Source organism: Eubacterium sp. 1001713B170207_170306_E7, from assembly GCF_015547515.1.
Taxonomy (GTDB): Bacteria; Bacillota; Clostridia; order Eubacteriales; family Eubacteriaceae; genus Eubacterium.
Window position 1 is genome coordinate 1 of record NZ_JADMVE010000002.1, and the last position, 57671, is coordinate 57671.

Here is a 57671-nt window from a genome sequence, read left to right on the forward strand (position 1 = left end):
AATTCAGAATGACCATTCCGCATTACAAAGAGGGCATCACCGACGAGGAGGTCAAAACCGGCGCGGCCGGCATCGTGGCCGACGACATCTTCAAGCCCGAGGGCTTCGGGCTCACCAGAATGTCCGGCGCCAAGCGCGTGGACACCACCACCACCGACGTGGCAGTCGAGTAAAAAAAGGGCGAAAGCCCTTTTTTGATGGCGCGGCTCCCCACCGCGCCGCAGCAGAAAAAGGAGATTTAATGAGAAAATTTTACAGACGCATATTCATTACACTGACAGCCGTGCTGGTCGTGGTGACCAGTGGTGTGTTTTTCACCAGCTTTCAGGCCGGGCCGCCAGAACCGCCGGTTCTCCAGCCGCCGCCGGTGACCGCGCCCGGGCCGGAGGTATCGGAGCCTGAGCCGGCGCCCGAGACCGAGACACCGCCAGATGGGTCCGTCATTGAGCACCCCCTGCCCGAGGATCCCATTCACACCGACGGCCCCTGGGCGTCAGCCCACTTTCTGATGGACGAGTATGCCTGTGACTGCGCAGGCTACTGTGACGGCTGGCCCGCGCAGATGGACCCGGAGCTCCTGGAAAAGGTGGAGGCGCTGCGGTGTGTGTTTGACCGTCCCATCATCATCACCTCGGGCGTCCGGTGCATAGAGCGGAACACCGAGGTGGGCGGCATTGAGAACTCCTGGCACCTGAGCGGCCACGCCGCGGATCTGTACTGCCCCGGCGTGCCCTATGACGAAGTGGCCGGCGCGGCCCGGGCGCTGGGGCTGGGTGTCATCGAATACCCGGACCGACAGTTTGACCATGTGGAGATATGGAGCTAGAACACAGAGTCCAAAAATCCAGTAAAGCCCGCACGGAATGTGCGGGCTTTCTTTTGATATGATGATGAGGCTTACGCCTGTGTAAAGAATACCTGAAGCGCCTCTGGCGTTTTATCCATCAGGGCGTCGACGGCCTCTGGTGTGGCCAGCTTGGTGGCGATATTGGCCAGAATGTCGAGGTGGTCGTCGCCGGCACCGGCGATGCCGATCACCACCTTTACAGTGACCTCGTCCCAGGGGGTGCCGTCAGGGAAAAGCTGGAGGGACAGGCCGGTCCTTTGGATTTTGGCCTTGGCTTCCTCGACGCCGTGGGGGATGGCGATGCCGTTTCCGATATGGGTGGCGAAGGAGGCCTCGCGGGCGAGCATGGCCGGGATATAGTCGGCCTCCACATAGCCGCCGTCCACCAGCATCTGGCCGGCCCGGCGGATCACGGCTTCCTTGTCATCGGCGGTGCAGTTGATCCGGATGTTGGCAAGGGGCAGGATATCGGAGCCATTTCCGGCGGTTTTGTTCTCAGGCCCGCTGACGGCTTTCTCGCGGCTGGACGGGGCGTTTTGCTGGGACAGGCGGGCCGCCAGCACATCGTACTCCGGCGCATTCATGAAGTTGGTAATCAGCACAAGTTCTGCCTGGGGCGCGCTGTGAGCGGCCCGTTCCCTCAGGTCCTGATGGGTGACGACAATCTGGGCGTGGGACGGAATATCGGAGACAGAGGCGTGCTCCACCGTGATGTCGCTCCGGCCCGCGGCGTTCAGCTTTTTGCTGAGAACCGTGGCGCCCATGGCGGAGGAGCCCATGCCCGCGTCACAGGCAAAGACAATGTGGCGGATGGCAGACACGTCGGTATCCGGGCTCAGGACAGGCGCGTCCTGGCCCTTTGAGGCCGCTTTCATGGCGTCCTTTTTAGCGATGGCGTCCTCCAGGTTTTCATCCTTGCCAAAGACTTTGAGCAGGGGCAAGGCAATGGCGAAAGAGACCGCCGCCGCGACTGCCACACCGGCCAGCACGCCCAGATAGCCGCCACTCTTGGGGACCATGGCCATGATGGCGAGAATGGAGCCCGGCGAAGCCGGCCCGACCAGCCCTGCGCCCAGCAGGTTAAAGGTAAAGACGCCGGCGGCTCCGCCGCCCATAACCGCCAGCAGCAGGACAGGATTCATGAGCACATAGGGGAAATAAATCTCGTGGATACCGCCGAAAAAGTGGATGATGATAGCGCCCGGCGCCGTATCCCGCGCGCTGCCCTTACCGGCGATACAGTAGGCCAGCAGGATGCCGAGACCAGGTCCGGGGTTGGATTCCATGAGGAAAAAGATGGATTTGCCAACCTCCTGAACCTGCTGTAATCCGAGGGGTGTCAGGATACCGTGATTGATGGCGTTGTTCAGGAATAAAACCTTGGCCGGCTCAATAAAGAGGCTGGCAAGGGGCAGAATGTTGTGGGTTACAAAGAACTGGACGCCGGAGGCCATGGCGCTTGTGGCGGCCAGCATGGCAGGCGCAAAGACATAGTAGGCCAGAATGGCGAGAATGCCGCCGAGTATGCCCACGGAAAAATTGTTGATCAACATTTCAAAGCCAGCCTTGATGTGTCCTTCGACCAGCGCGTCAAATTTTTTGATGACCCAGCCGGCAAAGGGCCCCATGATCATGGCGCCTAAAAACATGGGCACATCGGTAGCCACGATAACGCCCATGGTGGCGATGGCCGCCATGACGCCGCCGCGGGAGCCGCCGGTGAGCTTACCGCCCGTGTAGGCGATGAGCAGTGGCAGCAGATACTGGCTCATGGGGTCCACCAGCTGGGCAAGCTGTTCGTTGGGCCACCATCCGGTTTTGATAAAGAGGGCGGCGATCAGCCCCCAGGCGATAAAGGCCCCGATATTGGGCATGACCATACTGCTTAAAAAACGGCCGAAAACCTGAACTTTCTCTTTCATGATACTTCTCCTTCAAAATTTACAAAATGTGTTAATAATGGTGTCGGCTCAGTGCTGTCAGGTGGCGGGTGTGCTTACGCTTCGGTGCAAATGCCAAAATGCTCAAACAAAATGGCTTCAGCTTCATCGTTCCACAATCCGTTGTGGGCAGCGCAGCAATCGGCCAGTTTTTTAAACAGCGGGTCTGTCTCTCCCAGTTTAGCAAAATCTTCAATGGCCGTCAAAGGCAGATCGAACTGCGTGTAGGTCAGCTTTTTACCGCCGGGAAGCTTTGGCAGATTCTGGGTCGCTTCTGCGATGCTGTCAATGCCGCCGATGTGGGTAACCATGACCGACGGGTCGATCACGCCTTTGGCGGCCAGGGCGTTGGCCTCGATGAGGTCGTTGTTGTCGCCGCCGGTGGTTCCCATGATATGGCTGCTGGTGTAGTGGACATTGTACAGGTTAATGCCGGCCATAAAGTTTTTGTCAGAGGGACCGGCAAAGAAGTTCATGCAGCCGTCAAAGGCCAGCAGCCGGTCGCCCAGCTCAGCCACCTGGCGGATGGGAGCGTACACAAAGACGTCGTCGTAGCCCAGTCCTCCGGAGAGGGCCATCAGCTCTGCGTAAGGGTCCTCCGAGGACGCGGTATTGACGTAAACCAGCTCGATGCCCTTCTGTGCTGCGTGCTCCGGTGAGATCACCTCCTTGGCCCGTTCGATACGGGCGTCATCGATGTCGGTCACCACAATGCGGCGGGGCTTGTTCTCAAAGCTGAGGCCGTATTCCACTGCGCCCAGCCCCATGGGCCCGCAGCCGCCCAGAATAAGGATACTGCCGTCGGCCTTGGTGCCCATGGCGTGGCGGTGGTCCCGTTTATTGGTGTGGTAATTGGAGTGGTAGCCGCCGATGATGCAGCTCATGGGCTCACCCAGAGAAGCCTTGTAAAAGCTTTTGCCATCGTAAGGCATCAGGCAGCCCAGCTCCATGACTTCGTGGGGCATGATGCAGTAGGTGGTGGCGCCGCCGCACCATTCGTAGGAGTAGCCTGGAGAGTCCAGCTTTCCTTTGTAGTTGAGGGCTGGCTGCTGCGCGAATTTCTGGCCGGGCTTAAATTGGTCCTTCCATTTTTCGCCGACCTCCACGATCACACCGGCAAACTCATGGCCGATGATGACCGGATGGGTGTCCACGTTCTGGGGGCAGCGCTTGTGTGCCTTGCCCTGATCCACCAGTTTGTAGGTCGACATGCAGATGCTGTCGCTCATAACCTTGACCAGAACCTCGTCGTCCTTGATCCTGGGCAGCTCAAATTCTTCCAACCGTAAATCATCTTTTCCGTAGAGACGGACTGCTTTCGCTTTCATCTTTATACCTCGCTTCTTTAAAATCACAATAATTCGCCAGTAAAACAAATATATTTCACAACTTATCCAAAGTATAACATTGCGATTAATTGCTGTCAAGCGGAAAATCAAAATTATTCGCATTTTTATAGTTGTGATTGGTTGGAAAAATATGTTAAAATAGTAAAAAAGAAGAGGGAGGCACAGAACATGAGCAAATCACTGACGGCAGACCGGCGGAACCGGATCGCCCAGATCCTGATGAAGGAGGGCAGCATCAAGGTCGGGGAGCTGTCCGAACGCTTTGGCGTCTCGACCGAGACCATCCGAAAGGATATCATCTATCTGGAGGAGGAGGGCATCGCCACCAAAAGCCACGGCGGCGCCATCGCCAAGAGTGACTTTGTGGAGCGTCCGTTAAACGTTAAGGAGTCTGAGCACGCCGACGCCAAGGCGGCCATCGCCACTGCTGCCATGCGGCTGCTCCACCCCGGCTGCGCTGTGATCCTGGATACGGGAAGCACGACTGGCGCCATCGCCAGGCAGCTGCTCTTAAAGGAAGGCCTGACCATTTTCACCAACTCGGTGACCATTGCGGCCATGCTGGCCGAGTCGGACAACGCGGTCTACCTGTTTGGCGGCCTGGTTCGCAGCAGCAGCAAGGCCGCGGTGGGCGACTGGGCCACCGGCGCGCTGGCGGCTGTGCACGCTGACATCGCGTTTTTGGGCTCTGACGGCTTCAAGGGACTGGCTGGCCCGTCAACGCTGTCCTATGAGGAGGCTGAGTTCAAAAAAAAGGTCATCGCGGCCAGCACAGCCACCTACACGGTGTGCGACAGCAGCAAATGCCAGAGCGCCGGCCTGTTCGCTTACGCGGGCTGGAAGGACGTAACCGGGCTGATCATCGACCAGGGCGTGCCCGACGGCGTCGCGAAGGACATCGCAAAGGAGACCCGGGTGATCCTGGCAAAGCACTAGGCAAAGGGCGGTGAGCCCATGGTCAAAAGATTTCAGGGGACCCGGACGGGCCCCGTCAAAGGTGGTATATTCATGAATTATAAGATCATCTATTTTGAGGGCGAGAACTTTACGGCGCTCGCAGATTTTAAAAAGGCTTATATCCTTGACATCGACGGCGTGGCGACCATCATCGCCTATGACAAAGGGCAGCGGCTTGAGCTGCGGGACATTCGCAGCGTTACCACAGAGGAGATGAAGGATTTTGGAACCCTGCTTAAAATTGTGACAGACCGCCAGACCGTTTACGCGGCGGTCGTGATCGTCAGCTTCAAGGGCGGAATGGCAGTGGCCCACAATGTCAAAACCGCCAACCTGAAGGTTCAGCTGGAAAAGCTGGCCGGCCTGGACGGTCCGGTAGAGCGTTACGGGTATTACGAGGTGCGGAAGAAGTAGGCCATTCGGAAGAAAAACAACTGAAAAAACAAAACGAAAGAGGAAAAACATGAGGAAAAAAATACGCGTCGCTTTTTTTGATATTGACGGGACTCTGGCCAGCCACCGGGTCGAGAGCAGCAATTTTCTGGACCGGGTGCCGGAATCGGCGCGGCAGGCGCTGCGCGAGCTCCGGCAGAACGGTATTCAGCCAGTCATTGTGACGGGCCGTGAGCCCAGTGTGATCCGCCAGTTTGTGGCCGACCTGGAGATGGATACCTACATTGCGGCCAACGGCCTGAGCCTGACCCACCAGGGTGTGGAGGTGTGGCGGCAGCTCCTTGAGCCGGAGGTGGTGGCAGAGCTGCTGGGTGAGCTCCGAAACGTCAGCGGCGTGGCGGTGGTGCTCGAGAGCACGGCAGGCAATGTGCTGTGCTGGAATGAAAGCCCCTACGCGGTCGATTTTGATGTGAGCATTGAAGGCGCGCCGGAGCGGTCACGTCAATACGGCGTGTACCAGCTTGCCATCATCGGCGACGGGCTGAAGGGCCGGATTGAGACAAAGCAGAAGGGATTAAAAACCCGGGTGGTGGCGCCGCTGGTGCTGGACATTCTGCCGGAGGCGGTGTCTAAGGCGTCGGCCATCGAGCGGATGCTGGAGCTGCTCGGGCTGGACCGCTCCCAGGCCATTGCCTTCGGCGATGAGGAGAACGATCTGGAAATGTTTGGCGCGGTGGATTACACGGTGGCTATGGGCAATGCCATTGACGCGCTCAAGCAGACCGCCACCTATGTGACCGACAGCGTGGACGAGCACGGCATCTACAACGCCTGCCGCCATTTTGGCCTGGTTTAACGCAAAAAAAGGTAAAAGCCCTTTCGGGCTTTGGGTAGGAATCTCAAAGCGGCAGGCAGTTTGAGCAGAGGATTGCCTGGGTTTGAGACGATCAAAATTGGCAATTAAATACGATGGTTTCTGTTTTTGGAGAATGGTTCGGATGTTATGGTCAGAACATAGAGTTAGGCGCGGGCAGAGGATTGGGGAAATCGCCGGGCCGCGAATCAAACAGAGGAGTACTGGTTTGTTTTATGAAAAAAACCATCCGAAAAAGGTAAAAAAACTTTATCAGGTTATTTTGAGGCCTGCATCATATTTAATTGGATTAATATTATAATAGTCGCCTGTGTTTGTCAACGATAAAACTGTAATTGATTACGAATTTAAAACCGAAAGGCCAGCCTTTTTGTCCTAAAAACAGGCCCGACTTTGTTTGATAAATGTTTATCAAGTAAAATGGGCGTTAAGGGTGTGTTTTCCAGGCGTAAAAATATAAAAAGACATGCTAAACCAACCAAAAAAGTGAGGGATTTCGGGCCAGGAATAGAGGGCTTTTATCCATATTAAAGCTATTTTCAGGATTTAAAGGTTATTATTAATCTGGTTAATAAAAGAATAAGGTTATACTTATTAAAGGATTTTAGAAAAAAGGGGTGCTTTTTGTTGCCTTTTTTACAAAGCCAAACGGGCGGTCCGGAAAGCGGTTTTGTAAAAAGCGGCAAAAAAACGGCTTTATCTTTAAAATTTTTCCAGTTTGTAAGCAATTTACTTTAAGAGTGTTTATTATTGACTATAAAATATGCTATAATGAAAACAAAAAAATTGCTGAAACTATTTTTTATATCTGCACGGTAGCCTGTGCGCCGTGCAGCGGAGAGGGATGGTGAGACCCATTAAGAAAATTAAATATCTTCTGACTGTTTTTTTATGTCTTCTGATGGGTCTGTCCAGCGCGGGCTGCGGCGGTTCGGAGGCTTCGGAGAGCGGCACCTACACGCTGCCGGAGCTGGTGGTTCCCCAGTACGCGGGCGCGGACACGTCGAGCTGTGATGTGGGCGGCTTTGACACCACGGGGGCGGACAGCGGCTACGTGATGGCAAGCTACACGGGCGATGTGGCCGCGAAGCTGCAGGTGGTTAAGGACGGTGTGAAGTACAATTATGATATACCGGCTACAGGCGAGTACACGATCTTTCCGCTCCAGATGGGCAGCGGTACCTATTCCATACGGCTGCTGACCAATGTGGCCGACAACCGGTATACCGCGGTGCTGGAGGAGGACGTGGACGCCGCCATCGGCAGTGAGTTCGCCCCTTTCGTGGTGCCCAACCAGATTGTGGATTACGACGCGGGCAGCGCCTGCGTGGCCTTTGCCCGTGAGCAGGCCGCAGACAAGAGCTCGGATGCCGATGTGGTCAAGGCGGTTTACGCCTACATCAAGGACCACGTGACCTACGATGTGGCCAAGGCCCAGTCGCCGCCGTCGGGCTACATCCCGGTGGTGGACGACACCTTTGCCACCAACACGGGCATCTGCTTTGACTATGCCTCGCTGGCCGCAGCTATGCTGCGGTCCTGCGGTATTCCAACCAAGGTGGAGACCGGCTATATCTCGCCGTCGGGCATATACCATGCCTGGAACGAGGTCTACGTAAAGGATTCGGGCTGGATCGAGGTCGGCTTCAAGATTGACGCCAACACCTGGACCCTGCTGGACCTGACCTTTGCGGCAGGCTCCTCGAAAAGCGACCTGTCGGGCTTTATCGGCGATGGCAATGACAATACCTATGAAACGCAATATACCTATTAGGGAGGTACAGAATGGGACGAGTAAATAAAAAACAGGCCATGAGCTCCGCGGAACTGTCCGCGCTGTTTACCAGCATGTCGATGGTGCTGGATTCAGGCGTAACCGTGAACGACTGCCTGTCAATGATGGCGCAGGACGCAGAGGACAGCCGCTTTAAGCGCACACTGGAATTGGTCGAGAAGAATCTGCTGGAAGAATACTTCCTTTATAAAGCCATGGGAAAAACCGGCGGCTTTCCGGAATACGCGCTGGGCATGATCGAGGTCGGCGAGACCTCTGGCCGCCTGGCGGAGGTGCTGGCCTCTCTGGGCGATTACTACCTGCAGGAGGACAGCATCAAGAAACAAGCTAAGAGCGCGGTTTTAAGCCCGCTGCTGCTCATCGCCATGATGGCGGTGGTGGTCCTGTTTCTGGTGTACGCCATTATGCCGGTGTTTAAAGATGTATTCCGGCAGCTGGGGGTGGACCTGAGCGGCGCCTCGGGCAACGCGCTGGCCTTTCAGGCCGGAAACGCCATCATGCTGGTGGTGGGCGTGGTGCTGGTTCTGCTGCTGGCCTGCGTGCTGTTCTATGTGTTCAGCCCGGCGGGCAAGCGGTTCTTTAATGGGCTGGCGGAGCGTTTTGTGGTGACACGGGATATTTTTTACCGGCTGGACGCGGCCCGCTTCATGGGCGCGCTGTCCATTCTCATGACCAGCGGCATCGCCATGGAGCAGGCCCTGGGGCTGGCCAGGCAGACGGTGTCGAGCCAGGTCTTTGGCCAGAAGATCGACGCCTGCATGGCGGCGGTCGAGCAGGGCGAGCCCTTTGAGGAGGCGGTGTTAAAAACCGGGCTGCTTAAAGGCGTCTATGCCAAGGTGCTCATGGGCGGCAGCAAGAGCGGCTCCCTGGACCGGGCCGCCGCGCACATTTCTAAAATTTATTTTGAGGAGGCCCAGGATAAGATCGACGGACTGATCGCGGTCATCGAGCCGGCGCTGGTCTCGCTTTTATCCATCGCCATCGGCGCGGTCCTGGTCGCTATCCTGCTGCCGCTCATCGGCATCATGTCCAATATTGGCTGATGGGCTGCTCTGCGGAAAGAGGGAATATTCATGGAAACAAAAAAGAATAAAATACATTTTCTGCCCTCGGTCATCATCTTTGCGCTCATCGTGCTCCTGGTATGGCTGCTGTTTGGCCGGGCCACAGCCAGCATGGATACGGACGGCGGCCAGACGCTGGAAACAGCCCTTGAAAACTCAGCGGTGCTGTGCTATTCCCTGGAGGGCTTTTATCCGCCGAGCTTAGACTACCTGACGGAAAACTACGGCGTGGTGGTGGATCAGGAGCACTACATTGTCCACTACGATGCCTTCGCGTCCAATATGATGCCGGACATCCGCGTGGTGCCGAAATAGGAAAGGAGCCGCATATGTTTCATAACAAACAAAACGAGAGCATGCTGTCAACCTTTGTCCTGCCTATTTCGCTGGTCTGTCTTTTCGCGCTGTCGGCGCTGGTGCTCACCTTTCTGGGCTCCGGCAGCTACAAGCACATCAAGGCCAACTACGATGCTACCTCCGAGGCCACTGTAGCGGTCTCCTACCTGAGTACCAAGGTGCGCCAGAATAACCGGGAAAACGCCATTACTGTGGTACCCGGTGCGGACAGCGACCGGCTGGAAATTGTGGAAACCATCGGGGATAAGCTTTACTGGACGGTCATCTACTGCCAGGACGGCGTCCTGTACGAGAGCGCCTTTCTGGACGGACAGGCCGGAGGCGCTGAGGCCAACGCCATGCGCATCGCGGACCTCAGCGCCCTGCGGGTGAGCGCCGCCCAAAACGGGCTCCTGAGCTTCGAGGTGACCGGCAGGGACGGCGTGGTGCACGCCTTTTCCCAGAGTATCGTCGGTGCGGCCGTGGAAGCGGGTGATGCAGAATGAAACAGCGCTTCAGATCATCAGGCTTTTTTGTGGAACTCATCATCACCATTGTGTTCTTTGCTGTTGCCTGCTGTATCATTGTGCAGCTCTTTGCCAAGGCAGGCCTCGTGAGCAGCGAAGCCCTGGACCGGCGCAGTGCGGCGGCCCAATGCCAGACCCTGTGCGAGACCATCAAGGGCACCGGCAGTCTGGACAGCGTGCTGAAGGACGGCTGCTATGAAAAAACCAGCAGCGGCGTTCGTGTTTATTATGACCGGGACTGGCAGATGACGCCGGAGGCCACTGCGGTGTACAGCATCGCGGTGGACACGGAGACCGAGGCGCAGGCGGCCGGAAGTCTTGAGCGGCTGCGCTTCGAGGCCTTCAAAGGCAGCGGTTCCCTGTACGTTATGTCGGCCGCCCGGTATTTTGAAGCAGGGGAGGTGCAGTGATGCGTAAAAACAAGCAGGGCATGAGCGTGGGTGTCGTGTCGCTCATTATGATTTTTGTGGTTTTTCTGCTCGTCAGTCTGGCGGTGCTGAGCCTGACCACCGCGTCGGCCAATGCGCGCATGGCTGACAAATCTCTGGCCATGCAGAACGCCTACTACGAGGCGGACGCAAAAGCCCAGGAGACGCTGGCCCAGATCGACGGCGTGCTGGTGGAAAGCGGTCCGGACGCCGCTGCCCTCAAGGCCCTGAACCGGGGCGTGGCCTACGAGCCGGAGACCGGCCTCATCCGCTTTGACACGAAGATCAGCGATACCGCCACGCTCAAAAGCGAGCTTCGGGTCGAGGGTAACCGTTTGGCTGTGATCCGCTGGCAGACCGTGACCGACGGCGAGTGGCAGACCGACAACAGCGCAAAGGATTTATGGAAGGGAGGCGCCGAGTAAATGGAATTACTGGATTATTTAGAGGAGTCTGTGGCCCGCAAGGCATCGGACATTTTCATCATCACCAATTTTCCCTGCTCCTACCGCATCGACGGCAAGATCGTCCAGGGCGGAGGCGATGTGTTCACGCCCCAGGAGACCGAGCGCCTGATCCGCGAGATTTACGGGCTGAGCGGCGGCCGCTCCATCGAGACCTTTGAGCAGAGCGGCGACGATGACTTCTCCTTTGCCCTGAAGGGCATCGGCCGTTTCAGAGCCAATGTGTACCGCCAGCGCGGGACGCTGGCAGCGGTAATCCGGGTGGTTTCCTTCGGGCTGCCAGACCCGGCGGCGCTGTCCATACCGCAGACCGTGCTGGACCTCAGCCAGAAGAAGAACGGGCTGGTGCTGGTGACCGGGCCTGCGGGCAGCGGCAAATCCACGACGCTGGCCTGTATCATTGACAAGATCAACCACGAAAAGAGCGGCCACATCGTGACCATGGAGGACCCCATCGAGTATATCCACCGCCACAACCAGTGCATTGTGACCCAGCGGGAGATCCCCCACGATTCCCAGAGCTACGTGACAGCTCTGAAGGCGGTGCTCCGGCAGTCGCCGGACGTTATCCTGCTGGGCGAGCTGCGGGACCTTGAGACCATCGAGATCGCCATGACCGCAGCCGAGACCGGACAGCTGGTCTTTTCGACCCTGCACACCACCGGCACGGCCAATACCATCGACCGGATCATCGACGTGTTCTCCGCAAACCAGCAGCACCAGATACGCACCCAGCTGTCCATGATCCTGCAGGCAGTGGTGTCCCAGCAGCTGGTGCCCACTGTGGACGGCAGCCTGACGCCGGCCTTTGAGATCATGCTTGTCACGCCGGCCATCCGCAACATGATCCGGGACGGCAAGGTGCACCAGATCGACTCCGCCATTTTTTCCGGAACCAAGGACGGCATGTGCACCATGGATACCAGTCTGCTGGAGCTGTACCGGCAGGGCCGCATTACCGAGCAGACCGCGCTCATGTACAGCCAGAACCACGAAACCCTGGCCCAGAAGCTTAAGGCGGCCAAATAAAAAACTTTACTTTCAGAGCCTGGTTCGGTACAATATATATGAATGATCATTCATATGAAAGGAAAAATCCATGATTGACAAAAACGGAATAGAGCGATGTGATTTTGCCCACGCCCATGAAGATATTGTGCGAACCGTCATGGACCGCATGCCCGACGAGGAGACCCTGTACGACCTCGCCGAGCTGTTCAAGGTTTTCGGAGACTCCACGCGGGTCAAAATTCTGTGTGTGCTCTTTGAGGCCGAGATGTGCGTCTGTGATATCGCCGAGCTGCTGAGCATGAGCCAGTCCGCCATCTCCCACCAGCTCCGGGTGCTCAAGCAGTCCAAGCTGGTCAAAAACCGGCGGGAGGGAAAAACGATTTTTTATTCTCTGGCTGATGAGCACGTCCGCGCCATCTTTAACCAGGGAATGGAGCATATAATGGAATAGTCTAAAGGGTGGGGCGTGAAGCGCCCCGCTTTTTTGTGGCAAAAGCCTGAGTCCGGGACGCTGCCGCCTGGTTTTGCGGCAATCCTGGCCGGGTCGGGCGCTGGTTTTGCGGGCTTTTAACTTTTTGAAAAAAATCGAAATTATTTTCTTGACAAATCCTGTAAAAAAAGCTAAAATAAATATCGTGCTCAGAACGGAGTACGTTGTAGGGGTGTCGCCAAGCGGTAAGGCAATGGACTCTGACTCCATCATTCGCAGGTTCGAATCCTGCCACCCTTGCCATTTTGTTTATCGGATCAGCATTGCTGATCTTTTTTATTTTTTGCACAGAAGTGTCAACCTTTAGCCGTGAATCTTATGGGATCAGGCTTTTATTTCCCCGTGATCGGGCGTATAATATGGCCATTCTAAGAAACCGGAGGCGCTGCGGCTCCAGACCAGCGGTCATCCGGCTTTGACAGGGGGTGAGCGAAGGAAATGGGCAGATGTAAGATCAGCTTTAAAGCTGGTCTTTTTTTTATGGTCAGGAAAGCGTATAATAAGGGTATTAATGAAAATCAGGAGAAAAAAAGATGAACACTTTAGATAAGGCATTGGCCGGCAAGCTGGACAGCCTGAAGGCTGTGATCCGGGAATACAACAAGCCCTGCATCGCTTTTTCCGGCGGCGTTGACAGCACCCTGCTGCTCCGGGTGGCTGTGGAAGCTCTGGGCAGCGCGGCAGTGCCCATGATCGTTAACGGCAGCATGCTGCCGCGGTCCGAGTTTGAGAGCGCCGAAGCGCTGGCCCAAAGCATGGGCGTCGATCTTTGTGTGCTGGACGTGGATGTGTTTTCAGTGCCGGAATTCGTAGAAAACGGCCCGAAACGCTGTTATTACTGTAAAAAGAATATCTTTACCCAGATCAAGGGACACGCCCAGGAGCTGGGCTGTGACGTGATTTTTGACGGCTCCAACCTGGACGACCTGAACGATTACCGTCCTGGGCTTCAGGCGCTGGAGGAGATGATGGTGGTGAGCCCGCTCATAAAGGCGGGGCTGACCAAGCAGGAAATCCGGAGCTTGTCCGCCTGGTACGGGCTGCCCACAGCCGACAAGCCGGCCATGGCCTGTCTGGCGACCCGCATACCGGGCAGCGAGCCCATCACGCGGAAAAAGCTGCTGATGGTGGAGCAGGGCGAGGAGTGCCTGAAGGTGCTTGGCCTGCGCCAGTACCGGCTGCGCTATATGGGCAGCGTGGCCAAAATCGAGTGCGCCGAGGCTGATTTTGAGCGGCTCATGGGCCGTCGGCAGGAGCTGGTGGACAACCTGAAGGCCATTGGATTTAAGACGGTCACGCTGGACCTTTCAGGCTACCAGTGCGGCAGCATGAACGAGGTGAAAAAATGAACGCTGAACAGCTGAAAACATTATTGACACAGGTGAAGAATGAGGACACCAGCGTCGAGGACGCACTGGAGCAGCTCAAGGAGCTGCCCTACCACGATCTCGAGTACGCCAAGGTCGATTACCACAGAGAGCTGCGCAATGGCTTTCCGGAGGTCATCTACAGCCCTGGCAAGAGTCTCAGCCAGATCCGCGGCATTGTGACAGACATGCTGGCCCGTACCACAGGCAATATTCTGGCCTCCCGCGCCAGCGAGGAAGTCTACGAGGCCATCCGTGAGCTGACGCCGGACGCGGTCTATTATAAGGAAGCCCGGTCAGTGGTGGTGAAGCGCGAGCCCTACCGCGTGTCTGAGGGCACCATCGCGGTGGTGTCGGCGGGTACCTCCGACATTCCGGTGGCAGAGGAGGCCGCGGTGACGGCGGAGGTCATGGGCAACCAGGTGCGGCGGCTGTACGACGTGGGCGTGGCTGGCATACACCGGCTGCTGGACAACGTGGACGTCATCAACCAGGCCCGCGTCATCATCGTGGTGGCGGGCATGGAGGGCGCGCTGGCCAGCGTGGTAGGCGGCCTGACGGACAAGCCAGTGGTGGCAGTGCCCACCAGTATTGGCTACGGCGCCAACTTCGGCGGCGTCTCAGCCCTGCTGGGCATGCTGACCTCCTGCGCCGGCGGCATCGGCGTGGTCAACATTGACAACGGCTTTGGAGCCGCCTGTCTGGCTTCAAAAATTAATCAACTGCAATAGGAGAAATCATGAAAGTATTATATTTTGACTGTTTTTCGGGCATCAGCGGCGACATGACGCTGGGCGCCTTTCTGGACATCGGTGCGGATCCCGCGCATCTGGAGCGTGAGCTCGCCAAGCTGGGCGTGCCGGGCTTTCATCTGGAAATTGAGAAAACCCAGAAGCGCGGCATCACCGGCACCAAGTGCCACGTGGTCATGGACCGCCACGAGCACGCCCACCGCCATTTCAGCGATATTGTGGACATCATTGAGAGCAGCGGCCTGGACGAGGCGGTCAAAAAGACCGCGATCGCCATCTTCCGGCGTGTGGCCGAGGCTGAGGGCAAGGTACACGGCGTGCCCATGGACCAGGTACATTTCCACGAGGTGGGCGCAGTGGATTCCATTGTCGACATTGTAGGCGCGGCCATCTGCTTCCACGACATTGCGCCCGACGTGGTTTACGGCTCCGCGGTGAACGCGGGTCAGGGCTTTGTGAAGTGCGCCCACGGCCTGCTGCCCGTGCCCGCGCCCGCCACGGCGGAGATCATCGGTAAAACCGATTTTCCCATTTACGCGAAGGGCGTGGACGGCGAGTCCGCTACCCCGACGGGCATGGCCATTCTGGCAGAGCTGGCGGCCTATTCGGCCGGCTTTCCGCAGATGGCAGTGGACACCATCGGCTACGGCTTTGGCGACCGGGAGTTTGAGGTTCTGAACGGCCTGCGGCTTTTTGTGGGCCACACGAACGATGAGGCCTGCGGGATTCTGGTCATGGAGACCAATATTGACGACATGACCGGAGAGACGGCCGGCTACGTGCTGGAGGGTCTCTTTGAGCAGGGCGTGCGCGATGCCTTTTACACGCCCATTTACATGAAGAAAAACCGGCCGGCCATCAAGCTGACCGTGATCTGCGACGCCGAAAAGGCTGAGGCGCTCACCCGCTACATCTTCGCCGAAACCAGCAGTATCGGCCTGCGCAAATACAAGGTGGACCGGGCTGTCATGCACCGGGAGATCGAGACAGTGGACACGCCCTACGGGCCGGTGCGCGTCAAGGCCTGCACCTACGACGGCATTGCCAAGCGCAGCCCGGAATACGAGGATCTGAAACGCATTGCCGCCGAAACCGGAAAATCCTTTATGGAAATCGGAGCCGCTGTTTATAAATGTCTCTAACGGGGTAAAATTAAACTGAATTTAAAGAACTCTGTGTTATAATGAAGTAACAGCAAACGGCTTGAAAAGGGATGCTGAAAGTCCCTTTTCGCGGATTCCAAACATAAAGGAGAATTAAGATGGCAAATTTTAACTTAGGCGAAGAGCTGAGAAAAGTATTGTTAGCAGGCGTGGGCGCTGTGGCGACCACTGCTGAGAAATCCCAGGAGCTCATCAATCAGCTGGTTGAAAAAGGCGAGCTGACCGTGGAACAGGGCAAGGTGATGAACGAAGAGCTGAAGCGCAACATCCGGGACAAGGTCAAGGAAAACGTGACGGTGGTGGTCAAGGATGACGAGCCGTCTGTGGACAAGGTGGTTGAGACCATGGACAAAATGAGTCCGGAAGAATTACAGGCCATCAAGGATAAGCTGGCCCGAATGGAGCGTGAAAATGCAGAAGACGCAGAGGTCAAAGACGCAGAATAACCCGTTAAACCATGAAAATGACCCCTCAGGCGCTGGAAACCCCAAGGAGTATAACCGGCAGCGCCTGAGGGAAATCATGGCCATACTGGCCAAATACGATATTGTCAAAGGCATCACACCTGTCAAGCTGCGGCTCATCATCGAAGATCTGGGCCCGACCTTCGTCAAGCTTGGACAGGTGCTTTCCATGCGCCAGGACATCCTTCCCGTGGAGTACTGCCATGAACTGACCAAGCTCAGAACCGAAGTGCGTCCCATGGACTTTGAGGAAGTGGTGACCGTTATCGAGCAGGAGTATGGAAAGCCCCTGAACGAGATTTTTACCTTTCTGGAGCAGACGCCTCTTGGCTCCGCGTCCATCGCTCAGGTGCACCGCGCCGAGCTGAAGGACGGCAGCTCTGTGGTGGTTAAGGTGCAGCGTCCCGGTATCAAGGACACCATGGCCCGCGACATCGCGCTGCTGGAACGGGCGGCCGCCCTGCTCAAGATCGCCGGCGGCACCGGAAACGCCATTGATTTCAAGATGGTGCTGGACGAAATGTGGTTTACGGCCCAGCAGGAAATGGACTTCCTCATCGAGGCCCACAACGCCGACGAGTTCTACGAGCTTAACCGGGACATCGTCTACGTGACCAGCCCCATCATCTACCACAAGCACACCACCGCCAGAGTGCTGGTGATGGAATACATCGCCGGCGAGGAGATCGACCAGACCGACCGGCTCAGGGAACTGGGCTATGATCTGGACGAGATCGCCCTCAAGCTTTCGGATAACTATGTCAAGCAGGTTATTGACGACGGCTTTTTCCACGCCGACCCGCATCCGGGCAATATCCGTATCCGGGACGGCCAGATTGTCTGGATCGACCTGGGCATGATGGGCACCCTTTCCTCAAAGGACAAGGATTTGTTTAAGCAGGCCGTGGAGGCCATGGCCAAAGGCGATGTGGAGGAAATGAAGAACGTGGTGCTGTCGCTGGGCGTGCACGCTGGCCGGATCAACCACGCCAAGCTGTATTCGGATATTGACACCATGATGGACGAGTATGGCAGCATGGATCTGGGCAGTATGAACGTTGGAACCATGATGGAGGATCTGCTCCAGCTGGCCAACAACCATCACATCGCCATGCCAAAGGGCGTGACCATGCTGGCCCGCGGCTCTCTGACCATCGAGGGCGTGCTGAGCATGCTGGCCCCGGAGACCAATGTGGTTCAGATCATGATCAACCACATGTCGACCGAACGTCTGGAGAACCTGGACCCCAAGCGGGAGGCGCTGGAGCTGGGCCGCCAGATGTACAACGCAGGCAAGAGCACCCTGAGCCTGCCCGGCCAGGCGCTGGATCTGCTGCGTATGACCGTCAAGGGACAGACCAAGATCAATCTGGAGATTACCGGCTCCGAGGAGCCGCTGAACACCATCGACCAGATGGTCAACAAAATTGTGAAATGTATCATTGCCGCCGCGCTGCTCATCGGCTCCAGCTTTATCAGCACCACCAACATGGAGCCAAAGCTTCTGGGTATTCCAGCTCTGGGCACCATCGGCTACATCGTGGCCCTGATCCTGGGCGCGAATCTGATTTACAGCATTCATAAAAAGAAAAAAGAGATTAACAAATAAGGCAGGGCCTGAACGGGGTCCTGCCTTACTTTTGTGCGGCGCTTTTATTTAAGTATAAAGGTAATCCGGGCCATGCCGGAATCGGGCTCAGCCGTGTCGCAGACAGTACAGCCCTTGAGGCCGGTGAGGCTTTGGGCCAGCGGCTCCCGTGGCTGCGTGTCCGGAAAGGCGCAGTCAGCCTTCATGCATTCGTCCGAATAGTCCAGGCTCAGGCGGACCACTGCCATGCCGGGCGGAGCCGCTGCGCAGGCGTCGACAGCGGCGCTGAGCACAGCGTTCAGGGCCTGATAGACAAGCTCGTAATCCACAGGCAGAATCTCAGGCACCTGGGCCTGGGCGTGTACGGGCACGCCCGCTTCGGGCAGGCCGGACAGACGGCCGTTGACAATGGTGTCGATCAGGTAATTGCCGCTGAGCAGAACAGGCTTTACAGCCTCGGTCTCATTCAGCAGGCTCTGGAGCAGGCGGTCGGCCGGCCCCAGATCGCCGTCGTCAAACAGCTTTTTTAAGATGAGCAGATGGTGGCGGAAATCGTGAACCAGAATTTCTGAGGACTGGAGCTTATGGCGCAGGGCCGTGTAGGCCTCCCGGCTCAGGAGCTCACGGGTGTCAGGCACTGGGGTCTGGGCTTCGAGCTCGGCCACCCAGGTCAGGTTCTGGAGGCTGAAAAAGGCTACGCAGAGCAGGAGCACCAGCATCAGAGCAGTGGCGGAGGTGATGATCCAGCCGTACAGCAGGTCGTTTGGCGTCAGGAAGATCCACAGGTAAAACAGCGCCGGCGGCACGCACAGGCTGGGCCAGAAGCCCGGACGGGCCGGTGTCAGCAGGTGCCTGGACATGCGGCGCATGAGGCTGAATAAAAACGGGTAGGAGACAGCCACCAGCACCGCGTAGAGGCTGAGGCCGGGCAGCGGCCAGAGATAGCCGTCCTGCACAAAGAGGCCCATAGACAGTCCCGGAAACAGCAGACGGTTGAGAAACGAGGCCACCAGTGCGATGCCGGCGTAAAAGCTGGAGATAAAGATCAGGCAGTAGAGCTTTTTAAAAAAGGGGGCGCGGATCACAAGCAGGTAGATGAGAAAGCAGCACCCCTGCTCCAGAAACATGAGCAGATTGATGAGGTTTACGTTGGAGACCGGCTGCCCAGTCCGGATAGTGTCCACAAAAACCATGGCGATAAAACAGCCGAGAATCAGAAAGCCGCCAAAGACAAAAAAGAGCACCGGCCGCTTCCGATCCCAGGGCTGCCGCGCCCAGAAGGGATAAATACACAAAAAAGCCGGGGGTACGGTCTGCATGAGGAAACCGAGCAGCGCCCTGAAAAAATAGAATACCATAATTTACGCTCCTGTTAAACGAGGTTGTAAAGCTTTTTTATTACAGTTTATCATAAAAAAATCCGGTGAACAACGATTAAAAAACAGCGACGCCCGAGGGCGTGCTGTTTTTTTAAAGTGCTGTTTATTTTTTCATCTGGCCGTTGGTCTTGGACAGACGGTAGGCCAGGGTGCAGAAAGAAATGCCCATGGATAAAAAGGCAATGCCGGCCCAGATAACAATGGTAAAGGCGGCAAAGACCGGGTGGAAAAGGAGTACTGTGGCCAGAATCACGACCAGAATACCCAGCGCCAGGTTCCAGCCCCAGCCCTTGTCGCCTTTGGCTTTGGCGGTAAAGGAAAAGCCAATGGTGTTGAAGCCGCCGAACATGATGGCAAAGGCAACGTAGAATACCAGCACATCGGCGGTGATGTTCATATTGGCGATCATGATAACGCCCAGGACGAGCATCAGAATTCCGGACACCAGGTTCCAGCCCCATGCCGGAATGGCATTGCGGTTGATCAGGGTAACCGCACAGGAGGCCAGGCCGGAAACCAGAAAGGTGACCGCAAAGACAATGCTGAGGGCAGCGAAACCGCCGACGGGTGTGAAGAAAAGCCATATCCCCATGCCGATGGCCAGAATACCGAGGATCAGGAACACCCACCAGTGTTTGATGACACCGGTCAGTTCCTCCCCGAGGTTTTCAAAGGTTTTTTTGTTTTCGTTCATATCGAACTCCTCTCAATATCGGTTCTGTTGAAAAGCGATTGGTTTTATTATATCGGACGCGGCCCGGCGGCGCAATAAAACCGCACGAATAGCGGTTTTGACCGCCCAAATGCTTTTTGGACCAAAGCATTTGGGCGGCCAGACGCGTCATTCGTGCGGCCGTCGGAGAATGGGCCCAAAACCGTGCTATAATAAAATGAAAACAAATACGCAGAGGTGTGAAAAATGATTACCTTTTTTGCCGCGCTGGCGCTTTTGATCGCCGGCTATTTTACATACGGAAAGCTTGTGGAGCGTGTCTTCAGGCCGGACGACCGCGCCACGCCAGCCACCACCATGACCGACGGCGTGGACTATGTGCCCATGAAGCAGTGGAAAATCTTTCTGATCCAGCTGCTCAACATCGCCGGGCTGGGGCCCATATTTGGGGCGATCTCGGGCGCACTTTGGGGACCGGTCGTTTTTTTGTGGATTGTTTTCGGTACTATTTTTGCCGGAGGCGTCCACGATTTCCTGTCCGGCATGATCTCTGTCCGCCACAAGGGCAGCAGTATCTCGGAGATTGTGGGCCTTTATCTGGGCCGGGGCATGAAAACCGTCATGCGCGTTTTTTCCGTGGTATTGCTGGTGCTGGTGGGCACCGTCTTTGCCACCGGACCCGCTGGCCTTTTGGCCATGCTGACGCCCGATGTGCTGGACGCCGGCTTCTGGCTCATCGTTGTGCTGATCTATTATTTCGCGGCCACCCTGCTGCCCATCGACAAGGTTATCGGGAAGGTCTATCCCGTTTTTGGCATCTGCCTGATCATCATGGCTGTGGGCGTGGCCGGAGGCATCATCGTCCAGGGCTACACCATTCCAGAGCTGACCCTGCAGAACCTGCACCCCAAGGAGCTGCCCGTCTGGCCGCTCATGTTCGTGACAGTGGCCTGCGGCGCCATCTCAGGCTTCCACGCCACCCAGTCACCCATGATGGCGCGCTGTATGACCAGTGAAAAGCAGGGGCGCTCCATCTTCTACGGCGCCATGGTGGCCGAGGGCATCATCGCCCTGATCTGGGCCGCTGCCGGCGTGGCCTTTTACGAAACCACCGGCGGGCTGCAGCAGGCGCTTGTCACCTACGGCGGGCAGGGCGGCGTGGTCTACGAAATCTGTAATACCCTGCTGGGCCCGGCCGGCATGGTGCTGGCTATGATCGGTGTGATCGCCTGCCCCATATCCTCTGGCGACACGGCCTTCCGCAGCGCGCGCCTCACCATCGCGGACTGGTTTCACATTTCTCAGGATAAGGTGCGCACGCGCCTGTACATCACGGTTCCGCTGCTGCTGGTGGGCCTGCTGTTATCCCAGATCGACTTTAACATCATCTGGCGGTATTTTTCCTGGAGCAACCAGACCCTGGCCATGATCGCTCTGTGGGCTGGCGCAGTCTACCTGTGCCGAAACCAGAAGAATTTCTGGATCGCGGCGGTTCCGGGCACCTTTATGTCAGCCGTCAGCGCTACCTATATCCTCATGGCAGAGGAGGGCCTGCGCCTGCCCGTAGCCTTTGCCTACCCGGCAGGCATTGTTTTTGCCGCAGCCTGCGCGGTGGTGTTTTATTTTAAGGCGGTGCGCCCAGGACAGGCGCTGAGACCGGAAGAAATGTAAGGATTGGCGTGCAGCCGCAAACGTGAAAAAGGTGGAGTCCAAACGGACCCCACCTTTTGTGGTTCTGTGAAAAGTGTTGTCAGCGCACGAGGAAGATTCTGGCGGCTAAGAATTTGTCGGGGTAGCATAAGCCCGAACCCCAGCCTCTGATGTTGTCCGCTTCGTCGTGGCCGTCCAGCCAGTATTTGCCTAAGAAAAATCCTTGGTTGTCGCCGTCGGACGAGGTGGCAAGCACACCGCCGCAGATGAAGCGGTAGTCATTGGTAAAGGTCTGGTTGTTCCACTCCAGATGGTTGGTGGGATAAATGGTCCCGCGGGCCGGATTTCTTCCGGAGTCGGCCATGATGGTCCCCAGATTCTGTGGCTTCTGGGCAGTTTTGTAGTAGTCCAGCAGCATCCGGTAATCAGAGGTTTCCGGCGCGTGGTATTTGTTGCCGCCGAGGCTGCCGCTTTTGATGGTCATGGCTTCCAGCGTCCAGCGCGCGGCCTTTCCGCGCAGGCCTCCCAAATCGCTGTGGGCGATTTTAGTCCAGTCAGTGTAGCCGCCGCTCGAGTAACGGTCAACGTTCATGTTCCAGATAAAATGGCGTTCCTTTCCCGGTACCTGGAACAGGGTTTCGTTTTCCGGCAGATGCTTGACCGGGAATTTTTTGGTGTTGGCGGCTACCTGTTTAATGACCTCCGTCAGCTGGTTGTAGGTGGTTTCCGCACCGGCCTTCAGCGGGGAGTCGCTGTCCATATGTGCTTTGCAGCCGATCAGGGCAATGGCAGCGGACTGGTAAAATTCGGCCAGGTCCAGGTTGCGCATGTTTTCTCTGAAGCCGTAGCCCTGGTTTTCCCAGGGGTAGTAGCGTTTGGCGTAGAGGTCATAAACGTTAAAGATACAGCCGTTAGGCATGCGTTTTGCCCGGTCGGTCAGGTAGGTGTTGGCAAAATTGACGATGTCGGAGCAGTAATCCTTACCGTCGCCCTTGTACAGTGGTTTCATGTTGGCGATGCGGGTATCCCGGTCAGGATTGCTTTGTAAAAGCTTGGAAGTGCGGTCGCTCATGTCGTAGATATTGTTCAGGGCCGCCTGCTTGTTCCGCAGATCCTCCTTGTAATCCGTGAGCTTGACCTCGTTGATGAGCACATCCAGCTTGTCATTAATGATCTTCTGGTTGTTGAAGAGGTCGTTCATGGTAGGGGTGGTGTCCTTGAAAATAGCGTCCATGATCTTGGCATGGGTCCAGTCCAGCGCCTTGTTGACAGCCCAGTCGATGATGAGGCTGCCGCATTTATCGCTGAAATTGTTGTCCGGAGCCTGGTTGAGCTCGGGCTGCTCCTGAGACTGAACAGCTGGCGTGTCGTCCGCGATGGGGTCCATGACCATGCTGTCGTCCGGCACAATGGCCTGGTCCGAGGCAGGCAGGTTGTCCATATCCAGAACCGGCTGGTTTTCAAGGGAAGTCTGGATGCTGTCCCAGTCCACCGGAGTGTAGTCGGCCGTCTCTGCCGCGTTGGTTTCAGCTTCCTGCGCAAAGGCCCGGACTGGTAGGCTGCTGATCAGCATGAGCAGGGCAAACAAAAATGCAAGTGTGCGTTTTTTAAAAAGTGCTTTCATGATTTTCACCTCAAAGTTTTATTTTATGCTCTCATTGTAGATGGGAAAGTACATCAAAAGTACAACAAGGCTGGAGAATTTTAAGATTTGAGGAGGAACAGCGCTTTTATCGGTGCCTGCGGGCTATCGCGAGCGTTAGGGCGCAGGCGGCGGCCAGCAGAGCAGCGGCCGTCAGGCCGCCGGACAGTGGGTTTGACATGCCGGTATCCGGGCCGGGTGTGGGCTTCGGCGGTGTGGGTGAAGGACGGCTTTGTGGCTCAAAGTAGGCTGTCAGGGTATGGTCTGCACTGACTGCAGTGAAGCTGTACTCGCTAACCTCACCGACTGAGACGCCGTCTGCCAGGACATCCCGGATCTGGCAGCCTGGGTCGGGTGAGATCGTGAAGTGCATGTTCTCACCTTCTTTAACCGTTACAGTTCCAGCGGGTGCGACCGTGCCGCCGGAACCGGCTGTGGCGGTGATGCTGAACACGCGCGCCGGGTTTTTAGGTGTCAGCACCGGGTAGCCGTCGCCGCCGGTTTTCCAGGAGAGGTAATCGGTCTGTGCGTCCGCCACGGCATTCAGGCTTTTGAGCAGCTTTTCCGGTGATTTCATATCTGCGCTGGAAAGTCCTGCTGCGCCGGCGTCAGAGGGCGCGCCGGTTTGCTCGTCAAGGCCGATACCGTGGGCATCTGGCAGCAGCGTGGCGTCGAAATAGTTAGACACGATCTCGCCCTCTGGCCGCATGATTCCGGCGATGCCGCCGAGATGAACATTGTCCTTCTGGGCGGAGTCCACCATGATGGTTCCGGCGGAATAGGTGTTTTCAACCTTGCAGCTTTTTCCCTGGCTTTTAAACACATCGCCGGTAATGCCGCCGGCCTCAATGCTTTTGGTGGTATCGGAGACAAGGGTGAGTGTCATGTCGCCACGGTTATAGCTGTTTGAAATCATACTGCTCAGGCTGGAATCATCTCCGGAAATGGTGCTGGCGATGCCGCCGATTTCCAGCGGAGAAGCGGTGGTGATCCGGAAAGAGCCGCTGTTTTCACAGTTGAGGATGCGGGTGTCTACGGCGGCGCCGGCAATACCGCCGTAATTGGTGGCGGTGAGGACATCTGTATCAGGTGTATGGATGTCGAGGGCACTGGCACAGCGGTTGAGGGTGCTTTTCTGCGCAACACCCACCAGGCCGCCAACACAGGGGGTACCGTAGTCTGTCGCCGCGCTTGCGATCAGGTTTCCGGTGCCGCCGACCCGGACATTCTCAACCGTGGTGTTGAGGATACGTCCGGCCAGCGCCCCGACAAAATCGTAGTGCTTGGCGACGGTCGACTCGGCTGTGAGGCTGCCGTTTACAGCAATGTTCAGGTCACGGAGCACTGTTGGGTTTTCCATGGAGCCGACATGGCCGAACAGGCCGATAATGAGGGAATCTGGACTGACGGCCGTGAGATCGCCGAGGGTGACGGTATGTCCCTGACCGTCAAAAGTACCGCAGAAGGTCTCAGAGGACATGCTTTGACCGTCGCCGATGGACTGCCAGGCAAGACCTGAAAAATCAATATCCGCCGTCAGATTGATGGTTTTTCCGCTCATGGTGTCGGTACCGCCGTTGACCAGAGCCGCCAGACCGTTCAGCTGCTCCCGGGTGCTCAGGTTAAAAACCGTGCCGTCCGGATTGTACCAGCTGGTATCGGCTTTCATGGGGAGGAGCGCTGGCAGAACGGTTATCTCCGCTGTGGCTTTGACGCCGGAGCCGTCGGCGGCCTCGGTAGTGACGGTGACTGTTCCCTCGATGCCGCCGGTCAGCAGGCCGCTGTTCTCGTCAATGGATGCCGAGCCGGTGCCGTCCGTCACGGACCAGCGCACCGTTTTAATACTGGCATCAGCTGGTTCGACCATCGCTTTCATCAGCAGGACACTTTGGGCGTGGACACTGTTGGATACCCGATGGATGGTGATATTCTTAACCCAGATCGGGTCGGTGACGGTCAGTGTCGCGGCGCTGGATTCGGCGAGAACCAAACCGTCCACGTTGATGACCGTGCATTTAAATTGTGTACCGTCCATGTCCCGGGCAGTCTGGTCGTTTAGGATACTGGTCTCTTTTCCAGGCTCGTAGTCGGTGTCACTGCTGACCGGCTGCCAGTTTTGACTGTCCTTAAGCCGGCCATACCAGCGGTAAACCAGCTGATTCTCATTAAAATCGGTGTCGCAGACAGCGTCGAACGCCGCGGGCTCGCCCACTCGGACAGTGCAGTCCTCTGGGTTTTTCTTAAAGGGGACTGCGGCGTCTCCAGACAGCGGCACGGCTTCCGGCGCAGAGCTGACTGCGACGGCCTGTGTTGTCCAAAGTCCTAAGGTACCTTCGGCTGAGACGCTGTTCGAACCAAAGGCGACGGACAGAATCAGAAAAACTGCGAGCGCAGGAACCAGCCTGCCCCATCCTCGTAAAGTAAACATAAGATTCATTTCAAGCTCCTTTCAAAATACCAATATGCCAGGGGATGGGTATCATTATAACAGGTCAACATCCCCAAAAGTTCTCAGAGCGCAGAAAGCAAAAGAAATCCTTTAATATTCTGCGCGTTTTCTGCCGCTGGTTTGGCCGCTTCAATCATAAAAATCCCGGGCATACTTTGTTTGGCTGTGCTTATGTCGTTGTGTGGCACTTATGTCGTTGTGTGGCGCGTATAATGAGGATATAAAGCAGAACAAAAAGGAAGAAGCGCGATAGCGAAAAAATGGCGTCATTGCCTGCTGGCAGGTTTTCCGTGCTCCTGACAGCGGCCGGTACAGCCGGAGACATCTATTATTGAAAGCGTAAGCGCTAAAATAAAACGCGGCGCCGCATGCAGCGGTACCGCGTTTTATCATGTCCGCTATTTTTTCTAATTAATAACCGCAAACGCGATGTTTAAATAGGTGGCGAACAAAATCCAGAGCAGATAGGGTACCATGAGACCCGCCGCCAGGCTGGAGACCTTTTTAAACCAGACAATGCAGGCGATGACAGCCGCGTCCAGCAGCAGAATGATCACGGCTGCCAGCCAGAAAGAGCTGCCGCCGAAAAAGAGGATGCTCCACAGAAAGTTGAGCAGCAGCTGAATTACGAACAGGCCGGCGGCAGAGCGTTTGAGCCGGTCGTCGGTGTTGGTCCGCAGAACCAGGAAAATCGCGATGCCCATGAGCAGGTACAGCACGATCCAAACCGGACCGAATACGGAGCCCGGCGGCGACAGGGGCGCTTTGTTGAGCATGGCGTATTTGCCGGCAATGTCGCCGGCCAGAAGTGAGGAGCAAAAGCCCACCAGTTCCACAACAACAACGGCCAGGATCAGCTGAAGAATGGGTGTTAATTTATTTTTAGTCATGATATTACCTCCTATAAGGCTTCAGTTTTAATTATATTTATCCATAATCCGGCCTGCGAAACAAAAAACAGCGTCTGGGCGGTTACGCTTAGTATATTCATTTGCCCCCAGATATGCTAAGATAGGGTTATCGTAGAAACAAACAGAAAAATCAGGAGTGAATATATGCCAGACAAAACCGTTGAAATAATCGTGAAAACAGAACAGAAGCTCTACGGGCTGTGGAAAAAATCCAATGACCGGAGCATCTCAGAGGACATCCGGGTTCTCTCAGAGGCGTACCATAAGGCTGTCGGCCAGCCAGACACAGTGCTGCCTTTTTTTGTGCTGTCGTCAAATTATAAGGCACAGACCCAGGATTTTGAGCTGTTTATCGGCAGCGTGTCTGAGCGGGAGGGCCTGGAGGAACACACCATTCCTGCGGGCGCCTATGCCAAAATGACGGTCCGTCCGCGGCTCAAATGCCTGTGGGGCCGGGCCATCGGCGTTGCCAAGCGTTACTTCTACACCCGCTGGCTGCCCGAAAGCGCCTATGAGGCACTGAATATGGAGTACGAGTACCATACGGAAAAAAGTGTGGGCAGACACCCGGAAGTCGATCTGATCTTTGCGGTAAAGAAAAAGGACCGTCTGTAGGCAGCTGGCGAGAGGTGCATGTCAGTCTTACATCAGGCGGCCTTTGGATTGAGCGATACCGGTGAAAATGACTTGAAGGGCGGCTTGCTGTGTCTGGCCCGCCGGTTTGTGGAGGGAGGACAATTGTGACAAAAACTGTGCATAAGACGAAATATCTGTGGATAACTTTGCTCTGCTTTGGCGCGTTTATGCTGGAGCTGCTCTCGATTTTTGGCATTGAGGGCGCGCTGCTCGGGGTGGATATTGGGCATTACACTGTGGCTCAGCGGAGTTTCCACTGCCTGATCACCGCAGGACTGTGGGCAGTGTTCATGGCGGCGGCGCCGGGCTGGAGCTCTGGAATGGTGTGTCCTGCATGATCTTCTCCGTACTGGGCGGGCTCATGTACCTGAAGGTCGGGCGCAGGCCCCTGTACAGTTATATTTTGATCGCTGTGGGGTATCTGCTGTAGAAGTTAAAATAAAAAAGAGGAAAACCAAATGACTGAACGAGAAAAAATGCTGGCGGGTGAGCTGTATGACTGCAGCGACCCGGCCCTGCTGGCGCAGTGGCACAGGGCCAAGAACCTGGTCCGGGCCTACAACCAGACAACCTCGGAGGAGCTTGCGGAAAAGGACCGGATTCTGACAGAGCTGCTTGGAAAGCGGGGCCCAAATCTCTGGATCACGCCGCCGTTTTTTGTGGATTACGGCGTCAATATCTGCTTTGGCCAGAATTGCGAGGTTAACATGAACTGCACCTTTCTGGATGACAATGCGATCATCATTGGAGACAACGCGCTCATCGCGCCCAATGTCCAGATATACACGGCATTTCACCCGGCCAGCGCGGCGGACCGCTTCGGACCGCCCAGAGAGGACGGGAGCTTTGCTTTCTGCAAGACCCAGACCGCGCCGGTGATCATCGGCGATAATGTCTGGATCGGTGGTGGGGCCATTATCCTGCCGGGTGTGACCATCGGCGATAACGTGGTCGTCGGTGCGGGCAGTGTGGTGACGCGGGACATCCCATCGGACAAGATCGCCTTCGGCAACCCCTGCCGGGTCATAAGAGATAACCTTTAAGTAAAGAACGCCCTGCCTGAGTCTACAGGCAGGGCGTTTTTCAGGAATTGCACTGTTGGGGTACTCCCATCTCAGCTGCCCGTGCTCCCGCGCAGGCAGTCGGCGGTCAGGGTGTCCGCGTCGCGCAGCATCTCGCAGGGCGTGCCCTCAAATACGACCTTGCCGCCGTGCCAGCCGCCGTCTGGCCCGATGTCAATCACCCAGTCCGCCTGCTTTACAATGTCCAGATTATGCTCGATGACCACCAGAGTGCCGCCCTTGTCCACAATAGCATCAAAGAGCTTTAGCAGCTTTTGCGTATCTGAGGGGTGCAGCCCGGTGGTAGGCTCGTCCAGAACAATGACGCGGCCCTTCCGGCCAAAGGCTTTGGCAAGCTTCAGCCGCTGGCGTTCCCCACCTGACAGAGTCGCCAGAGGCTGGCCCAGCGTGAGGTAAGACAGCCCTACCTTCCGGAGCCGTTTCAGGGGTGCTGTGATTTGGAGATGGTCGAAAAATTCCAGGGCCTCGTCGGCCGTCATGGCCAGCAGCTCTACCATGTTCTTTCCGTTAAGCGTGCAGGCCAGAGCCTCGGCGCTGTACCGTGTGCCGCCGCAGGCCTCGCAGGTGGTGACGACCGGATCCATGAAAGCCAGCTCAGTGATGACCGCACCCTTACCCGAGCAGGCCGGGCACGCGCCTGTGGAGTTGAAGCTGAACAGCCCTTTGTCCTTTCCGGTTTCTCGAGCCATGAGACCACGGAGCGCATCAAAAAAGCCCAGGTACGAGGCGGGTGTGGAACGGTTGGTGGCCGTGATGGGCCCCTGATCGATGAGCACCACATCGTTGGCGTGCTGTTCGGAAAAGACACGGGTGATGAGTGTGCTCTTTCCCGAGCCAGCCACGCCGGTGACAGCGGTCATAATACCCAGAGGAATGTCTACATCGATGTTTTTAAGATTGTGCAGGCAGGCCCCGCGGACTGGCAGGAAGCCGGTGGCCAGTCGGGGCTTAGTCTTGACTGGCGGCATTGTCCGCAGCGCCTGGCCGGTCAGAGTATTGGCCTCCAACAGAGCCGTGTAGCTGCCGGAAAACACGATCTGCCCGCCCTGGCGGCCTGCCTGAGGTCCCACCTCGATCACGTGGTCGGCGATGGCGATCACATCCCGGTCATGCTCCACCACCAGCACGGTGTTGCCCTTGTCACGGAGCCGCTGCAGCAGAGTGTTCAGTCGGCCGACGTCACGGGGATGCAGACCTATGCTGGGCTCGTCAAAAATATAGGTCATGCCGGTCAGATGGCTGCCCATGTACCGCACCAGCTTCAGGCGCTGAGCTTCGCCGCCGGACAGTGACGAGGACGATCTTCCCAGGTGCAGGTAAGGAAGGCCGATCTCAATCATCCGGTCCAGGCCGTCGAGCAGGGTTCGGATCACCATTCCGACTCTGGGATCCTCCACGCGGGACAGAACGGCCCGCAGCTCCGGGAGTTCCAGATCACAAAGATCAGCGATGGAATAGCCGTCTACCCGGCAGGCCAGGGCGGCCGGATTCAGCCGTTTGCCGCGGCAGGCTGGACACTCGGTTTCGGTGATCAGATGTGCCGCCTTTTTTTGGGTATGACGGCTCTTGCCGCTGATATCCCGGTTGAGCAGAGTGCTGCTGTACTTATGGTACAGGCCTGGCACTTTTGGGTTTTCCGGCGCGCCCTTACCCCTGCGTGAGCCGTAGAGCAGCAGGTTGTAAGCCTCGGGCGGATAGTCCCGCACAGGCAGGTCCAGATCGAACAGGCCTGACTCCGCGTACTGCCGCCAGTACCAGGTGCCGGGCTTATACAGAGAATCCCGGACACAGCCCTCGTTCCAGGATTTGTCTGGATTGATGAGGCCATCGAGATCGATATCTGTAACCTTTCCAAGGCCCGAACAGACCGTGCACATGCCCTTTGGGTCATTGAAGGAAAAGCAGGATGCCGTACCCGCCTGGGGCTCTCCGATCCGTGAGAATAACAACCGCAGAGCCGCGTAGAGGTCGCTGATGGTGCCAACAGTGGAGCGGGCGTTGCCGCTCAGCGGGGTCTGGTCGACGATGACCGCTGGGGTCAGGTGATCAATAAGCTCCGCGTGGGGCTTTGGGTGTTTGGGCAGCCGTGTCTGCACAAAGGCGGGATAGGTGGCGTTTAGTTGCCGTCCAGCCTCGGCTGCGATGGTGTCAAAGACAATGCTGGACTTGCCCGAGCCCGACACGCCCACAAATACCGTGATCTTTTTCTTTGGAATTGAGAGAGAAATGTTTTTAAGGTTGTTTTCTGTCAGACCCTTAATGAGAATGTCTGCCATGATAGCCCTTCCTTTCTGGAGCGTTGCGCCCACAGGCCTATTATAACCAGTCCGCGGCCATCATTCATGATCATTATTGCGGTGTTCTGTGGTATAATAAAATTTGAAATAACGCTGTGAAGGAGGGATGTCCTGTGAATTACTTTGCGCCGCTTGTGCGCGCTGCCGAGTACATCGAGCAGCACCGGCATCAAAAAATCGCGCTGCGGGAGTTGGCCCGCGTGTCCGGCTATTCCGTTTACCATCTGATCCGCATTTTTGCTGCGGCCACCGGGGAAACCCTTGGCAGCTACATGAAGAAGCGCCAGCTGGCAGGCGCGGCAGAGACGCTTTTGAACAGCAGAAAGCGCGTGCTCGACATCGCTCTGGAGAGCGGCTTCAGCTCGTCTGAGGCCTTCAGCCGTGCCTTTAAGGCTGTCTACGGGCTCAGCCCGCACACTTTCCGGAAAAGGGGCGCGTCGCCCTACGTGGGGTTTGAGCGCCCGCTGGACGCGGAGCAGTTGCGGCACCGGACCGCCGGTATCACTCTGCGGCCGCAGCTCGAGACCTTGGGAGCAATCCGTCTGGCCGGCATTCGGGGCCGGACGGGCACGCCGGGCACAGCCCTGCCAGGGCTCTGGGCGAGGTGGAACCAGCTGCGTGCGGACCAGCCGTGCCTGTCCGGTGGGCGGGCCTTTGGCGTGTGCGAGACAGGAGCGGCAGACGTGTGCTTTGGGAGCGATGGCCGCGCCCTGTACTGCGAATTTGTGGGTGTGGAAATCGGTGCGCTTTCGCCGCTGCCAGCAGGCCTGTGTCTCAAGACCCTGCCCGGCGGGGCCTACGCGGTGTTTACCCACACGGGTCCGGCTGCCAGCCTGTCAAAAACCTATGACTACATCTGGGGCAGCTGGACGCTGACGACCGAAGAAGTCCTGGATGACCGTGAGGACTTTGAGGTCTACGGCGCCCGATTCCTGGGGGCTGAGAACCCTGAATCTCAGATTGATATTTATATTCCGGTTAAGTAAAGATGAGGAGCCGCGCAATGCGGCTTTTTTTATATCGAATTTTAAGACGTCGTTTATGACCCTGCCCACCGCTGACCGGCACCAGAGCCGTCTTGGCGGCTGGAAAATTTTTGTTTATGAAGAATTTCTTAAGGGTATTGACAAGCACAACAGATGCGTGTATTATTGTATTAAGTTCTTAGTACAACAATACAGTAATACAAAGGAGGATATTATGGAATGGATCATTGATTCCGACCGGCCGGTATATAAACAGCTCATCGAACAGATTGAACTCCGGATCGTTTCCGGTCTATTCGCCCCAGGCGATAAATTGCCATCGGTCAGAGAAATGGCGGCAGAGGCTTCAGTCAATCCGAACACCATGCAGAAGGCACTCTCGGAGCTGGAGCGGACAGGCCTTGTGTATGCGCAGCGGACAAGCGGCAGATTCATAACGGAGGATCATAAAATGATACAGGAAACAAAGGAAAATTTAGCGATCAAGGAAATTGAAAACTTCCTTGAAAAAATGGAAAAGCTCGGATTTAAGAAAGAAGACATCATTACTTTAATGGAACGTGAGGATAAGGAGGGAAGATAATGAACCCAATTTTAGAATGTATTGACCTGACAAAGAAGTTCGGCACCAAGGAAGCCTTGTCCGAAGTGAACTGTCAGTTCCCAAGAGGCCGCATCGTCGGGCTTTTAGGCCCCAACGGCAGCGGCAAGACCACATTGATCAAGACCGCAACCGGGCTTCTGACCCCAACGTCCGGCCAGCTGCTGGTAGCCGGCATGGCGCCATCAGTCGAGACCAAGAAGATCGTGTCCTATCTGCCTGACCGCACCTATCTCAGCGACTGGATGACCGTGACCCAGCTCATCGCCTTCTTTGACGATTTCTACGACGACTTTAACAGCGTGAAGGCCTACAACATGATCAGCGACCTGGGCATTGATACCAAGGACCGCATCAAGACCATGTCCAAAGGGACCAAGGAAAAGGTTCAGCTCATTCTGGTCATGAGCCGCGACGCAGAACTGTATCTGCTGGATGAGCCCATCGGCGGGGTCGACCCGGCCGCGCGGGACTATATCCTCAATACCATCATCACCAACTACAACGAAAACGCGACCGTGGTCATCTCGACCCATCTGATCGCGGATATTGAAAAGGTGCTGGACGAGGTGGTGTTCATCAACCAGGGACGCATCGTCATGAATGCCAGCGTGGATGAAATCAGAGAAAAACAGCATAAATCTGTGGATGAGCTGTTCAGAGAGGTGTTCAAATGTTAGGAAAACTCATGAAATATGAAATCAAGGGAACGGCCAGGCTGTTGCTGCCCGTCTACGTGGCGCTGCTGGCCATGACCCTGATCAATAAAATATTCCTGTCCATCAACTCAGAGGCTACCGGCTTTATAATGACCACGGGCATCAGCATGACCCTGTACGTGTGCATCATCATGGCCCTCATCGTCATGACCTTTATTGTCATTATCCAGCGCTTTTACAAAAACCTGATGACCGACGAGGGCTACCTGATGTTTACACTCCCGGTACCTACCTGGCAGCAGATCGTCTCCAAGCTGATCATTGCCCTGATGTGGTCTCTGGTGTGCGGCATTGTCATCATGCTCTCCATCATGATCCTGGCCATCGACGGCACCAGCCTCCAGTATATGGGTCAGTTCTTCCAGGAGCTGGGCCAGGCCTTCAACTCTCCAGAGGGCGGCCAGGCTATTCTCATCCTGTTCGAGCTGTTCATTCTTATGATTGTGGGCATCTGCGCCAACGTGCTGCAGGTTTACGCGTCCATCTCCATTGGACAGCTCTTTGGCAAGCATAAGGTGCTCGGCGCTTTCGGCGCATACATTGTCATCAATATCATCCTGCAGACCATCTTTACAGTGATGACCGTCAGCTTTGCACTGACTGCTGACACCAGCATGATCAACGCGTTCTTTAACAACATGGACCCCGTAGCCGCAGTTAACTGGATGATGAATCTGGCGACTCTGGGCAACCTGGTGCTGGCCGCAATTTACTTTGCAGCCACCAATTACATCTTAAAACACAAGCTGAACCTGGAATAACAGGAGGCTGAACTGAAAAACCCGGTACGATCCGTTATGGACTGTACCGGGTTTTTTTAACGGCGCCGGAAAAACGACTCGGCCGTCTCGGCTTCCGCCGCCACAAAAGGCGCGGCGTCGGGGATGGGTTTTATCTTCTGATCAAAGATGTGTTTGAGAAAAGCAGCGCTGAAGAGGACCGAGGCAATCTCAGCAATGGGGAAAGACCACCAGATGGCGTCCAGATTGCCAGTGAGGGACAGCAGGTAGGCTTCAGGCAGCAGCACCACCAGCTGGCGCGCAACCGAGACGATCAGGCTCAGCACCGCGTTGCCCAGAGCCTGAAACACCGAAAGTGAGATAATGCAGAAGCCCGCAAACAGGAAGCTCAGGCTGATGATGCGCAGCGATACCGTACCGATGGCCAGCATGTCTGCCGAAGCGTTAAAAATCGACAGGAGCTGCTCCGGGAAGAGCTGGAACACCAGAAAGCCAATGACCATCAGACCCACGGCGTACAGCATGCTCAGCTTGATAGTTTTGACCAGCCGCTCCTTCTTCTGCGCGCCGTAATTGTAGGCGATGATGGGCACCATGCCATTGTTCAGGCCCATAACCGGCATAAAAATAAAGCTCTGGAGCTTGAAATAAACCCCAAAAACCGCTGTGGCGGTCGAGGTATAAGCCAGCAGGATTTTATTCATGCCAAAGGTCATGACCGAGGTGATGGAAGCCATGATGATGGAGGGTACGCCCACGGCGTAGATGCGCCGGATGGTAGGACCGCTCGGGCGGAAGCCGCGGAGCTTTAAGGTGAGCTCGTGGTTTTTCTTGAGATTCAGGATACAGGCGAACAGCATGGCGGCCACCTGGCCGATGACTGTAGCCGCCGCCGCGCCGGCCACGCCCATTTTCGGGAAGCCAAAGAGCCCGAAAATCATAATGGGGTCCAGAATCAGGTTGATGATGGCACCGGTGGTCTGGGTGCACATGGTCAGCAAGGTCTTGCCAGTGGCCTGAAGCAGGCGCTCAAAGGTAATCTGGCCGAAAATACCAAAGGAAACCACTGAGCAGATGGTTAGATACTGGGTGCCATAATCCACAATTTCGCCGATGCCGGTCTGGGTCTCAAAGAAAAATCGGGTGAAGAAGAGCCCGAAGATAATAAAGGCCAGCGAGCTGAGCACAGCCAGAAAAACGCCGTTGTTGGCCGCGCGGTTGGCCTCCTTGAAATTCTTTTCGCCCAGGCTCTTGGACAGCAGGGCATTGATACCAACTCCCGTACCAGTGGCGATGGCGATCATCAGGTTCTGAACCGGAAAGGCCAGAGACACTGCGGTTAGCGCGTTTTCACTGATCATGGACACAAACATACTGTCTACAATGTTGTAAAGCGCCTGAACCAGCATGGAAATCATCATGGGCAGGGCCATGGTAATGAGCAGACGGTTGACAGGCATAACGCCCATCTTGTTTTCCCCGGACGGGGACGCCGTTTGACGCATAAAAATCACTCCTTCGTAGAAATAAAATAAATTTTTTGCAAAATGAAGAGCAGTGCTGATCTCAGAAAATAAAGATGCCGCACTGCCTGCTTCTATTATAATGATTGCCGGATTTAATGTCAATAAAAGGCTGGCCGGCTGGCAGCAGCCCGCGAAATTTGAATACGTTTAAGGAAAAGGTGTTACAATAACGGAGAAATCAGAAATGCGAAATGAGGAAAGAGGAAAATGAAGAACGAAGCATTACAAGCCATGGTGGAGGCCTGCGGTTTTGAGGAGACTGTGGCCGTTGATCCCAGACAGATTCACATCACCCAGGACGTCCGGGATGCCTGCGCCAAGAATGACTGCGGCCATTACGGCCAGAATTATATGTGCCCGCCGGCCGTGGGCGATCTGGACCACTACCGTGAGGTGGTGGACGGCTATAGCGACGGTCTGCTGTTCTCTCAGGTGTACCGATTTCAGAACCGGCAGGATTACCGCCGTATGAACGAGATCATGGCAGGCTTTGAGAAAACTGTGGAGAAGCTGCATCGCGCCATCCGTCAATCTGATATTGACGGAACCATCTTTTCGGCGGGCTGCTGTACCATCTGCAAGGAGTGTGGCATCCTGACCGACGAGCCCTGCCGCTTCCCGGACGAGGCCATGCCCTCGTTGGAGGCATCCGGTATCGATGTGGTCCAGCTTACCAAGGATACCGGGCTCGTCTACAATAATGGCCCCAAAACCATGACCATCATCGGCCTGATTTTATACAACGCCTGATCAAATCTTAAGAAAGGACAGCCTGCTCCGGCCGTCCTTTTTTGCGCCCCGGCCGCTGATGAAAACGTGAGCGGTGAGATAAGGCGGCGGAAGCACTTGTTTTTATTTGAAATTATGTTATAATAACCACATTGTACGTTCATGTAAAGCAATCCCGTTATCAGGAGGACAAAGGCTCAAACCGCTTTGCATCAATGGAACAAGAGCGCCAGAACTCATGCGTGAGCCCGCAATCATTGAGTTGACGAGGACAGGGAGTATCGAAATTTCGGCGGATGCCCTGGAGGGTGGCCTGTTAAAACAGCGGAGTGATCCGCTGCACAGAGCAGACACCAAAATCTACTTAAATGAGGTGCATTACTTATGTGTGGAATCGTTGGTTATATTGGCCTGAACCAGGCCCAGAAAGTATTGATTGAAGGACTCTCAAAGTTGGAATACCGTGGCTATGACTCAGCCGGCATCGCCGTGCTGAACGACGGTAATGAGATCAAAGTTAAAAAACGCAAGGGCCGTCTGAAAAATTTAGAGGATGAGCTGGCAAAAGAAGCGCTGGCCGGCACAGCCGGCATCGGCCATACCCGTTGGGCGACCCACGGCGAGCCCTCCGACATCAATTCCCATCCCCACTGCAGCATCGACAACCGCATCGCGGTCGTGCACAATGGGATCATTGAAAACTATATTGAGCTCAAGGAAGAGCTCATCAAAAAAGGACACCTTTTTGTGTCCGATACCGACACCGAGGTCATCGCGCACCTGCTCAACGCCCTGTACACCGGAGACATGGTCGAAACGCTGCGGCTGGCCATCGACAAGATCAAAGGCTCCTACGCGCTGGGCGTTCTCTGCAACGAGGAACCTGACCGGATCATCGCCGTCCGCAAGGACAGCCCGCTCATCGTAGGTCTGGGCGAGGGCGAAAACTATATCGCCTCCGACATCCCGGCCATCCTGAAGTATACCCGTCAGGTTTACCTGCTGGACAACGATGAGATCGCCATCCTCACCCGCGACAGCGTCACCGTGCTGGACGAATGCGGCCGCGAGGCCGGCAAGCAGGTCTTTAACGTGGATTGGGACCCCGGCGATGCTGAAAAGGGCGGCTACGACCACTTCATGCTCAAGGAAATTCACGAGCAGCCAAAGGCGATGGCCGATACCCTGACCGGGCGCTGCTTTGAGGACAGAATCGTACTGGACGACGTCAATCTGGACGCCGACACCATGAAGCAGATCAACCGGATTCAGATTGTGGCCTGCGGCACCGCCTACCATGCTGGAATGGTCGGAAAATATTTGATTGAGAAATTCGCCCGGGTGGCCGTCGAAACCGAGCCGGCCTCCGAATACCGCTATAAGGACCCGCTGGTGGACAAGCATACCCTGCTCATTGTCATCAGCCAGTCCGGTGAGACTGCCGACACGCTGGCCGCTATCCGGCTGGCTAAGGAAAAGGGCGCCCGCGTTCTGGCCATCACGAACGTGGTGGGCAGCTCCATTGCCCGTGAGGCCGACGATGTTCTGTATACCAATGCCGGCCCCGAGATCGCTGTTGCCTCTACCAAGGCATACGTGACTCAGGTGGGCTGCATGACTTTGCTGGCCCTGCATTTCGGACTGCTAAACGGCCAGGTGGACGAAGCAACCATGAAGCGTGTCACCAACGGCCTCAAGGATACCTCTGCCCTTATCGAAAAAGCTCTGGGCGATCATGACAAGATCAAGGAATACGCCTACGAGCACTTCAAGATCGACGACATGTACTTTATCGGGCGCGGTCTGGACTACTATACCTGTCTGGAGGGCTCCTTAAAAGCAAAGGAAATTTCTTATATTCACTCCGACGCCTACGCGGCTGGCGAGCTGAAGCACGGCCCTATCGCCTTAGTCGATGTCGGAACCGTGGTCATCGCGGTCTGCACCCAGGAGAACGTCTTTGACAAAATGCTCAACGCCATTAAAGAGGTCAAGGCCCGTGGCGCCAACGTCATGGCCATCGCAAAGGAAGGCCACGATGAGCTTATTCCAGAGGTCGACCAGGTTTTCTTCATCCCGCAGATGGATGACGAGATCACCCCGATCCCAACCATTGTCTACCTCCAGCTTCTGGCATATTATCTGTCCGTAGCCCGCGGCTGTGATGTGGATAAGCCAAAGAATCTGGCCAAATCCGTTACCGTTGAGTAAGGAAAAATGAACAGAAGCGCAGGGTCTGAAACCGGCCTTGCTTCAGAGATATGAAAAGGCTGCGGCTCGAATGCCGCAGCCTTTTTGACTCCTCAGGCCGTCATCTGCTGACGGGTTATTTTTTATGCACACAAAAGCGGGGAATGGCTTAGAATCAGGGGTTTAAGCCTTAATATTACTTGCTCTCAGACAGGGTGTGTGCTAAAATATAAGGAGTGCATACGTGTTCAAAGCAAACGCTGATACCATAAAAATGGAGGATTATAATGAGTAAGAAAAAGATAGGCGCGCTGCTCGGCGCTGGCCTCGCCGTTTTACTGCTGGCGGGAGTGACGGGCTGCAGCCAGCAGGGAAAAACAGATAAGATTGCGGTGACAATGTCCTATTCAGAAAAGGCAGAGCATCTTGAGGCTCTGATCGAGGAAACTTATCCGGATATTGATTTTCAGTGGGAACGCGTGCTGTCCACCTCGCCCAGCAGCGACCTGCGCCGGCAGCTGTCCGCCGGCAAGGCCCCGGACCTGGTAGTCTCCACTCAGCCGGCAGACCAGGAGAGCAGCCAGTACCTGCTGCCGCTGGACGGCTATCCCTTCAGCACACGATACGAGAGCACCCTGATCAAAAGCCAGTCCGTGGACGATACCGTCTACTTTCTGCCTTTTCCGGGCCAGTACTACGGTTACGTCATCAACCAGACACTCTTTGAAGAGGCCGGGATCCCTCTGCCCCAGAGTAATGCTGAGCTCATAAACGCGCTGAGCCAGTTTAAGGAAAAGCAGATCGGCCTTGACGATACAGGCCACGTTTTCGGGTTCCGCCAAAAGGACGATGTGACCCTTGGCACTTTCCAGGTCGCGAGCATGGTGCCGGATTTTCTGGGAACCGCCGGAGGCGTCCAGTGGATGTCCGATTTCACCGACAACCAGGCTGTGATGACCGGTACCTGGGAGCCAGCCTTTGATCTGCTTACCGAGCTCACCGCAAAGGATCTGCTCAGCGTTGACACCTATAAAAAACAGGGTAACTCGCCCAATAACGCTCTTTATATGAGCGATGGCCGGTTAGTGGCCGCCTATGGGCATTCCGGTTTTCTGGAAGAATGCCGGGAGCTCAACCAGCAGGCAGTCAAGGACGGCACCAGCCGTGAGTACACCTACTCCATGCTGCCTTTCCTGAGCAGCGGCGGCAACCCCAGCTGGACCACAGCTCTGCCCGCAGCTTACATCGGCATCAACGCCGAGCTCGGCGACGAGACCCAGAAGGATAAGCTGGACGCCTGCTGCCGTATTCTGGACCTGCTCTCCACCCAGGAGGGCCAGGAGGCTCTGATTGCCGACACCCGTACCGATGATTCCTACCTTAAGGATTATCAGAACAGCCAGAGCGTGCCATCCGGGCTTGAGGAAACCGTCCAGAACGGTTATGTTTACAATATCAATTTCCCGGGAAAGATCACCGAGTACCTGGGCCAGCAGTGTGCCAAATTTTTAAGCGGTGCCCAGACGCCCCAGCAGTGCCTGGCCGCCGTGGACGAGTACTATAAGAACGGTTCAGACACTGTCGACAGTGATCTGGAGGTGGTTGGCAGCGTGGCCGAGGACCTGATCTATCAGGGCTATAACACCCGGCTTGAGGAGACCGCACTTGGCAACCTGGTAGCAGACAGCGTCGCCGAATACGCCGATGCGCCCATCGCTGTGGTTAACGGCGGCGGTATTCGGGGCAGCCTGTACGAGGGCGATGTCCGGGAGGCCGACCTTAAGGCGGTCTGTCCCTTTGACAATCAGATCGTTGTCGTCGAAATGAGCGGTAAGGTCATGCAGGAAATGCTGGAAAACAGCCTGACCACCATCCGCAGCAGCGCCGATGTGCCCGGCGGGCGTTACCTTCAGGTTTCGGGCATCAAATACACCTACGACGCTTCTAAGCCCGAGGGCCAGCGGCTGACCGAGGTCACACTGGCAGATGGCAAGGCGGTCAAGGCTGACAGCACCTACACTGTGGCCATCAATAATTACATGGCCGGCAAAAATGGCTACCTGGAAGGCAACGGCGACGGCAATACCATGCTCAATCTTTATAGCGACGCGCAGCCAAAGGCCGAGGGTGTGAAGATGGTGAAGGAAAACCTCGGCACCTACCGGGATGCCTTGCGCCATTACTTTGACAACCACCAGGACAAGCCTGTGGAAAGCGCCGTCGAAGGACGTATCACGAATCTTTCGAAGGAATCAAAACAGTGAAAACACATATAAAAGCAACAGCAGCCGGGCCAGGAAAACGGCATCTTGGCATTGTGGGCCCGGCCATCGCCATTGTGCTGGTGTGTGGAATCATGCTGGTCGGCATGGTGTGGGCCAATCAGAAAAAGACAGATGAGACCGTGACACAGATCAGCCAGGTGTACCTCGGCGAGCTCACCAACCAGATGATCAGCCATTTCAGCACCAGCCTCAACAGCCAGTTTGCCCAGGTGGTCACCATGATGGAGAGCATCGGTAGCCGGAATATGGAAAGCGTCGCCGACCTGCAGGCCTACCTGAGCCGCCAGAAGGAAAGCAACGGCTTTACCTACGTAGCCCTGCTCGATGACCAGGGCATGTGCTACACTGACCAGGCTGTCTATTCGGCCATCTCCAAGATCAACGCCCTCGACACTCTGCTCCGCGGCGAAGGTCGGATCATATCCTCCAACGAGACCATTCTGGGCGATGACATGATCCTGCTGGGCACCCCCATCGACGACGTCAGCTTTCAGGGGCGCACCATTGTGGCCGCACTGGTAGGAATGGATACCGAAACCCTGAGCGAGAAGATCATGGTGCACCAGGAAGGGGCCAACGCTTACTCCAGTGTTATCTCCCGTCAGGGTGCCTTTATCATGCGCTCCGCGTCCGCGACGGCCCAGTCGGCCGGCGTCAACCTCTTCAGCACGCTGGAGGTGGGCGCTGAGTTTGATCCTGGTTACTCTCTGGAGACCATGAAGCGCCAGATCACAGGAGGCGAGGACGGCATGTCCGCCCTGACGCTCAACGGCGAGCATACTTATCTCTATTATGCGCCCATTCCGGGCACTGACTGGACCATGTGTGTCTCCATGGCCTACGGTGGGCTGGACGCGCAGATCGCAGGGCTTGGCGGCTATATGACACGCGTCGCTATGCTGGTGGTCGCCGCCATCGCTGTGATCCTGGTGAGCTTCTCTCTGTTCTATATCCGCATCATCCGCAAAAATACCGTGCTGCTCGAAAAGGAAAACAAGCGGGCCGAGCAGGCGCTGGAGCAGGCCGAGCGGGCCAGTATGGCCAAGAGCGAATTTCTGTCCCGGATGTCCCATGAGATCCGTACGCCCATGAACGGCATCATTGGCATGACCCTCATCGGTATGCAGAACACCGACAATCCCGCCAAGATTACTGACTGTCTGAAAAAAGTCAGTCTGTCCTCCAAGCATCTGCTGGCCCTGATCAACGACGTACTCGACATGTCAAAGATTGAGAGCGGTAAGGTCGAAATCAACAACGAGCCCTTTGATTTCAGAGTGTTCGTCGAGTCCCTGTCCACCGTGTACTATGCGCAGGCCAGCGACAAGAAGATCGACTTCGAGACCGTACTCAACGGCGAGGTGCCTGAGATGCTTATTGGCGATTCCCTCAGGCTCAACCAGATTGTCACCAACCTGCTCTCCAACGCCATCAAGTTTACGCCCGAAAACGGCAGGATCACTCTGAGTATTACCCGGGAAACGGAAAGCGAAGACGCTGTATGGCTGAGCATTGCCGTCACCGATACTGGCTGCGGCGTCGCGCCGGAAAACCAGGACAAAATCTTCAGCGCCTTTGAACAGGAAAGCGCCGGTGTCGCCCAGAAATACGGCGGTACCGGACTCGGACTGTCTATCTCCAAGCGCTTCTCCGAGCTCATGGGCGGCAGCCTTACGCTGGACAGCGAGCTGGGCCGCGGCAGTACCTTTACGGCCCGGATACCCTTTGAGGCTGTGGTGTCAGAGGAAACATCAGACATTGACTACAGCCGCCTGAAAACCCTCGTGGTCGATGACGACCAGACCACCTGCGAACAGGTCACCCTGATGCTGTCCAAAATGGGCGCGGCAGCCGACTGGGCCGATAACGGCTATGAGGCCATAGCCAAGGTCGAGCAGGCCCACAGCCTGGACGACGACTACGACGTCTGCTTTGTCGACTGGAAAATGCCCTTTATCGACGGGATTGAGACTACCAGACGAATCCGGCAGGCGGTGGGCAAGGACGACATCGCTGTGGTGCTCATCACCGCCTACGACGCGTCCGAAATACAGGAAACTGCTCAGGAGGCCGGCGCAGTCAGCATCATTAGTAAGCCTCTGTTTGCCTCCTCGCTGGTCGACGCCATCGAGAGCGTGCGGAATGCCAGCCCCGGAAAGGTGGATAAGCCCAAGAAAGTTGTAGACTACAATTTCAAGGACAAACGCATCCTCATCGTCGAGGACAATGAGATCAACCTGGAAATCGCCTGTGAGCTGGTCGGCATGTCCGGTGCAGTCGTGAGCTCTGCCACAAACGGCGCAGAGGCCGTGGACGCCTTTAAAGCCTCTGTGCCCGGCTACTATGACCTGATCCTCATGGATGTTCAGATGCCTGTCATGGATGGCTACGAGGCCACCCGTCAGATACGCGCCATGAACCGTCCCGATGCCGCCGTACCCATCTTTGCCATGACCGCCAACGCCTTTGCCGAGGATACGGAAAAAAGCAAGGCGAGCGGTATGGACGACCATATCAGCAAGCCCATCGACACCACCGTCCTGTACGCCAAAATCGCGAAGCTGTTTGAATAAAAAGAGAAAAAAGGGTGGGGTCTAGGACCCCGCCCTTTTCCTGTCTGCCGCAAATCATGGGAAAACCAAAACCTGCAACGGTTTAAAAGCCGGAAAAATGCTCGGGCAATTGAATTGGCCGTGGATTCACGTTATAATGTAGAAGCTTAAAAGGATATTTTACAATGGAAAGGAAAATGCATGACAGAAGCAATCATTTTTGATATGGACGGCCTTATGTTTGACACTGAGACCATTTCCATTCCCAGCTGGGTAAAGGCAGGGGAAATCCTGGGCTATCCCATTACCGAAGCCATGATTTATGAGCTGTTCGGCATGAACCCTGTAGCTGTGAATGCCTACTGGAAGGAGCGTTTCGGGGAAGCTTTTGACTGCGGTGCGGCCATGAAGCTCCATCTCGATTACATGGAGGACTACGTGCGGGAAAACGGTGTGCCGCTGAAGCCGGGGCTGATTGCTTTGCTGGATTATCTAAAGGCGCAGGGCTACCGCTATACCATCGCCTCCTCTACCCAGCGTCCCATGATTAAAATGTATCTGGAGCGTGCAGGGATCAGCCACTACTTTAAAGACGATATTGTGGGCGGCGATGAGATCACAAACGGTAAGCCCGCACCGGATATTTACTTAAAGGCCGCGGATAAGCTGGGCGTGTCTCCAGAACGCTGTATGGTTTTTGAGGATTCCCTGGCAGGGATTGAGTCGGCCTGGAGGGCCGGTATGAAGCCTGTCATGGTGCCGGATAAGGTGCCGGCAGACCAGACGACAGAGGCGCGGTTGTACGCCATGCTGGAGACGCTGGACGAGGCTATCGGACTGCTGAAAAAAGAAAGCTGAGGGCAGGGTGCAAAGCACACCCCACCTTCAGCTTTTCTGTTTTTGTGCCGCCCCTATAAATGGGGCCTGCCACAGGATTTTATAAGGGCAGATCCTTTTTCTGGAAGCGTACAGCTCCGGCAATGTAGCAGATAAGAGCAATGCCTGCGAGAACGCCCAGTTTCCAGATAAAAGCAGTGTCCAGCGACTCGGTGCCAACCGTCGCAATGGCGTTGATATCGTAAAGGCCGATCAGGGTCAGCTTGTTGAAAATGCCGAGGGCCTCAACGCCAATACCCATATCGACCATGCTCTGGGAGCCGAACATCCCTAAGAGCGAAGCCAGGAAAAACCATACGGTAAGCCCGCCGCCAAAGGCCATGGATTTTTTGCTTTGGTTAAAATAGCAGCTTCCCAGATAGCAGATTCCGGCAATGGCTTCGACCAGAAGATACATGCCCAGATACAGGGTAATGATTTCAGGTACATTGACGGTATCGTAGATCACAAAGGAGGAAGCGATCCGGGTCGCGCAGACAACCGCCAGAATGATGAAGGGGGCGATGATCATAAAAACAGCCTGGGTGATGGCGACCGCTGAGCGTCTTGTCGGTGTGGAGAGCACGTAAGCCATAGTGCCGCGGTCCACCTGGTCGACCAGAAGTGCGTTGGCCGCGATCACGATAAAGATGAAAATGGGGAGGAGCCCCATGACAGTAAAATACATCTGGTTAAGCATGGTGGTCATGTCCATGTTGCCCATATTCTCCACGAGCTCTGGCGAAACGCCTGTCACCTCCAGCATGGTGGTCATCATATCTCCCGGATTCAACTCTTCGCCGTCAAAGCAGCCCTTTGCCTGTCCCAGAGCATAGGTGTACTCAAACTGCCGGATATAGGTATCCAGTGAAACGTCTGATTTTTCAAGCTGTTCAGCTGCTTGTTCCAGCCCGTCGACGCTCAGGCTGCTGCCGGATTTCTGGTTCATCCGTTGAAAGGCAGCTTCGTAGGCAGCTTTGTCGGTGTTTTTTGAAAAATCGTTGTAGGAAAGCTTTGTGCCGGCCGCTTCATTGTAAGACGCCATCACGTACAGGTAAGAATAAAAGTCCTTCTGCGCGTCGGCGACGTCCACGTTGTTTGTCTGTGAGCCCATAATGCTCATGGCATAGTTGATGACAGTGCTCATCATGACCATAATAATAAGAACGACCAAAGCTAAAATCCGGTTTGATTTAATGTTCTGCTTCATCAGTGTTCCTGAAAAGAAGCGGTGTTCTTTTGCTTCGTGAATCATCTTAATGGTCTCCTTTCTGGTAGATCTGCATAAAGTATTGTTCTAAGGTGAGATGTTTTTCCTGAAGGCGGGTCACCGTGCAGTCCTTCAGGCTGTGGAAAAGGGCGCCAATGTCCGACACGGGTATTTCAAGCGTGCACTGGTACGCGTCTGCGTCCGTCTGTGGCTTGAGGGCTGTTTTCCAAAATGTGGTAAACTGGTTGAAATCCTTCTGACCGGCAAACTGAAGGCTGAAGGTTTTTGTTTTCGGGTGACGGAGCTCCCGGAGATCAACCGTGTCAATGATCTCGCCGTCCTTGATCATCGCGACGCGGTCGCAGACGTCTTCGATCTCTTCAAAAATATGGCTGGACATAAAAATCGTCCGTCCCTTTTCCTTTTCTTCCCGGATCAGCTCCAGAAAGGCCTCTCGCATCAGCGGGTCCAGCCCTGTAGTCGGTTCATCAAGAATCAGAATCTCCTTGTTTGCCATCAGCGCCGCGGCGATGGCAGTCTTTTGCTTCATTCCCTTTGACATTCTTTTGAGACTTGCTGAAGGATCCAGCTGTAAAAGCTCGATGACGTGATTCATATATGAAAAATCTCGAACACCTAAATATTCGGCCTGCAATTTTAAGAAGTCCGCGCCGGTTGCCAGGCTGGGAAAAGCGATTTCTCCAGGAATATAAGCGATGTGGGCCATGATATTAGTAGACTGTCGCCAGGAATCATACCCGAGGACAGAGCTGGAGCCTTGATCGGGCCGGATAAACCCAAGCAGGCTGCGGATCGTTGTCGTTTTGCCGGAGCCGTTTGTCCCCACATAGCCGAAGATCTCACCGCGTTTGATCTCCAGATCGAGGTTAAACACGCCGTGTTTTTTGCCGTAATCCTTGGTCAGCTGATGGATCTGAATGACGGAACTGCCCATTATTGCACCCCCTTAAATACTTTTTCCTCTTTATAAAACTGCATAAAGTAATCCTCCAGTGTAAAAGGAAATTCCTGAAAATCCGCAATCGCCAGTTCCGAGATGTCTGAAATAAAGCTATTGATTTCAGCATCCTTTACGTGAACCCGCGCGCGCTTTTTCTTTGGATTCTTTGATGCGAAACGGTAGGGCAGGTTCACAAACCGCTGGTAGGACGGGCTGTCACACAGGGTTACCCGGTAGATTTTGTCGCTTTGCTGCTTCAGCTGGTCTGAGACGAACTGGGAGACGATTTTTCCGTCCTTGATGATCGCAATCTGGTCACAGGTTGCATCCACCTCGTGGAAAATGTGGGAGGACAGAAAAATGGTTTTGCCTCTTTTCTTTTCCGACAGCACATGGTCAATAAAAATCTGCTGCATGATTGGGTCCAGCCCGGAAGTGGGTTCATCCAGAATTAAAATATCGGGATCATGCATAAAGGCTGTGACGACAGCAAGCTTCCGCTTGACGCCCAAACTCATGGCTTTCGTCTCAAGGTTTGGATCAAGCTTAAATTTGTCCAGCAGCATTTCGCAGTAGCGGTCATCCCGAAGACCGCGCATTTTTTTCATCATTGTCAGAAATTCAGCGCCTGTGATGCCAGTTGGAAGCGCGATTTCACCGGGAAGATAGCCGATCGTTTTCTGCAGTTCTGCCGCGTCTGTCCAGCTGTCCTTTCCCATGATGCGCGTTTTTCCCATCTGTGGTTTGGAAAAACCCATTAAATGGCGGATCGTCGTTGTTTTTCCCGCGCCGTTTGGTCCCAGAAAGCCAAAGCATTCGCCCTTTCCAACATTAATAGAGATATCAAAAACGCCTCTGCCATGCCCGTAATCCTTTGTCAGCCTGTCGATTTCGATAATTGGCATTTTGTTCACTCCTTACTTTTCTTGTATAATCCAACAACCTGTTGTACAATATATTATTATAGTGCTTTAAAAAAATTCATCAACCAACAAGTTCGCTTAAGTTGTCGGATGAAGGAGGTTACCATGAACAAACAACCAGAGATAACCGCGCAGACCAGACAAAAGCTCATTGAAGCTTTCTGGCAGATCTACGGTGAAAAGGGCATTAAGCATACCACTGTGGGTGCGGTTGCAAAATCCGCCGGATATAACCGGAGCACCTTTTATGAATATTTTACTGATATTTATGATTTGCTGGAGCAGCTGGAGGATGATCTTTTGAAAGGCCTGAAGGCGGAGATCGCAAAGGAGTTTCAGAATGGCATCCCAAAGGATTTTCAGGACTACTCGAGAATGTGCGCGCATATCTTTGTTCCGTTTGACGATAAGCTTTACGTTCTGCTAAGCAGCAAAGGGGATCCCTCCTTTCCGGCCAAACTGCAAAAAACGGTGAAGCCTCTGTTTTTTTCCTTTGTGGGTTTTAAAGGAAATGAGGAGCACCTCGACTACATCATTACCTTTGGCTTTTCGGCGATGACCGGGTTGCTCAGCCACTGGTATGAGGAAGGAAAAAAGCTGAGCACCGAGGAGCTGTTCCGGATCATGCAGGCCCTTATCGCGACAGGTGTTCTGGGCTATACAGGCAAGCAGCTGTTTCATTAAAACCGGATGGTGGGAGGGCCAAAACATACAGGCTGGAATATAAAAAAGCAGTTTTCAATCGTCATGATTGAAAACTGCTTTTAACAGCACAGCCTGTGTTCAGTTTTTCTGCTCGTCGACTCTGAACTCTGGCGGCTGCTCACATTTCAGATCCTCGCTTAAGTGGCTGTCATCGTTGATGTACGCGATCTCAAGGCGGTTATCCTCGTCAAAGACAAACTTGCACACCGCAGTGTTGCGCAGGATCTCCTGCTGCATTTCCTCAAAGGGCAGGCCTTTGGCATACCATAAAAAGGTCTGGATGGCAAAGCCGTGGGAGATACAGGCAATGGTCTTACCGGCGTTTTCAGACACGATGTGCGTCAGGGCGCTGGTCACGCGGTCGTAGACATCACGGGTGCTCTCACCCTCGGGTGCCTGAAAATTGGGAAGATCGGTTTTGAAGGTTTCCATGAGTCCGGGAAATTCCTCGTCGATGACGGAAATCTTCTTGGCCTCCATGAGGCCGCCGTCCACCTCCACGATACCCGGCTCTACCAGAATTGGGAGTTCCTTACATCCTCTCAGACCCTCAGCGGTCTGGCGGGTGCGCTGCAAGGGCGTGCAGTATAGAACATCGAGGTCAATGTCCTCAAAGCGTTTTCCAAGTGCCTCGGCCTGTCTGAGGCCCAGCGCGTTCAGGGGCAGGTCCAGCACTCCCTGGAAAATGCCGTTGGCGTTGGCATCGGTGGTGCCGTGACGGATCAGGTAAAGAGTTGTCAATTTTGTTCACCTCGCTGTTATTTTTACCTGTCTATTATAACACTTTTTCGCAAAGAAGTACGGTTAAATTACCCTGAAGCCTAAAAAAGGCCCTGCCGCAAAATGCGGAGCAGGGCTGTGTGCCGGATAAGGGTGTCAGATTTTGTCTCTGTGGCGTGTATAGACAGCGATACCGCCGGTCAGCAGAAGCAGCAGGCTGAGACAGATCCAGACCGAGGCGGATTGGGAAATGACGCCGGTGGCCGGCCCCTGGGATGAGGTTTGGGTGCCCGCAGGTGTAAGATCTGTGGGGGTGCTCTCCGGGCCATCCTTATTGAAATCGGCGGGATAGTCAAAGGTACCATCCGTGACCAGGGCGGCGTTGGTGATGAGCGGCGTAAAGCCGTCTTTTTTTATTTGCAGATAAACCTTCTGGCCCGTGTAGGGGGAAAGGTCTGCGTGACAGGGATCCATGATCCGATGCGGTGTGCCGTCCTCGGTAAAGACTGTGAACAGCGCGTTTTCAGCGCCGAGACCAGCCAGTGACCCTGAGGATCCGATGGTCCAGGTTTTATCTGGCTGCTGCTGGCCCAGAACATTCTGCGGCGCGTACATTTTCTCGCTGGTGTAATTGAAAACCGGCAGTGTGGTTTGGACAAAGCGGTTACCCTTCAGGCTCAGGGCGGCCAGGCTGTCCGTGCCCGCAGCGCTGAGGGCAGACAGCTGATTCTGGTTAATTACTGCGGCCTTCAGGCTGGCGAGACCGTCCAGATCAAGGGTGGTGATACCAGTCTGTGTGATGCTGAGGACCGCCAGATCAGTGCAGCCTGCCACGCGAATTTCGGTGATCTGGTTCCGCTCCTCCGCGACTGTGCCCAGGCAGCTCAGGCTCTTGAGCTGGTCAAAGCCGCTGACATCCAGCACCCCGAAAAGGGAGGCGCCTGAAATCTGGATGTCGCGGACCTGCAGAATACCGTCTCCGTCGTTGTCCTGCCAGAGAACGCCGCCGTAGGTGGCGGGATCCTCAGGGTTCCAGCTTGGATTCAGCCTGGCTCCGTTGGTCTGCCCGTCGGCTCCAGCCGTTTCGAGAAAGGCACGCAGGGAGGATACCTCCTCCGGTTTATAGCTTGGCTCCGCCGCCAGTGCCGTTCCGGATAAAAGCAGAGTGGCCGCCAGCAGCGCAATGATTACTTTTCGCATGGCGTTTCCTCCTAATCAAATTTCAGTACAATGCCCTCTGTGGGCACATAGCCTCCGGCAGAAAGGACACCATCCGGATAACGGATGCTGGTGGCGATCCGGCCAGGCTCGCTGGCACTTTCAAAGCGGTAGTTGCCGTCCGGCAGATAGGTGTAGACCAAGCCGGCACTGCCATTTCCGTCGGCACGCCAGGTGCGGATTCGGGCGGTTTCCTCGCCGGTATCCACATTACGGATGATGAGACCGTAATCAGAAAGGGGCATATTATTGCTGTCGGTAAAGGTGATCTTGATCTTTCCGTTGGCAAGATCTTTGCCGGCGGCCGCAATGCTGGCCTCCTCGGTGGTTTCATGGTTGTAGGATCGGAGGTTGCAGCTTTTCACGGACACGGTGGCCTCGGAAATGATGTTGTCCTTGTCGGCGTAGGGACCAAAGGTGCTGAAGCCGCGAGCATAGCCGAGACTGCCGACAAGGGTGCCGTCGGATTCAGTATTCTGACTGATGCAGCTCACAGTGGCGCCGTCGATCTGGATATTCCCGCCGTCGGAATTACTGCCGCCGCCGATGGGGACCCCGTTGGTGCTCTCGGCTGTGATACAGCCGCCCTGGATTGCAATCTGACCGCCAGCGCCGTATTTACTGCCGCCGCCAATGGCAGCGCCTTCTCCGGCAATGGCCTGGATATTCCCATTTTTGATGGTGATGTCGCCAGCGCACTCGTACATGCCGCCGCCGATGGCCGCACCAAGGCTGGAGCTGCAGTTGACCTGAAGTGTTGGCATCGTACCGAAGTCATCGGTTTGGGCGTCGATGGTCAGCGCTTTGAGCACCCGCTCGCCGTTGTCAGGATGGGACTCGAACCACTCGTCGCTCTGCTGCCAGGTCACGTCGTCGACGTGGATACCGGCCGCGGTCACGTCTTTGCTGGCCTGCAGACTGTTGTCACCGGCCAGAATCAACGTTGAGCCTATGGGCGCGGGCTGGGCAATGTCGATGACATGTCCTTCCTCGGGGCGCAGATACAGGTTTTCAATGGTCAGAGAGACCGGAGTGCTGCGGCCGCTGGCCAGGCTGAAGCGGGCGTTGATGAACTGGCCCGGATTGCCGACAAAGTGGGCGCGGCTGATCCAGGCAGGCAGCGCGATGTTGTAAACACCGCTGGTATCACCGCTCATGGCACTGATATCAATGATGTCGTCGTCCCGAAGCCCCTGTCCATCTGTGTTGCTGAGCAGGCTGTCCATCTGCTGCCAGCTGGTGATGACAATGGTGTTGGTGTCGGCGTTAAAGGTGCCGAGCAGTGTGTCGCCCTGCAGCACCTGGTAGCTGCCGCTTGGCAGATACATGTGCAGCAGTCCTGCGGCGCTGGTGCGTGCCTCAAAGCTGATGGGCCCGCGGACAATAACATCGGTACTGGCGGCCAGGGTGCCGTCCGGGTTGTGAACCTCGTAGAGGACCTCCTTACCTTCCTCAATGGGCTCCTTGAAGGTGGCGAAGATGCTGCCGCCCTGGATGGAATGGCTCTCAAGGTTCAGGGTCTGATCGGAATGGGTGCTCTGGGTGATCAGAGTACCGCCGCGCTGAATATAGGCGCCGCCGGTGTCGGAGCTGATGGCGAAGGCGTCTCTGCCGTCAATGGTGACCACGCCGCCGCCGATATAGGCGTTGACGGTATGGCCGTTGATGGCGTTGTCCGCCGAAAGGCTGAGTTCCCCGTCGATCACGGCAAACTGAATAATATCGCCGTCGAGCAGGCCGCTGCCCTGCACCCGTCCTGCGGACTGCTTGTAGATGACTGTGCCGCTGCTGGTAAAGGCTTTTCCGGAGCCGTTGCTGCTGAGGGTGCCGCCGGTAATGGTTACAGTCAGATCACCCTCGCTGGTGCCGCTGCTCTGGATAAAGGTATCCCCTTTATGCCAGAGGTCACCGCCCTTCTGCTCGTATCCCAGGCTCACGTCTGAGCTGCCGGTCATAAGCCGCTGCTCGAGTGTGTAGGTGCCGGCTTCAATATCAAGGCAGGTGTCTCCACCGGCTGTGACGATTGCCTGGTTTTTGCTGCTGGCGGGCTGCTGCAGAGTGCCGGAGCCGGTCATGCGGACGTGTCCGCCCACGGTGCTCAGCAGAGGGCGCCTCAGGATTGAGGTACCCTCAAGGATAAAGGTGGCGTCGCCAACATTTTGGAATAAGGCGCCGCTGTTTTCGCTCAGTGTGACGTCCTGCAGTGTGATGGTGACTGCGGCTCCGGGAGTGGCTTCAAAGCCCAGAGACACAGGATTATCCGGAGTACCCAGCAGGGTAAAATCCGTCAGCCCCTCCGGCAGCTGAAGGACCGCCACTTCATCGTTCTCCTCCAGCTTGCGCAAATCAAGAGTATCGCCGTTCTGCATGGCATTCAGGCGCAGCTGTACAGCGTGCAGGGACGGGGGATGCTCCAGGTTGATGGTAAAGCTGCCCGCGTCACGTCCGCCAATACTTACGTGCCAGACGCCCTCGGGAAAGTAGCTGGTGATGCAGCCATTCGCGTCCAGAAGCGCCGGCCGGTGTTCGCCCTGGTCACTGTAGATATCTGCTGGAACAAGGGCTGGGTATATGCCGTCGATGGGAAGTGTCATGAAGCGATAGTAGATAAGGCCGTCCGGCGGAGGGCATTTCAGAGTGGCGTCGATATTGCCGCCGTTAATGGTAATGCTGTCAACACATAACCCGTAGCCGCCAGAATTAGAGCCGTGAATATAGCTGTTGTTAACAGTAAGCTCCGACTGGTTCACTGCACTTTCAAGGTTGGTCTCCGACTGGGAAAAATCCAGAATACCACTGTTGACGGTTGTTTTGAGAGCGCCATAGGCATAGATACCGCCATAGGCGAGTGTGCCGCCGTCGTTGATAAAGGTCAGGTCGCCGCTGGCGCAAAAAAGAGGAATGTATGGGTTTTCGCTCGTGACTACGGCGCTTTTATGGTGGAGTGTGGTATAGTTTCCAGATACCATGGCGTCGCCATCGGCGCTGGTGAAATCAATGATACCAATACCGTCAATGGTGAGACCGGGCCCCTCCACCACCAGCGGGGTGCCGAAGCCGCCGATCACAGTGACACCAGCAGCGGTCAGGGTCAGGCTTTTTTGGGCAGTGATGCCGCCAGCCGTGACAAAGCCGTCTTCCAGTGTCAGCGTTGTGTCGCTCTCCAGAACCAGAGCACAGGTCCATTCGCCGCTCAGCTTCAGGCTTGTCAAAGTTTCCGGGACGATGATGCTCTTCGGACGCCCGTTTGGGCTTCCAATCTGGAGCTCAATGGTGTCGCCGTTGCCGAAGCACTCCTTTTTCAAGGCATCCCAGCTTTTGATGGTGTGTACAGTGTTGCCGGGACCGCCGGTTTTTAGTGTCAGCGGCTCCAATGCTCCGGCGGCGAAAACCGATCCGCCGATGCCCAGAAGGCAGAGCAGAAAGATAAGGAGCAGCGCTGTTTTTTTAAAAACTTTCATGTTAAAAACCTCCGTTTTATTCCTGGACGAAGACGTAGACAAACACTTCCCGGGCCCAACTGCTGTTAAATCCGGGATCCAGGATGGATTTTCTGTTCTTGGCGTCTTGATAGGTCAGTTTTTGATCGTCACTGCGGCTGGTCGTTTTTGTATAATACTGGCCGTCATCATCAAATTTCCAGATGGCAATGGGTGCATCCAGACAGGCGTGCATCGGCCCCTTTGCCTTGCCGTCTTTACCCACTTCCTGGGCGTTGGGGTTCAAAATAGGGTTTTGGGTAAACAGAAAATCGTAAATTGTCGCGTCCGAGGTTGTGACGGTCATGGCGTGATCCGAATAGTACCGGAGAAGATGGTAGACCTCTCCGCTGCTCTTGGCGATGTGGTAGGTACGCGTGCCGTCAGAAACCGTTTCGCTGGCCAGGTAGTCGTCCGTGGGCCCGTAAGGGGTCTGCGTCAGATTGAAAACAGTGCTCCATTTTGGTGTCGCGGTATTGCCGCTGACCGTAATCATGTAGTACTTTTCATCTACAGTGGAGCGCAGACGCACCACATTCGCGTATTCAAAAACCCCGTTTTGGATAAATTTGCCAGAGCTGCCGTAGTAACGCATGTACGATTCGTTTCCCAGTCTGTCAGGCTTGTCGTCGTCGTTGATGTCGAGCTGGCGGTAGACGGCGTCCAGACCGGTCTCCAGCTTTTCGGTCAGGTCGTTCTGGTTGATGGTAATATACGGGCTCCTGGGGTTGTAGGGGCCGGAATAGTAGTGGTAGTATTCCAGAAGGACATAGCTGGCCGAGAGCAGGATGTCCGAAAAATTCTGATAGCCGGAAAGCAGGTTATCGTAAATCTGAAAATAGAAGGGCTTGCCAACCTTCAGGTAATCCAGGTAAGCCTCGGCGATGGATTTGCCGGAGGTATCCGGCTCGGTCAGCAGGTTCAGGGCTGTGTTAAACTGCCCTTCAAGATTATCCGTCTCAACGCGTTTTATAAAGCTGGCGACCCGCTGCGCCCGTTCGGTCTGACTGATACTGTCATCGCCGATTTTATTCAGGTCCTGGCACAGGCCAGCAGCGTTGGCGCCCAGGGCATTGATTGTCTGCAGGCGCGTGGTGAGCGTGTTTTGGGCAATGCTCTGGTCGATGGCCTGGCTCATGGTCTCAATCTGCTGGCAGACCCCGTCGATCTGGTTTTCGATGTCGCCGAGAGTCTGCTGAACTGCCTTGATATTCTCGTCCAGCCCGTCGATCTTGTCCTCCATCACATCCAGCTGCTCACCGGTGGCCGCCATCCAGGTTTCACAGTCCTTTTTCCAACGCTTGTTGGACAAGGATTTATAAACCTTTCCTCCGACGCTGGTCAGCCCCTTGATGGCCTTTGTGGCCATGCCGCCCCGCAGAGAGGTGCCGGACTGGGCTGTGGCAACAGGCATCGGCGCAAGAACGGACATTAAAAACAAGACCGCCGCCATACCCAGAGCAATAAAAGGTTTTTTCCCTGCTTTCATGATTCTTTCTCCTTTTTATGAGTGTTTTTCTCATTATATCACCCTTTTAAACCGGAAATTTCCGTGCCGCACAAATGACTTGTTTGACCGCGCGAATAAATTCTTGCACCGCCAGGATTTCCTTTTTTGTAACTTAAGTGTATTATTTTTGTATCAAAATGGCCTTTTTCTGGACAATTCCCTGGAAGAACTGTATAATTAATAAGTTAATCGAAGAAGAGAACAAATTGATCGAGGTACCCATGAAACTAAATCGTATTTTGGAAGATCCGGAGATTGTAGAAGTACGGAACAACAATCCCGAGAGTGAGATCGAACATATTGCCTATAATTCCCAGAAGGTGGTTCCAAACAGCCTGTTTGTTGCCATCAAAGGGCTGAAAACCGACGGACATCAGTATATCGGAGACGCCATCAGCCGCGGGGCCAGCCTGGTTATCTACGAGCACGACCTGGACGAATATCAGGACGGCGTCATGTATGTCAAGGTCCGGAACGCCCGCCATATGCTGGGCACCATGTCCAGCCGTTTTTACGGCCATCCGTCTGAAGGGCTCTCCATTACCGGCGTGACCGGCACTAATGGAAAGACCACCATCACACATATGCTCAAAAGCATTTTTCAGAAGGATGGGCGAAAATGCGGCCTGATCGGCACCATCAATAACCAGATCGGGGACGAAATCATCGACAATGCCGGCCGTACTACACCAGATTCGCTGGAGGTACAGGAGATCATTTCAGAGATGGTCGAAGCCGGATGTCAGAACCTGGTGATGGAGGTCTCATCCCATGCGCTGGATCTCGACCGTGTCAACGGCGTGGCCTTTGACTACGGCATTTTCTCCAATCTGACCCAGGACCACCTGGATTACCACAAGACCTTTGAAAATTATTTTGAAGCCAAGGCCAAGCTGTTTACCTATACCTCTAAGGCCAACATCATCAACTGCGATGATGAATGGGGCAAAAAGCTGTATGACCGCTGCGCCCAGAAAAAAGGTGTGGCGGTATATTCCTACGGGCTGAATCCGGAATGTGATTTTTACGCCAGAGATATGAAATACAGTATTGACGGCACCCATTATACACTGGTGACTAAGGACGGCGAGGAAGAAATTTACCTTTCCATGCCTGGCGAGGTCATGGTCTACAACAGTATGGCGGCCATTATCAACGCCCTGCTGGAGGGCATTTCCATTGAGGTCATCAAAGAAGCTCTGGCCTCCATGTCTGGGGTAGAGGGCCGGATGGAACGTCTGGATCTCGGCACTGATTTTGACATCATCATCGATTATGCCCACTCGCCCGATTCTCTGGAACGCTTGTTAAAATCGGTCAAGGCCATGTACGACGGCAAGGTTTATCTGGTCTTTGGCTGCAATGGGGACCGCGATAAGGAAAAACGGCCGATCATGGGCCGGATCGCCGGCGCTTTTGCCGACCATATTATTGTGACCTCGGACAATCCGGCCAGCGAGGACCCGCAGTCCATCATTGACACTGTGGCCGCAGCAGTAGCCGAAAAAACCGACGCCTATGAAACTGTACTGCGCCGCTGGGACGCAATCTACTACGCCGCCACCCTTCCAAAGGCAGGCGACGTGCTGGTTCTGGCCGGTAAAGGCCATGAAAAACAGGAAACCATGAAAGACGAAAACCTGTATTACAACGAATGGGAAACCGCTGAGGAAGCTGTGAGACGGCTGAAAGCCGGTAAATAAAGAAAAAATGAAGCGCCGGAGCAGATGTTCCGGCGCTTTTTTATAGAAGTTTAGTTAACGGGATGCAAAAATAAGGAGGCCCAGGGATGAAAGCGTATGTAACCAAACTGATCGAGGATTATGTAAACGCGTATGAAAAGACAAGTGAGACAAAGTGGGGAACGCCGCTGGTGGGTTTTGCCGACGCAGCGCACCCAAGGCTTTCAGAGTTCAGGGAGGTGGCGGACAAAAATCATGTGATGCCGCGGGAGGTACTGGAGGACGCCACCGTGGTGGTCTGTTATTTTCTGCCCTTCACTCCTGAGACGGCCCGGTCCAACATCACAGGACGGCTGTCATCATCGGACTGGGCACGAGCCTACGAAGATACCAACGCGTTATTTAATGAGCTGAACGCTCACATCATCGAGCAACTGGAGGCTAGGGGCTGCCGCGCAGCGGTTTCGCCGGAGGCCACCACCTTTGACCGGGAAATTCTCATGAGCCGGTGGTCGCAGCGTCATATGGCCTGGCTCGCCGGACTGGGGACCTTTGGACTCAACAATATGCTCATCACCGACAAGGGCTGCTGCGGCCGTTTCAGCAGCGTGGTCACGAATCTGGAGGTGGAACCAGGCGCGCCGCTTACGGCTGAGAACTGTCTGTACAAGTGGGAAGGCAAATGCGGGGTGTGCGTGAAGCATTGTTTTTCAGGCGCTCTGAGCACAGATGGCTATGACCGGAAAATATGCTTTGGCGTCTGCTCTGAAAACGCCGCCGTTTACCGGGGGTTCGGCAACTCCTACGCCGCCGGCGCAGGTGAAGCTGTCCTGGACACTGGCAGCGAGGTCTGCGGCAAATGCCTAGTCGGTGTACCCTGTGCCTTCGCAAAGCCGGTTCGGGAATCATAAAAGGTGGGGTGCATCGTGCACCCCACCTTTTTTAACGGCCGGATAAATGGCATTCTTCTTTGCAAAGGTACATGGCCTGGTCGGCCTGGCGGATCAGCTGGTCGAGGGCGCCGGCAGTGTGGACAGGGCCGCAGCTGTAGCCGCGGGCGATGTCGAGCCTGGGCTCATGGCCTTCATTGTACTCGAGAATGGAAGCGTCAAAGGCGTCGAGGCAGGCCTTGAGAACGCTGTGCTCCAGATTTTTGGCGATAACACAAAACTCATCGCCGCCGATCCGGTAGCAGTTACCGGTTTCCTTAAAGCTCGACTGAATACAGGTGCCGCTGTCGATGATCAGAGTGTCACCCATACTGTGGCCAAGAGTATCATTGGTCAGCTTGAGGTTGTTCAAATCAAAGGAGACAATGGTCAGGCTTTCGATGGGCAGCGAGTGGCGCAGGTTTTCGAGATCCCGCTCGTAGGCTGTCCGGTTGGCCAGCTTAGTGGTGGTGTCAGTGTAGGCCAGCTTTTTATAGACCTCGACATGAACCGCGTCCCGGAAAAGCCTCAGGCTGTCCCGGATGCTTGAAAGGCCGAGGACGGCGATAAACACCAGCAGTCCGATTTTAAAGAACAGGCTG

The 57671-nt window shown here is 55.4% G+C and carries 51 protein-coding genes and 1 tRNA gene (1 of these 52 running past the window's edge); 35 read left to right on the top strand and 17 right to left on the bottom strand.

The window, feature by feature from the left end; genetic code table 11:
- Window positions 1-8 precede the first annotated feature (8 nt).
- Both I2B62_RS05405 and I2B62_RS05410 read left to right on the top strand, forming a co-directional pair.
- On the top strand, window positions 9-173 hold the full coding sequence (locus I2B62_RS05405) for a DUF2922 domain-containing protein (RefSeq protein WP_347707797.1): 165 nt from the start codon (window positions 9-11) through the stop codon (window positions 171-173).
- Window positions 174-241: 68 nt separating this feature from the next.
- On the top strand, window positions 242-826 hold the full coding sequence (locus I2B62_RS05410) for a D-Ala-D-Ala carboxypeptidase family metallohydrolase (RefSeq protein WP_195267977.1): 585 nt from the start codon (window positions 242-244) through the stop codon (window positions 824-826).
- A 71-nt stretch (window positions 827-897) separates the two neighbouring features.
- Here the strand turns inward: I2B62_RS05410 and I2B62_RS05415 are convergent, their stop codons facing one another.
- Both I2B62_RS05415 and I2B62_RS05420 read right to left on the bottom strand, forming a co-directional pair.
- Window positions 898-2769: a PTS mannitol transporter subunit IICBA gene (locus tag I2B62_RS05415; protein WP_195267978.1), complete on the bottom strand. Its 1872-nt coding sequence runs from the start codon at window positions 2767-2769 to the stop codon at window positions 898-900.
- A 74-nt stretch (window positions 2770-2843) separates the two neighbouring features.
- Window positions 2844-4115 carry a zinc-binding dehydrogenase gene (locus tag I2B62_RS05420; protein ID WP_195267979.1) on the bottom strand — a complete coding sequence of 424 codons (1272 nt, stop codon included), beginning with the start codon at window positions 4113-4115 and terminating at the stop codon, window positions 2844-2846.
- 189 nt (window positions 4116-4304) lie between these two features.
- On the opposite strand from I2B62_RS05420, the gene I2B62_RS05425 reads away from it, so the two are divergent.
- The 17 genes from I2B62_RS05425 (at window position 4305) to I2B62_RS05505 (ending at window position 17830) form a co-directional block, all read left to right on the top strand.
- Window positions 4305-5072, top strand: coding sequence for a DeoR/GlpR family DNA-binding transcription regulator (locus I2B62_RS05425; RefSeq protein ID WP_195267980.1), 768 nt, complete (start codon window positions 4305-4307; stop codon window positions 5070-5072).
- A 72-nt stretch (window positions 5073-5144) separates the two neighbouring features.
- Window positions 5145-5507, top strand: coding sequence for a hypothetical protein (locus tag I2B62_RS05430; RefSeq protein ID WP_195267981.1), 363 nt, complete (start codon window positions 5145-5147; stop codon window positions 5505-5507).
- A 49-nt stretch (window positions 5508-5556) separates the two neighbouring features.
- Window positions 5557-6342 (top strand): HAD family hydrolase, encoded by a 786-nt coding sequence (locus I2B62_RS05435; RefSeq protein WP_195267982.1) that lies wholly within the window; start codon window positions 5557-5559, stop codon window positions 6340-6342.
- Between the two features lie 862 nt (window positions 6343-7204).
- Window positions 7205-8134 (top strand): transglutaminase-like domain-containing protein, encoded by a 930-nt coding sequence (locus I2B62_RS05440; RefSeq protein ID WP_207735955.1) that lies wholly within the window; start codon window positions 7205-7207, stop codon window positions 8132-8134.
- An 11-nt stretch (window positions 8135-8145) separates the two neighbouring features.
- A complete protein-coding gene (locus I2B62_RS05445) occupies window positions 8146-9198 on the top strand; it encodes a type II secretion system F family protein (protein ID WP_195267984.1) in 1053 nt (350 codons plus the stop codon).
- A gap of 30 nt (window positions 9199-9228) precedes the next feature.
- The gene (locus tag I2B62_RS05450) at window positions 9229-9534 is read left to right on the top strand and encodes a hypothetical protein (protein ID WP_195267985.1); all 306 of its coding nucleotides are present in this window, start codon (window positions 9229-9231) and stop codon (window positions 9532-9534) included.
- 14 nt (window positions 9535-9548) lie between these two features.
- Window positions 9549-10061 carry a DUF4860 domain-containing protein gene (locus tag I2B62_RS05455; RefSeq protein ID WP_195267986.1) on the top strand — a complete coding sequence of 171 codons (513 nt, stop codon included), beginning with the start codon at window positions 9549-9551 and terminating at the stop codon, window positions 10059-10061.
- Window positions 10058-10492, top strand: coding sequence for a hypothetical protein (locus tag I2B62_RS05460; protein ID WP_195267987.1), 435 nt, complete (start codon window positions 10058-10060; stop codon window positions 10490-10492). Before I2B62_RS05455 ends, I2B62_RS05460 begins: the two co-directional genes overlap by 4 nt.
- Window positions 10492-10935, top strand: a complete 444-nt coding sequence (locus tag I2B62_RS05465) for a hypothetical protein (protein ID WP_195267988.1) — start codon at window positions 10492-10494, stop codon at window positions 10933-10935. Before I2B62_RS05460 ends, I2B62_RS05465 begins: the two co-directional genes overlap by 1 nt.
- Entirely contained in the window at window positions 10936-12003 is a 1068-nt protein-coding gene (locus I2B62_RS05470) for a PilT/PilU family type 4a pilus ATPase (RefSeq protein WP_195267989.1), read from the top strand. It begins immediately after the preceding gene.
- A gap of 70 nt (window positions 12004-12073) precedes the next feature.
- A complete protein-coding gene (locus tag I2B62_RS05475) occupies window positions 12074-12436 on the top strand; it encodes a metalloregulator ArsR/SmtB family transcription factor (protein WP_013378785.1) in 363 nt (120 codons plus the stop codon).
- A gap of 207 nt (window positions 12437-12643) precedes the next feature.
- Window positions 12644-12718 (top strand) — tRNA-Gln (locus I2B62_RS05480).
- 290 nt (window positions 12719-13008) lie between these two features.
- Entirely contained in the window at window positions 13009-13824 is an 816-nt protein-coding gene (larE, locus tag I2B62_RS05485) for an ATP-dependent sacrificial sulfur transferase LarE (RefSeq protein WP_195267990.1), read from the top strand.
- Window positions 13821-14573, top strand: a complete 753-nt coding sequence (gene larB / locus I2B62_RS05490) for a nickel pincer cofactor biosynthesis protein LarB (RefSeq protein WP_195267991.1) — start codon at window positions 13821-13823, stop codon at window positions 14571-14573. Before larE ends, larB begins: the two co-directional genes overlap by 4 nt.
- A gap of 8 nt (window positions 14574-14581) precedes the next feature.
- Window positions 14582-15736: a nickel pincer cofactor biosynthesis protein LarC gene (larC, locus tag I2B62_RS05495; protein ID WP_195267992.1), complete on the top strand. Its 1155-nt coding sequence runs from the start codon at window positions 14582-14584 to the stop codon at window positions 15734-15736.
- Window positions 15737-15855: 119 nt separating this feature from the next.
- Window positions 15856-16203 carry a phasin family protein gene (locus tag I2B62_RS05500; protein WP_195267993.1) on the top strand — a complete coding sequence of 116 codons (348 nt, stop codon included), beginning with the start codon at window positions 15856-15858 and terminating at the stop codon, window positions 16201-16203.
- Window positions 16169-17830: an AarF/UbiB family protein gene (locus tag I2B62_RS05505; RefSeq protein ID WP_195267994.1), complete on the top strand. Its 1662-nt coding sequence runs from the start codon at window positions 16169-16171 to the stop codon at window positions 17828-17830. Before I2B62_RS05500 ends, I2B62_RS05505 begins: the two co-directional genes overlap by 35 nt.
- Before the next feature lie 44 nt (window positions 17831-17874).
- Here the strand turns inward: I2B62_RS05505 and I2B62_RS05510 are convergent, their stop codons facing one another.
- Window positions 17875-19167 (bottom strand): hypothetical protein, encoded by a 1293-nt coding sequence (locus I2B62_RS05510; RefSeq protein WP_195267995.1) that lies wholly within the window; start codon window positions 19165-19167, stop codon window positions 17875-17877.
- Window positions 19168-19291: 124 nt separating this feature from the next.
- The gene (locus I2B62_RS05515; RefSeq protein WP_195267996.1) at window positions 19292-19882 is read right to left on the bottom strand and encodes an HdeD family acid-resistance protein; all 591 of its coding nucleotides are present in this window, start codon (window positions 19880-19882) and stop codon (window positions 19292-19294) included.
- A gap of 225 nt (window positions 19883-20107) precedes the next feature.
- Here I2B62_RS05515 and I2B62_RS05520 point away from each other — a divergent pair, with 225 nt between their 5' ends.
- A complete protein-coding gene (locus tag I2B62_RS05520) occupies window positions 20108-21532 on the top strand; it encodes a carbon starvation protein A (RefSeq protein ID WP_195267997.1) in 1425 nt (474 codons plus the stop codon).
- Between the two features lie 79 nt (window positions 21533-21611).
- Here the strand turns inward: I2B62_RS05520 and I2B62_RS05525 are convergent, their stop codons facing one another.
- From I2B62_RS05525 to I2B62_RS05535, 3 genes are all read right to left on the bottom strand, one after another.
- Window positions 21612-23135, bottom strand: coding sequence for a hypothetical protein (locus I2B62_RS05525; RefSeq protein WP_195267998.1), 1524 nt, complete (start codon window positions 23133-23135; stop codon window positions 21612-21614).
- A 106-nt stretch (window positions 23136-23241) separates the two neighbouring features.
- Window positions 23242-25581 carry an Ig-like domain-containing protein gene (locus tag I2B62_RS05530; RefSeq protein WP_195267999.1) on the bottom strand — a complete coding sequence of 780 codons (2340 nt, stop codon included), beginning with the start codon at window positions 25579-25581 and terminating at the stop codon, window positions 23242-23244.
- Window positions 25582-26009: 428 nt separating this feature from the next.
- Window positions 26010-26492: a TspO/MBR family protein gene (locus I2B62_RS05535; RefSeq protein ID WP_195268000.1), complete on the bottom strand. Its 483-nt coding sequence runs from the start codon at window positions 26490-26492 to the stop codon at window positions 26010-26012.
- 165 nt (window positions 26493-26657) lie between these two features.
- Between I2B62_RS05535 and I2B62_RS05540 the strand changes: the two genes are divergently transcribed.
- The 3 genes from I2B62_RS05540 (at window position 26658) to I2B62_RS05550 (ending at window position 28192) form a co-directional block, all read left to right on the top strand.
- Window positions 26658-27128: an effector binding domain-containing protein gene (locus tag I2B62_RS05540; protein ID WP_195268001.1), complete on the top strand. Its 471-nt coding sequence runs from the start codon at window positions 26658-26660 to the stop codon at window positions 27126-27128.
- Between the two features lie 125 nt (window positions 27129-27253).
- The gene (locus tag I2B62_RS05545; protein ID WP_243259439.1) at window positions 27254-27487 is read left to right on the top strand and encodes a hypothetical protein; all 234 of its coding nucleotides are present in this window, start codon (window positions 27254-27256) and stop codon (window positions 27485-27487) included.
- A gap of 120 nt (window positions 27488-27607) precedes the next feature.
- A complete protein-coding gene (locus I2B62_RS05550) occupies window positions 27608-28192 on the top strand; it encodes a sugar O-acetyltransferase (RefSeq protein WP_195268002.1) in 585 nt (194 codons plus the stop codon).
- Window positions 28193-28263: 71 nt separating this feature from the next.
- Here the strand turns inward: I2B62_RS05550 and I2B62_RS05555 are convergent, their stop codons facing one another.
- Window positions 28264-30507: an excinuclease ABC subunit UvrA gene (locus I2B62_RS05555; RefSeq protein WP_195268003.1), complete on the bottom strand. Its 2244-nt coding sequence runs from the start codon at window positions 30505-30507 to the stop codon at window positions 28264-28266.
- A gap of 134 nt (window positions 30508-30641) precedes the next feature.
- Between I2B62_RS05555 and I2B62_RS05560 the strand changes: the two genes are divergently transcribed.
- The 4 genes from I2B62_RS05560 (at window position 30642) to I2B62_RS05575 (ending at window position 33595) form a co-directional block, all read left to right on the top strand.
- Window positions 30642-31514 carry an AraC family transcriptional regulator gene (locus I2B62_RS05560; protein WP_195268004.1) on the top strand — a complete coding sequence of 291 codons (873 nt, stop codon included), beginning with the start codon at window positions 30642-30644 and terminating at the stop codon, window positions 31512-31514.
- A 214-nt stretch (window positions 31515-31728) separates the two neighbouring features.
- On the top strand, window positions 31729-32097 hold the full coding sequence (locus tag I2B62_RS05565) for a GntR family transcriptional regulator (protein ID WP_195268005.1): 369 nt from the start codon (window positions 31729-31731) through the stop codon (window positions 32095-32097).
- A complete protein-coding gene (locus I2B62_RS05570) occupies window positions 32097-32795 on the top strand; it encodes an ABC transporter ATP-binding protein (protein ID WP_195268006.1) in 699 nt (232 codons plus the stop codon). Before I2B62_RS05565 ends, I2B62_RS05570 begins: the two co-directional genes overlap by 1 nt.
- On the top strand, window positions 32789-33595 hold the full coding sequence (locus tag I2B62_RS05575) for a hypothetical protein (protein ID WP_195268007.1): 807 nt from the start codon (window positions 32789-32791) through the stop codon (window positions 33593-33595). Before I2B62_RS05570 ends, I2B62_RS05575 begins: the two co-directional genes overlap by 7 nt.
- A gap of 56 nt (window positions 33596-33651) precedes the next feature.
- Here I2B62_RS05575 and I2B62_RS05580 read toward each other — a convergent pair whose 3' ends face one another.
- A complete protein-coding gene (locus I2B62_RS05580) occupies window positions 33652-35079 on the bottom strand; it encodes an MATE family efflux transporter (RefSeq protein ID WP_195268008.1) in 1428 nt (475 codons plus the stop codon).
- 228 nt (window positions 35080-35307) lie between these two features.
- Here I2B62_RS05580 and I2B62_RS05585 point away from each other — a divergent pair, with 228 nt between their 5' ends.
- From I2B62_RS05585 to I2B62_RS05605, 5 genes are all read left to right on the top strand, one after another.
- A complete protein-coding gene (locus tag I2B62_RS05585; RefSeq protein ID WP_195268009.1) occupies window positions 35308-35850 on the top strand; it encodes a DUF2284 domain-containing protein in 543 nt (180 codons plus the stop codon).
- A gap of 363 nt (window positions 35851-36213) precedes the next feature.
- Window positions 36214-38040: a glutamine--fructose-6-phosphate transaminase (isomerizing) gene (gene glmS / locus I2B62_RS05590; RefSeq protein ID WP_195268010.1), complete on the top strand. Its 1827-nt coding sequence runs from the start codon at window positions 36214-36216 to the stop codon at window positions 38038-38040.
- 266 nt (window positions 38041-38306) lie between these two features.
- Entirely contained in the window at window positions 38307-40283 is a 1977-nt protein-coding gene (locus tag I2B62_RS05595; protein WP_195268011.1) for an extracellular solute-binding protein, read from the top strand.
- Window positions 40280-42877, top strand: coding sequence for a response regulator (locus I2B62_RS20775; protein WP_195268012.1), 2598 nt, complete (start codon window positions 40280-40282; stop codon window positions 42875-42877). Before I2B62_RS05595 ends, I2B62_RS20775 begins: the two co-directional genes overlap by 4 nt.
- Before the next feature lie 180 nt (window positions 42878-43057).
- Entirely contained in the window at window positions 43058-43714 is a 657-nt protein-coding gene (locus I2B62_RS05605) for an HAD family phosphatase (RefSeq protein WP_195268013.1), read from the top strand.
- A gap of 79 nt (window positions 43715-43793) precedes the next feature.
- Here the strand turns inward: I2B62_RS05605 and I2B62_RS05610 are convergent, their stop codons facing one another.
- Genes I2B62_RS05610 through I2B62_RS05620 form a run of 3 tightly spaced genes read right to left on the bottom strand, consistent with a single transcriptional unit; the run spans window position 43794 to window position 46808 of the window.
- Complete coding sequence (locus I2B62_RS05610; protein WP_207735956.1) at window positions 43794-44987, bottom strand: ABC transporter permease subunit; 1194 nt, start codon at window positions 44985-44987, stop codon at window positions 43794-43796.
- Between the two features lies 1 nt (window position 44988).
- Entirely contained in the window at window positions 44989-45897 is a 909-nt protein-coding gene (locus I2B62_RS05615; protein ID WP_195268014.1) for an ABC transporter ATP-binding protein, read from the bottom strand.
- Window positions 45897-46808, bottom strand: a complete 912-nt coding sequence (locus tag I2B62_RS05620) for an ABC transporter ATP-binding protein (RefSeq protein WP_195268015.1) — start codon at window positions 46806-46808, stop codon at window positions 45897-45899. The genes I2B62_RS05615 and I2B62_RS05620 overlap by 1 nt, the downstream gene beginning before the upstream one ends.
- Window positions 46809-46931: 123 nt before the next feature.
- Here I2B62_RS05620 and I2B62_RS05625 point away from each other — a divergent pair, with 123 nt between their 5' ends.
- Window positions 46932-47510, top strand: coding sequence for a TetR/AcrR family transcriptional regulator (locus I2B62_RS05625; RefSeq protein ID WP_195268016.1), 579 nt, complete (start codon window positions 46932-46934; stop codon window positions 47508-47510).
- 99 nt (window positions 47511-47609) lie between these two features.
- On the opposite strand, the gene I2B62_RS05630 is transcribed toward I2B62_RS05625, so the two are convergent.
- The 4 genes from I2B62_RS05630 to I2B62_RS05645 all read right to left on the bottom strand — a co-directional run bounded on the left by I2B62_RS05630 (window position 47610) and on the right by I2B62_RS05645 (window position 54437).
- Window positions 47610-48272 carry a histidine phosphatase family protein gene (locus I2B62_RS05630; RefSeq protein ID WP_195268017.1) on the bottom strand — a complete coding sequence of 221 codons (663 nt, stop codon included), beginning with the start codon at window positions 48270-48272 and terminating at the stop codon, window positions 47610-47612.
- 135 nt (window positions 48273-48407) lie between these two features.
- Window positions 48408-49451, bottom strand: a complete 1044-nt coding sequence (locus I2B62_RS05635) for a hypothetical protein (RefSeq protein WP_195268018.1) — start codon at window positions 49449-49451, stop codon at window positions 48408-48410.
- Between the two features lie 11 nt (window positions 49452-49462).
- Window positions 49463-52930 carry a hypothetical protein gene (locus tag I2B62_RS05640; protein WP_195268019.1) on the bottom strand — a complete coding sequence of 1156 codons (3468 nt, stop codon included), beginning with the start codon at window positions 52928-52930 and terminating at the stop codon, window positions 49463-49465.
- A gap of 16 nt (window positions 52931-52946) precedes the next feature.
- Window positions 52947-54437, bottom strand: coding sequence for a hypothetical protein (locus I2B62_RS05645; RefSeq protein WP_195268020.1), 1491 nt, complete (start codon window positions 54435-54437; stop codon window positions 52947-52949).
- A gap of 242 nt (window positions 54438-54679) precedes the next feature.
- Here I2B62_RS05645 and I2B62_RS05650 point away from each other — a divergent pair, with 242 nt between their 5' ends.
- Window positions 54680-56161, top strand: a complete 1482-nt coding sequence (locus tag I2B62_RS05650) for a UDP-N-acetylmuramoyl-L-alanyl-D-glutamate--2,6-diaminopimelate ligase (protein WP_243259440.1) — start codon at window positions 54680-54682, stop codon at window positions 56159-56161.
- A gap of 86 nt (window positions 56162-56247) precedes the next feature.
- The gene (locus tag I2B62_RS05655) at window positions 56248-57051 is read left to right on the top strand and encodes an epoxyqueuosine reductase (RefSeq protein ID WP_195268022.1); all 804 of its coding nucleotides are present in this window, start codon (window positions 56248-56250) and stop codon (window positions 57049-57051) included.
- 31 nt (window positions 57052-57082) lie between these two features.
- Here the strand turns inward: I2B62_RS05655 and I2B62_RS20780 are convergent, their stop codons facing one another.
- A protein-coding gene (locus I2B62_RS20780; RefSeq protein WP_195268023.1) for a diguanylate cyclase crosses the window boundary here: on the bottom strand, window positions 57083-57671 show its end. 1061 nt of this gene lie beyond the right edge of the window; the window shows 589 of its 1650 coding nt (coding positions 1062-1650); the start codon falls outside the window, past its right edge; it ends in the stop codon at window positions 57083-57085.

Excerpts from the sequence above, each read along its gene's own strand:
- I2B62_RS05405 (WP_347707797.1), top strand. The coding sequence starts at position 9 with ATGACCATTCCGCATTACAAAGAGGGCATCACCGACGAGGAGGTCAAA.
- I2B62_RS05410 (WP_195267977.1), top strand. The coding sequence starts at position 242 with ATGAGAAAATTTTACAGACGCATATTCATTACACTGACAGCCGTGCTG.
- I2B62_RS05415 (WP_195267978.1), bottom strand. The coding sequence starts at position 2,769 with ATGAAAGAGAAAGTTCAGGTTTTCGGCCGTTTTTTAAGCAGTATGGTC.
- I2B62_RS05420 (WP_195267979.1), bottom strand. The coding sequence starts at position 4,115 with ATGAAAGCGAAAGCAGTCCGTCTCTACGGAAAAGATGATTTACGGTTG.
- I2B62_RS05425 (WP_195267980.1), top strand. The coding sequence starts at position 4,305 with ATGAGCAAATCACTGACGGCAGACCGGCGGAACCGGATCGCCCAGATC.
- I2B62_RS05430 (WP_195267981.1), top strand. The coding sequence starts at position 5,145 with ATGAATTATAAGATCATCTATTTTGAGGGCGAGAACTTTACGGCGCTC.
- I2B62_RS05435 (WP_195267982.1), top strand. The coding sequence starts at position 5,557 with ATGAGGAAAAAAATACGCGTCGCTTTTTTTGATATTGACGGGACTCTG.
- I2B62_RS05440 (WP_207735955.1), top strand. The coding sequence starts at position 7,205 with ATGGTGAGACCCATTAAGAAAATTAAATATCTTCTGACTGTTTTTTTA.
- I2B62_RS05445 (WP_195267984.1), top strand. The coding sequence starts at position 8,146 with ATGGGACGAGTAAATAAAAAACAGGCCATGAGCTCCGCGGAACTGTCC.
- I2B62_RS05450 (WP_195267985.1), top strand. The coding sequence starts at position 9,229 with ATGGAAACAAAAAAGAATAAAATACATTTTCTGCCCTCGGTCATCATC.
- I2B62_RS05455 (WP_195267986.1), top strand. The coding sequence starts at position 9,549 with ATGTTTCATAACAAACAAAACGAGAGCATGCTGTCAACCTTTGTCCTG.
- I2B62_RS05460 (WP_195267987.1), top strand. The coding sequence starts at position 10,058 with ATGAAACAGCGCTTCAGATCATCAGGCTTTTTTGTGGAACTCATCATC.
- I2B62_RS05465 (WP_195267988.1), top strand. The coding sequence starts at position 10,492 with ATGCGTAAAAACAAGCAGGGCATGAGCGTGGGTGTCGTGTCGCTCATT.
- I2B62_RS05470 (WP_195267989.1), top strand. The coding sequence starts at position 10,936 with ATGGAATTACTGGATTATTTAGAGGAGTCTGTGGCCCGCAAGGCATCG.
- I2B62_RS05475 (WP_013378785.1), top strand. The coding sequence starts at position 12,074 with ATGATTGACAAAAACGGAATAGAGCGATGTGATTTTGCCCACGCCCAT.
- larE (WP_195267990.1), top strand. The coding sequence starts at position 13,009 with ATGAACACTTTAGATAAGGCATTGGCCGGCAAGCTGGACAGCCTGAAG.
- larB (WP_195267991.1), top strand. The coding sequence starts at position 13,821 with ATGAACGCTGAACAGCTGAAAACATTATTGACACAGGTGAAGAATGAG.
- larC (WP_195267992.1), top strand. The coding sequence starts at position 14,582 with ATGAAAGTATTATATTTTGACTGTTTTTCGGGCATCAGCGGCGACATG.
- I2B62_RS05500 (WP_195267993.1), top strand. The coding sequence starts at position 15,856 with ATGGCAAATTTTAACTTAGGCGAAGAGCTGAGAAAAGTATTGTTAGCA.
- I2B62_RS05505 (WP_195267994.1), top strand. The coding sequence starts at position 16,169 with ATGCAGAAGACGCAGAGGTCAAAGACGCAGAATAACCCGTTAAACCAT.
- I2B62_RS05510 (WP_195267995.1), bottom strand. The coding sequence starts at position 19,167 with ATGGTATTCTATTTTTTCAGGGCGCTGCTCGGTTTCCTCATGCAGACC.
- I2B62_RS05515 (WP_195267996.1), bottom strand. The coding sequence starts at position 19,882 with ATGAACGAAAACAAAAAAACCTTTGAAAACCTCGGGGAGGAACTGACC.
- I2B62_RS05520 (WP_195267997.1), top strand. The coding sequence starts at position 20,108 with ATGATTACCTTTTTTGCCGCGCTGGCGCTTTTGATCGCCGGCTATTTT.
- I2B62_RS05525 (WP_195267998.1), bottom strand. The coding sequence starts at position 23,135 with ATGAAAGCACTTTTTAAAAAACGCACACTTGCATTTTTGTTTGCCCTG.
- I2B62_RS05530 (WP_195267999.1), bottom strand. The coding sequence starts at position 25,581 with ATGTTTACTTTACGAGGATGGGGCAGGCTGGTTCCTGCGCTCGCAGTT.
- I2B62_RS05535 (WP_195268000.1), bottom strand. The coding sequence starts at position 26,492 with ATGACTAAAAATAAATTAACACCCATTCTTCAGCTGATCCTGGCCGTT.
- I2B62_RS05540 (WP_195268001.1), top strand. The coding sequence starts at position 26,658 with ATGCCAGACAAAACCGTTGAAATAATCGTGAAAACAGAACAGAAGCTC.
- I2B62_RS05550 (WP_195268002.1), top strand. The coding sequence starts at position 27,608 with ATGACTGAACGAGAAAAAATGCTGGCGGGTGAGCTGTATGACTGCAGC.
- I2B62_RS05555 (WP_195268003.1), bottom strand. The coding sequence starts at position 30,507 with ATGGCAGACATTCTCATTAAGGGTCTGACAGAAAACAACCTTAAAAAC.
- I2B62_RS05565 (WP_195268005.1), top strand. The coding sequence starts at position 31,729 with ATGGAATGGATCATTGATTCCGACCGGCCGGTATATAAACAGCTCATC.
- I2B62_RS05570 (WP_195268006.1), top strand. The coding sequence starts at position 32,097 with ATGAACCCAATTTTAGAATGTATTGACCTGACAAAGAAGTTCGGCACC.
- I2B62_RS05575 (WP_195268007.1), top strand. The coding sequence starts at position 32,789 with ATGTTAGGAAAACTCATGAAATATGAAATCAAGGGAACGGCCAGGCTG.
- I2B62_RS05580 (WP_195268008.1), bottom strand. The coding sequence starts at position 35,079 with ATGCGTCAAACGGCGTCCCCGTCCGGGGAAAACAAGATGGGCGTTATG.
- I2B62_RS05585 (WP_195268009.1), top strand. The coding sequence starts at position 35,308 with ATGAAGAACGAAGCATTACAAGCCATGGTGGAGGCCTGCGGTTTTGAG.
- glmS (WP_195268010.1), top strand. The coding sequence starts at position 36,214 with ATGTGTGGAATCGTTGGTTATATTGGCCTGAACCAGGCCCAGAAAGTA.
- I2B62_RS05595 (WP_195268011.1), top strand. The coding sequence starts at position 38,307 with ATGAGTAAGAAAAAGATAGGCGCGCTGCTCGGCGCTGGCCTCGCCGTT.
- I2B62_RS05605 (WP_195268013.1), top strand. The coding sequence starts at position 43,058 with ATGACAGAAGCAATCATTTTTGATATGGACGGCCTTATGTTTGACACT.
- I2B62_RS05610 (WP_207735956.1), bottom strand. The coding sequence starts at position 44,987 with ATGATTCACGAAGCAAAAGAACACCGCTTCTTTTCAGGAACACTGATG.
- I2B62_RS05615 (WP_195268014.1), bottom strand. The coding sequence starts at position 45,897 with ATGGGCAGTTCCGTCATTCAGATCCATCAGCTGACCAAGGATTACGGC.
- I2B62_RS05620 (WP_195268015.1), bottom strand. The coding sequence starts at position 46,808 with ATGCCAATTATCGAAATCGACAGGCTGACAAAGGATTACGGGCATGGC.
- I2B62_RS05625 (WP_195268016.1), top strand. The coding sequence starts at position 46,932 with ATGAACAAACAACCAGAGATAACCGCGCAGACCAGACAAAAGCTCATT.
- I2B62_RS05635 (WP_195268018.1), bottom strand. The coding sequence starts at position 49,451 with ATGCGAAAAGTAATCATTGCGCTGCTGGCGGCCACTCTGCTTTTATCC.
- I2B62_RS05640 (WP_195268019.1), bottom strand. The coding sequence starts at position 52,930 with ATGAAAGTTTTTAAAAAAACAGCGCTGCTCCTTATCTTTCTGCTCTGC.
- I2B62_RS05645 (WP_195268020.1), bottom strand. The coding sequence starts at position 54,437 with ATGAAAGCAGGGAAAAAACCTTTTATTGCTCTGGGTATGGCGGCGGTC.
- I2B62_RS05650 (WP_243259440.1), top strand. The coding sequence starts at position 54,680 with ATGAAACTAAATCGTATTTTGGAAGATCCGGAGATTGTAGAAGTACGG.
- I2B62_RS05655 (WP_195268022.1), top strand. The coding sequence starts at position 56,248 with ATGAAAGCGTATGTAACCAAACTGATCGAGGATTATGTAAACGCGTAT.